Genomic DNA, 42,882 nt, shown 5'->3' on the forward strand with positions numbered 1-42,882 from the left:
GCGGCCGGGGCGGCCGGGGCGGCCGGGGCGGCCGCAACCGGGAGGGAGCAGCCCGGGGTGCGGGCCGGGGTGGATCCGGGGGCGGCGGACACGGGGTCCGGCCCGGCGACCGGGGCCGGACCGCACCCGCAGCCGGCCGGGGCGGACCGGGCCGGGGCCGACCGGACGCGCACCGGGCCGGGAAACGGGCAGCCCGCCGGATCCACCGACGGCGGGCTGGTCGGCCGGGTGCTGGAGCTGCTGCGGGCGGCGGAGGCGGTGCTCCCCGACCCGGGACCGGTGCGGGCCGCGGCCGAGCGGCTCGCCACCGCGGCGGGCGACGGGCACACCGGCACCGCGGGCACCGACGGCACAGCAGGCGGCGGTGCGGACCACAGCAGCACGGACAACCACAGCACGGACCACGACAGCGCGAGCCGGGACAGCACGGACCACGGCAGCGCGAGCCGGGACAGGGCGGACCACGACAGGGCGGGCCACGGCGGGCCGGACCACGACGATGCGGACCACGGCGGTGCGAGCCGGGACCGCGCGAACCAGGACAGGGCGAACCAGGACAGGGCGAACCGGGACAGGGCGAGCCGGGACACCCCGGACCGGGCCGACGTGCACGCCGCGCGGACGGCGCTGCGGGCCCTGGAGGACGCGGTCGCACAGGCACCGCGGGACCGGACCGAGGACCTGCGCTACCGGATCGAGCAGCTCCGCGCCGGGGCGCACGAGCTGGTCGAGGTGGAGCTGACCGAGATCCTGCGGGACGGCGGCGCGGTGTTGCCCGGCCGGGTCCGCGAGGCCGCGGAACGGATGCTGGGCGGGCACGGGACGGACCCGCGGGACCGGCTCGGGCTGCCCGCCGACGCGGACGCGGACGCGATCGGCCGGGCCGCGGCCGAGGAGCTGCTGCGCTGGCAGCGCCGGGCGGCGCATCCGGCGTCCACCGGCACCGTCCGGGACGTCGCGCTGGTGGTGGTCCGGGTCTGCGAGCGGATCCTCACGCCCGGCGGGTGAGCGGCGGCCCGCCGGGCCGACCGGGGCGGGGCGGCAGCGGTCGCCGTCAGGCCACGGCGACCGGGCGCAGGACGTCCTCGCCGTAGAGGTCCTCGACCCAGTGCTGCTGGTAGATGGTGTCCAGGTAGCGCTCGCCCAGGTCCGGGGCCAGCGCGACGGCGGTGGTGCCGGGGGTGCCGTGCACGTCCAGCCAGGCGGCGGCCCCGCTGACGACGGTGCCGGTCGATCCGCCGAACAGGAACCCGGTGCGGGCCAGCGCGTGGCAGGTGCGCACGGTGTCCCGCTCCTCGACCAGCACCACGTCGTCGACCAGGGACTCGTCGAGCTGGGCCGGCCGGACGCCGCTGCCGAGCCCGGGGATCATCCGGCGGGCGGCCGGGCCGCCGAAGGTGACCGACCCGACGCTGTCCACCGCGACGATCCGCACCGGCCGGTGCCACGCGCGGAAGAACCGGGCGCAGCCCATCAGGGTGCCGCAGGTGCCCGCACCGACGAACAGCACGTCCAGCTCGGGGAACTCGGCGGCGATCGCCGGGGCGGTGGTGGCGTGGTGGGCGCGCCAGGCGTTCGGGTTCGCGTACTGGTTGAGCCACACGAACCGGTCGTCGGAGGCGCACAGCGCGCGGACGTGGTTCATCCGGGCGCCGAGCAGGCCGTGCTCCGGGTCCGGCTCGGTGATCACGTGCACCTCGGTGCCCAGCGACTCCATCAGCCGCCGGGTGGCGAGGTTGCAGCGGTTGTCGGTGACGCAGACGAACCGGTAGCCGCGGTTCGCGGCAATCATGCTCAGGGCCACCCCGAGGTTCCCGGACGACGACTCGACCAGCGCCGAGCCGGGCCGCAGGATCCCGTCCCGCTCGGCGGCCTCGACCATCGCCGAGGCGGCCTTCAGCTTGACCGACCCGGCGAAGTTGAAGCCCTCGCACTTGAGGTGGAGCGGGACGTCGACCAGCGACCGCAGGTCGACGTAGAGGTCGTCCTGGTTGAACTGCTGGGGGCCGGTGATGATCGTCATCGTGATCGCCTCGTTCCGCTCGTCGGGACCGGTCACCACAGTCCCGCCGCGGCGCGCGCCGCTCGATCGTGTGCACACCCCGACCCGCGGTGGCCGCCCCCGGAGCGGGGTGGGGACAACCCCAGGGGGCCCACCCCGCCGACATCGCGGCCGTTCCGGCGCACGCTCGTCGGGTCCGGTCGTCCCGGACGCGACCCGCGAGGAGCGCCCGACCATGACCGTCGTCAGAACTGGCTATTCCGATCCCCCCGGCACGGACGCCCACGGCCGGGGGTTCCGCCCGGACGGCCCCGCTGAGCTGGCGGCTGTCCCGCGGACCGGCGACGACCGAGATCATCGGGCGGCGACCGGCGCGTTGACCGGCATCCCGGCCGGTGCCAGCCTCCCCGCTTGCGTCGAGTCCCGGCCGGCGGCGCCGGTCGTGCGCTCCTCACCGGGAGGAGGCCCCGTGTCCGCGCCGCCACGTCCCGGGCAGCCGACCCGCGACCGCACCGCACCGGCCCAGCAGGCCGGTCCCGCCGTGCCGCTGTCCCGGCTGGTGCTGGTCGACGAGCGCGAGGCCCAGGGTTCCCGGGTCCGCCGCGACGAGCGGCTCGACCACCTCTTCGAGCAGCGCTGCGACTGGATCGCCCGGTACGGCCGCGCCGACCGGCTGGCGATCGACTCCCCCGAGCTGTCGCTGACCTATCCCGGGCTGGACGCCCGCGCCAACCGGCTGGCCCGGTACCTGCGGCTGTGCGGGATCACCGCGGGCGACCGGGTGGCGCTGCTGATCGACGTCGCGGCACTGGCGCACGTCGCCGTGCTGGCGGTGCTCAAGATCGGCGCGACCTACGTCGCGCTGGACCCGTCCGCACCGACCGGGCGGCTCGCCTGGATCGTCGAGGACTGCCGGGCCCGCGCCGTGCTCACCCTGTCCCACCTGGAGCAGCGGGTGGCCGAGCTGGACCTGCTGGCCGCGGGCGGCGCGCAGCTGGTGCACCTGGACCGCGCGCAGCGGCTGATCGACGAGATGGACCCGCGCCGGCTGATCGACGCCGAGCGCGGCGTGCTCGACAATCCGCTCGCCTACATCAGCTACGCCTCGGTGTCCGGCCGGCCCGAGGGCGTCGCGATCTCGCACGCCGCGATCTGCAACTTCGTGAAGGTCGCCGCGGAGATCTACGGCATCCGCTCCACCGACCGCGTCTACCAGGGGATCCCGCTCGCGTTCGACTTCTCGGTCGAGGAGATCTGGGTGTCCTGGGTCAGCGGCGCCACCCTGGTCCCCCGGCCGGCCGGCCCGGGGCCGCTCGGCGCCGAGCTGGCCGCGTTCCTGGACACCCACCGGGTCACCGCGCTGTGCACCGTCCCGGAGGTGCTGGCCACCCTCGACGCCGAGCTGCCCGGACTGCGGTTCCTGCTGGTCTGCGGCAAGGACGCCCGGCCCGACGAGCTGCGCCGCTGGCAGCGTCCGGGGCGGCGGCTGCTCAACGTGTACGGCCCGCCGGAGGCGACCGTGACCGCCACCTGGGCCGAGGTGCTGCCCGGCGCACCGGTCACGATCGGCATCCCGCTGCCCACCTACAGCACCGTCGTGCTGGACCCGGCCGATCCGCACCGCGCGCTGCCGCACGGCGAGGCGGGCGAGATCGGGATCGCCGGGATCGGCCTGGCCTGCGGCTACCTGGACCGCGACGACCTGACCGAGCAGGTGTTCGTGCGGGACGTCCTCGGCATCCCGGGCAACCCGTCGGGGCGGATCTACCGCACCGGCGATCTCGGCCGGGTCAACGCGCAGGGGCAGCTGGAGTACCTCGGCCCGCTGGGCGGGCGGGACCGGGCCCGGGACCGCTACCGGCCGGACGGGCCGGTCCCGGTGCCGATGCCGGCCGCACCGCCGTCGGCACCGGTGCCGGCCGGGGCACCGGCGGGTGCGGCGGAAGCGCTGGCCGGGGTGCTGGCGACCGTGCTGTCCGACGTGCTCGGCAGCCCGGTGACCGCGGGCAGGCACTTCTTCGACGACCTGGGTGCCGACTCGATGACGATGGCCCGGTTCTGCGCGCGGGCCCGCAGCCATCCCGGTCTGCCGCCGGTCTCGATGAAGGACGTCTACCGGTACCCGACCCTCGACACGCTCGCGGCGGCGCTGGCCGACGACGGTTCCAGCCCCGCCGAGCGCAGCCTGCTGGAGACGCTCGCCGAGGCGCTCGGCGGCGGGACCGGCGAGATCGGGCCGGAGCAGCACTTCTTCGACGATCTCGGTGCCGACTCGATGACGATGGCCCGGTTCTGCGCGCTGCTGTGCCGCCGGGTCGACCTGCCCGCCGTCTCCATCAAGGACGTCTACCGCTGCCCCACCGTCCGCTCGCTCGCCGTCGCGCTCGGCGTCGCGGGCACCCCGGACGGCCCGGGGCCCCGACCGGCCGGGCCCGGCACCGGTCCCGCCGAACCGGAGCTGCCCGAGCCGGTCGGCACGCCGCACCACCTGCTGTGCGGGGCGCTGCAGGTACTGGCGTTCCTCTGCTTCTCCTCGGTCGGCCCGCTGGTCGCCTACCTCGGCCTGCACTGGGTCGCCGCGGCCCCCGGCTGGGCCGGTCTCTACCTGCGCGCGGTGGCGTTCACCGGCGGATCGTTCCTGGTCCTGTGCACCCTGCCGATCCTCGCCAAGTGGGTGCTGATCGGGCGCTGGACACCCCGCCGGATCCGCGTCTGGAGCCTGCCCTACCTGCGGTTCTGGATCGTCCGCACGCTGGTCCGGTCCAGCCCGCTCGCGCTGTTCACCGGATCCCCGCTGCTGGTGCTGTACCTGCGCGCGCTGGGCGCCCGGATCGGGCCGGGGGTCACCCTGCTCACCCCGAACGTCCCGGTCTGCACCGACCTGATCTCGATCGGCGCGGGCACCGTGGTCCGCAAGGACGCGTTCCTGTCCGGCTACCGGGCCCGCGACGGCGTGATCGAGATCGGCCCGGTCACCCTCGGCCGGGACGTGCTCGTCGGGGAGAAGACGGTGCTCGACATCGGCAGCACGCTCGGCGACGGCGCCCAGCTCGGGCACACCTCGGCGCTGTACGCGGGCGGATCGGTGCCGGCCGGGCAGTGCTGGCACGGATCGCCCGCCCGGCCGGCCGGCACCGACTACCGGGTCGTCCCGGCGCTGCCGGTGCCGACCGGGCGCCGGTTCTGGTTCGGGACGGCGCAGCTGGTCGCCCTGCTCGCGTTCTCCGCGCCGGTGCTGCTCGGCGTCGCCGCCGCACTGCTCACCCAGGTCCCGGCGTTCGGCGCGCTGGCCGAGACCGACACGCCCCCGACCAGCGGCGCCTTCTACCTGGAGGGGCTGCTCGCGGCCGGCCTGCTGTTCGTGGCCTCGACGCTGGGCGGGCTGCTCGTCGTCGGGACGCTGCCGCGGCTGCTGCGGCTCGCCGTCCGGCCGGACCGGGTGTACCCGCTGCACGGCGTGCACCACTGGCTGCACCGGCTCGTCACCCGGCTGACCAACCGGAAGTTCTTCACCGAGCTGCTCGGCGACAGCTCGTTCGTCGTCGGCTACCTGCGCTGGATCGGCTACCGGCTGACCCCGGTCGTGCAGACCGGGTCGAACTTCGGGATGGCGGTCGTGCACGAGACGCCGTACCTGTGCTCGGTCGGCCGCGGCACCGTCGTCGCCGACGGTCTGTCGATGCTCAGCGCCGACTACTCGGCGTCGTCGTTCCGGCTCTCGCCGGTCTCGATCGGCGCCGACAACTTTCTCGGCAACAACATCGCCTACCCGGCGCAGGGCCGCACCGGCGACGACTGCCTGCTCGCGACCAAGGTGATGGTCCCGATCGACGGGCCGGTCCGCTCCGGCGTCGGCCTGCTCGGCTCGCCCGCCTTCGAGATCCCGCGCTCGGTCGACCGGGACACCGGTCTCGATCTGCCGCCGGACGAGCAGGCCCGCCGGCTCGCCGCCAAGGACGTGCACAACGCCGTCAGCATCGGCCTGCGGCTGCTGACCCGGTGGCTGCACCTGGCCGGGGTGCTGCTGCTGACCACGGCGGCGTGGGACCTGTCGCGCACGGCCGGGGTGCTCGCGTTCCTGCCCCTCCCGGCGGCGGTGCTGCTGTTCACGGTGGCGTTCTACGTGGTCGTCGAGCGGCTCACCGATCCGCTGCAGGTGCTCGCACCGGACGGCCGCTCGATCTACGACCCCGCGTTCTGGCGGCACGAACGCGCCTGGAAGGTGCCGTCCGAGGCGTACTTCACGCTGTTCGACGGCACCCCGCTCAAGCCGGTCCTGTGGCGGCTGCTGGGTGTGCGGATCGGCCGCCGGGTGTTCGACGACGGCTGCTTCCTCACCGAGCGTTCCTTCACCGCGATCGGCGACGGCGCCACCCTCAACACCGGGAGCATCGTCCAGTGCCACTCCCAGGAGGACGGCGCGTTCAAGTCCGACCGCACCGCGATCGGGGCCGGCGTCACGCTCGGCGTCGGCGCCTTCGTCCACTACGGCGTGCGGCTCGGCGACGGCGCGGTCCTCGCCCCGGACTCGTTCCTGATGAAGGGCGAGCAGGTGCCGCCCGGCGCCCGCTGGGGCGGCAACCCCGCCGAGGAGCTCGCCCCCGGCCCGGCACCGGCACAGCCGGCCGACCCGGCCCCCGTCCCCTCGATCCCCGGAAGGCCGATCCGATGACGACACCCGCACGGTCCCGCGACCACTGGCGTCGCGTCCTGGAAGCCGCAGGCCCCACGACGATCCCGCTCTGGTGCACCGATCCGGTACCGGGCACCGCGGTGCACGAGGTCCCGCTGACCGGGACCGCGGTGGCCTGCCCGCCGGACGGCGCGGTGCTGCTGGCCGCGCACGCGGTCGTCCTCGCCGCCCTCACCGGCGAACCGGACGTGCTCGTCGGCTACCGCCCCGAACCCGACGGCCCGGTCCTGCCGTGCCCGGTCGCGGCCGGGGCACCGACCTGGCGGGAACTGCTGGCCGGGGCCCGGGCCGCGGAGAGCGAGCTGCTCGCGCACCGGGAGACCGCCGCCGACGGCGTGCTCGCCGAGCTCGGCCTGCCCGCGATGCCGTTCGGCACGGTGCTCGATCCGGCCGGGGACGGCGGGGACCCGCCGCCCGGCGCGGTGCTCGCGGTCGCGCTCGTCCGGTCCGGCGGGCGGCCGCTGCTGCGGCTGCGGTACCGGACCGACGCCGTCGACGGCGGGTTCGCCGCCCGGATCGCCGGCTACCACCTGACGGCGCTGGACCGGATCGCCACCGCCCCGGACGCCGATCCGCGGCGGCCGGGCCTGCTCTCCGCCGGTGAGCTGCGGTTCCAGCTCGACGGACTGGCCGGACCGGACCGGGAGCTGCCCGACCGCCGCTTCCACGAGCTGTTCGAGGACCGGGCCGCGGCGCACCCGGACGCGGTCGCGATCGAGCTCGGCGACCGGCGCCGCACCTACCGGGAGCTCGACGAGCGGGCGAACCGCCTCGCGCACGGCCTGCTGCGCGCGGGCCTGCGGGCGGAGGACGTGGTCGCCGTCGTCACCGAGCGGAACCTGGACTGGGCGGCCGCGGTGCTCGCCGTGTTCAAGGCGGGCGGGGTGTACCTGCCGGTCGAGCCGCACTTCCCGGCCGAACGGATCGCGACGACGCTGTCCCGGGCGGACTGCCGGTTCGTGCTCACCGAGCCCGGCTCCACCGCGAACCTGGACCGCGCGGCGGCCGCCCGGCCGTCGATGCAGGTCCGGTCGATGGACGATCCGGCCCTCGACGATCTCCCGGCCACCGCGCCCGGCGTCGCGGTGCGCGCCGACCAGCTCGCCTACATCTACTTCACCTCCGGATCGACCGGCACCCCGAAGGGTGCGATGTGCGAGCACGGCGGGATGCTCAACCACCTGCTCGCCAAGATCGAGGATCTCGGCGTCGGCGAGGGGCAGGCGGTCGCCCAGACGGCGCCGCAGTGCTTCGACATCTCGCTGTGGCAGCTCGTCGCGGCGCTGCTGGTGGGCGGGCGCACCGTGCTCGTCGAGCAGGAGCTGATCCTCGACGTCGACCGCTACCTGGACCGGATCGAGCGGGCCGGCGTGCACGTGCTGCAGGTGGTGCCGTCGTACCTGGAGGTGCTGCTGTCCAGCCTGGACGCGCACCCGCGGGAGCTGCCGGACCTGCACACCGTCTCCACCACCGGTGAGGCGCTCAAGGCCGAGCAGGCGCACCGCTGGTTCGCCGCGCGCCCCGGGATCCGGCTGGCGAACGCCTACGGCCTGACCGAGACCTCCGACGACGTCACCCACGAGATCCTGGAGCGGGTCCCGGCGAACGGCCGGATCCCGCTCGGCCGGCCGATCCGCAACACCACGGTGCTGGTGGTCGACGCCGACCTGGAACCGGTCCCGCTGGGCGCACCCGGCGAGATCGTCTGCGCCGGGATCTGCGTCGGGCGCGGGTACGTCAACGACCCGGACCGCACCCGGGCGGTGTTCGTCGACGACCCGCACCGGCCGGGGCGGCGGCTCTACCGCAGCGGCGACCACGGCCGCTGGCTGCCCACCGGCCGGCTGGAGTTCCTCGGCCGCCGCGACGCGCAGGTGAAGGTCCGCGGCTTCCGGATCGAGATCGGCGAGATCGAGAACGCGCTGACCAGGGCGCCCGGGGTGCGCGACGCCGCGGTCGTGGTCGACGGGCGCGGCACCGGCCTGGTCGCGTTCTACTCGGCCACCGGCCCGGTCACCGCGGACGCGCTCCGCGAGCGGCTGGCGGTGACCCTGCCGGAGTACATGGTGCCCTCGGTGTTCCACCGGCTCGACGCGCTGCCGCTCACCCCGAACAGCAAGATCGACACCAAGGCGCTGGCCGCGATCGCCGCCGAGCCGGATCCCGGCGACGGCGTCGAGCCACCCGCCACGCCCACCGAGCGGCGGGTCGCCGCGGTCTGGGCGACCGTGCTCGGCGTCGAGCGGATCGGCCGCGGCGACGACTTCTTCGCACTCGGCGGCAGCTCGCTGTCCGCGGTGAAGGTCGTGCTCGGCCTGGACCGGGTCGTCTCGCTCTCGGAGCTGACCGAACACCCGGAACTGGCCGCGCTGGCCGCGCTCCTCGACCGCCGCACCGGCACCGCCGGCTCGGCCGGCTCTCCCGGCACCGCCGGCTCGGCCGGCTCTCCCGGCACCGCCGGCTCGCCCGGCACCGCCGGGGACCGTCCGCGCACCCCGGCCACCGATCTGCTCAGCACGCCGTGAGCACCGACCGAACGGAGCATCCGATGACCCAGTCCTCCCTGCTCGACGTCGAGATCAGGCCCGGCCGCCCACCGCTGCTCCCGGCGTCGGCGATCCGCGGCATGCCGTGGGAGGAGTTCCGCGGCGCGCTGCGCAGCGCCGTCGTCGAGTACGGCTCGGTGATGGTCCGCGGGTTCGGCCTGACCGGCCCGGACGACGTCGCCGGTGTCTTCCGCGGACTGGCCGACCGGCTGATGACCGAGCGGGAGGCGTTCGCCGCCCGCGACGTCGTCGCCGACGGCGTGTACACCTCCTCGGCCTGGCCGGCCAACCAGCAGATGTGCATGCACCACGAGCTCAGCTACGCGCTCGACGCCCCCGGCCTGATGATGTTCGCCTGCCTCGCCGCCCCGGCCTCCGGCGGCACCACCGGCGTCGCCGACTCGGCCGCCGTGCTCGACGCGCTGCCGCCCGGCGTCGTCGAGCGGTTCGAGCGGGACGGGTGGCTGCTGGTCCGCAGCTACAACGACGAGATCGGGGCGACCGTCGCCGAGTCGTTCGGCACCGACGATCCGGCGGCCGTGGAGGCGTACTGCCGGGCCAACGCGATCGAGTTCGCCTGGCAGCCCGGCGGCGGCCTGCGCACCCGGCAGCGCCGACCCGCCGTGCTGCGCCATCCGGTGACCGGGCGGCGCTGCTGGTTCAACCAGATCGCGTTCCTCAACGAGGCGACGATGGCCCCGGAGGTGCGCGAGTACCTGCTGGAGGTCTACGGGCCGGACGGCCTGCCCTTCACCACCCGCTTCGGCGACGGCGAGCCGCTGCATCCCGAGCTCGTCGAGCTGATCACCGACACCTACGAGCTGCACACCCTGCGCGAACCGTGGCAGGCCGGGGACCTGCTGCTGGTCGACAACGTCCGCACCGCGCACGGCCGGGACCCGTTCGACGGCGACCGCTCGGTGCTCGTCGCGATGGCCGACCCGATCCGTCCCGGCGGGCCGGCGTGACCGCCGGGACCGCCCCGGACGCGGGGCCGGCGCCGGCCGGCCCGCTCGCGCCGCCGCCGTTCGCCGTCGTCGGCGGGGCGCAGGTCGCCGCCGCGCTGGCCGGCCGGGAACGGGAGATCGTCGAGCTGGTCGCGGACACCTACCGGCTGCACGGCGCCGGCGCGACGGTGAACCCGCCGTCGTACTTCCTGCGGTTCCCGGACCGGCCGGCGTCGCGGATCATCGCGCTGCCCGCCTCGCTCGGCGGCGATGCCCCGGTCGACGGGCTGAAGTGGATCTCCAGCTTCCCCGGGAACGTGGCCGCCGGGATCCCGCGCGCCTCCGCCGTGCTGATCCTCAACGACCACGACACCGGCTATCCGTTCGCGGTGCTGGAGAGCTCCATCATCAGCGCCACCCGGACCGCCGCGTCCGCCGCGCTGGCCGCCGACCTGCTCACCCGGGACCGGGCCCGGCCGCTGCGGATCGGGTTCGTCGGCACCGGGCTGATCGCCCGCTACGTGCACACCTTCCTCGCCGGGACCGGCTGGGAGTTCGCCGAGATCGGCCTGCACGACCTGTCACCCGCCGGCACCGACGGGTTCGCCCGCTACCTGGCCCGGACCGGCGCGCCCGGCCGGGTCACCGTGCACGACGACGCCGGGCCACTGGTCCGGGCCGGCGACCTGATCGTGTTCGCCACCGTCGCCGCCCGCCCGCACGTGCACGACCCGGACTGGTTCGCGCACCGTCCGGTGGTGCTGCACGTGTCGCTGCGCGACCTGGACCCGCGGATCCTGCTCGACGCCTGCAACGTCGTCGACGACGTCGAGCACTGCCTGAAGGCCGAGACGTCACCGCACCTGGCCGAGCAGCTGACCGGCGGCCGCGACTTCCTGGACGGCACCCTGGACGACGTCATGTCCGGACGGCTGCGGGTCCCGGCCGACCGCACGGTGGTGTTCTCGCCGTTCGGACTCGGGGTGCTCGACCTGGCCGTCGGGGGGTGGGTGCACGACCGGGTCGCGCGGGACGGTGGGCTGCGGGTGGTCGACGACTTCTTCCACGAGCGGAGCAGGCACGGCTGAGGCCCGGGCGCTCAGTCGTCCGGGATCGTCTCGACCCGCCCGGCAGGGGTGCCGTCGGCGCAGCTCAGGGTGACCCGGACGTCGGCGTCCTCGCCGTCGAACTCGACCTGGTTCGGCGCGAGATCGTCGTCGTCCTCGCGCTCGAAGCCCTGCGCCGGGTTCACCGACACCACGTACGGCGTCCCGCCCTCGCAGCGGACCAGGATCGTCCCGGCCTGCCCGGCCGGGACCACGCCGACCGGCTCCGGCGCCGGCGCCGCCGGGGCGGGGGCGGCCCCCTGCCCGGGCACGGGCGCGGCTCCGGGATCACCGGGCACGGCACCGGGCGCGGCACCGGTCGCCGGTCCGCCGTGCCGGTCCAGCTCGGCCCGGACCTCCTCGGCGGCCAGCGGCTGCACCGTCGAACCGCCGGCCAGGCCGCTGCCGATGGCGCCGACCGCGGTCAGGCCCAGCAGCAGCGCGCCGGCCGCCGCGGCGATCCACAGTCCGGCGGCGAGCCCGATCCGGGTGGTGCGCTTGTTCGGGGGGTTCACCCGCACAGGATGCCCCGGCGGACGGTTAACGCATCCCTAAGGCAGCCCGAAAGCCCGTCCGCGGTGCGCGCCCGGAGCGGTCCGGCAACTAGGTTCTGGATCCGTGGCCCAGATCCTGATCGTCGAGGACGACCCCGCCATCCGTGGCGCGCTGATCCGCGGGCTGGGCGAGCGCGGGCACGCCGTCGACTCGGCACCGACCGCGATGGCCGGGCTGGAGTCGGCCGTCGGGAAGCGGCCGGACCTGGTGGTGCTCGATCTCGGCCTGCCCGACATGGACGGCACCACCATGCTGCGGATGCTGCGCGGCGCCAGCACCGTCCCGGTGATCGTGGCGACCGCCCGCGACGACGAGACGGAGATCGTCGCGGTGCTCGACGCCGGCGCCGACGACTACCTGGTCAAACCGTTCTCCGCGGCGCAGCTGGACGCCCGCATCCGGGCCGTGCTGCGCCGGCTCGGCGACGGCACGCCGGACCCGACCGTCGTCGTCGGAGAGCTGTCGGTGGATCCGCGCTCGCGGCGCGCCCGGCTGGACGGCACCGAGCTGGAGCTGACCCCGCGCGAGTTCGACCTGCTGCACTACCTGGCCGCCCGCGCCGATCAGGTGGTCAGCAAGCGGGAGCTGGTCACCGAGGTGTGGCAGCAGCCCTACGGCGGCGCCGACAAGACCGTCGACGTGCATCTGTCCTGGCTGCGCCGCAAGCTCGGCGAGACCGCGCAGCAGGCCCGCTACCTGCACTCGGTGCGCGGGGTCGGGATCCGGCTGTCCGCCCCGGACGACCCGCCGGGCGGCGGCTGATGCGGCGCCGCATCCTGGTGCTCGTCGGCGCGACCGTGCTGCTGGTGCTGGTGGCGTTCGCCGTCCCGCTGGCCGTGCTGGTGCGGACGGTCGCGGTGGACACCGCGCTGTCCACCGCGACCACCCAGGCGCAGTCGCTGACCCCGCTGGTCGCGACCGCCGACCGGGCCACCATGGAACCCACCGTCGCGCTGGCCGACGACCGCAACGCCGGCGACGTGTCGGTGATCCTCGCCGACGGGACCGTGTTCGGGGCGCCCGCGCCGCGCAGCGACCTGGTCGAGCTGGGGCTGCGCGGGGTCAGCGCGTCGACCGAGGCACCCGGCGGGCGGGAGATGGTGTTCTCGGTGCAGGGCGCGACGGCCGGCAACAGCGTGATCCGGGTGTTCGTGCCGGACGCCGAGCTGACCCGCGGCGTCGCCCGGTCCTGGCTGCTGCTGGCCGGGCTGTCGGTCGTCCTGCTGGCCGGCGGGCTGCTGATCGCCGACCGGCTGGCCCGCTCCCTGGTGGACGCCACCACCGACCTGTCCGGGGTGTCCGAGCAGCTGGCCCGCGGCGATCTCGCCGCCCGCGCCGATCCGGACGCCCCGGCCGAGCTCGGCGTCGTCGCCCGCGCCCTGAACGGGCTCGCCGGGCGGATCTCGGAGCTGCTGCGGGAGGAACGGGAGAACGTCGCCGATCTCGCGCACCGGGTCCGCACCCCGCTGACCGCGCTGCGGCTGGACGCCGAGGCACTGCGCGATCCCGACGAGTCCGGCCGGATCTCGGCCGGGGTGGACGGCGTGCAGCGGGCCGTCACCGGCGCGATCGAGCAGGCCCGGCGGCGCGGCGGCGAGGGCCGGGCCGCGGACGCCGCCGCCGTCGTCCGGGAGCGGGTCGCGTTCTGGCAGGTGCTCGCCGAGGACACCGACCGGGCCGTCACCCTGGACCTGGCCGACGGCCCGCTGCCGGTCGGCTGCGCGCCCGGCGACCTGGAGGCGTGCGTGGACGCGCTGCTCGGCAACGTCTTCGCGCACACCCCGGACGGCACGGCGTTCGGCGTGGAGCTGAGCGGGCGCTCCGCGGGCGGCGCCCGGCTCGTCGTGTACGACGCGGGCCCCGGCCTGCCGCCGGGCACCGACCCGACCTCGCGCGGGGTGAGCGGCGGCGGGTCCACCGGCCTCGGGCTGGACATCGCGCGGCGGACCGCCGACTCGGCCGGGGGGCGGCTGATCCTGTCCGGGCCGCCCGGGGCGGGACTGCAGGTGACCCTGGAGCTCGCCGGGCCGCAGCCCTGAGGGCCGTTACCCTCACCCCGGTGGGACGACGACTGCCCGGTCCGCGCGGGCCCGCCGCGACCCTGGGGACCACCGCCGGCTTCGCCACCCGGCCGCACCACACCCTGCTCGGGCTGCGCGACCGGTACGGCCCGGTCGTCGAGTTCGGGATCGGTCCCGGCCGGCTCGTCGCGGTGTTCGGGGCGGAGGCCTGCGCGTTCGTGTTCGGGCACGACGAGCACTTCAGCAACCACGAGATGTTCGAGTCGGTCGCACCGCTGAGCGGGGACACCGCGCTGCTGCTCAGCGACGGCGAGCCGCACCGCCGACGCCGCCGGATCGCCGCGACCGGGTTCACCCGGCGCAGCATCGCCGGCTACGTCCCCGCGTTCACCGGCAACGCCGACCGGGTCATCGACGGCTGGCGTCCCGGCGACCGCGTCGACCTGCACCAGGAGTTCCGGACGGTGATCCGGCGGGCCACCCTGGAGGTGCTGTTCGGCCCGGACCTGGCCGGCGACGCCGACCGCATCGGCGCGATGCTCGGGCCGCTGCTCGCCTTCGTCGACGGCGACGCCGTGCTGCAGCAGCTGCGCCGCGCCTTCCGGGCCCGCGCCTGGCGGGATGCGCTGGCCGGGCGCGCCGAGGTCGACCGGATCGTCCGCGCCGAACTGCACCGCCGCAGTTCCGACGCGCCCCGGCCGGACCTGCTGGGCAGGCTCGCCACCCCGGTGGACGGCGTGCAGCTCACCGAGACCGAGCTGCTCGACCAGGTCGTCAGCACCGTCGTCGCCGGCTACGAGACGACCAGCGCAGCGATGGCCTGGATGTGCCTGACCGTGCTGGGGGCGCCGGCGATCCGGGACCGGGCCCTGGCCGAGGTGCTCACGACCTGCGGTGACGCCCCGCCCACCCACGACGACCTGCCCCGGCTGCCGTTCCTCGATCAGATCGTGCACGAGACGCTGCGGCTCTACCCACCGGCGTCGATCAGCGGCCGGTACGTGCGGCGCGGGTTCACCGTCGCCGGACACGACATCCGGCCGGGAACCCGGCTGCTGTTCAGCCCGCTGGTCACCCACCGCGACCCGGAGATCTGGGACCGCGCGACCACCTTCCTGCCGCAGCGGTGGGATGCCGGCCGGCCCGGTTTCCGCCGGCCCGGGCCCGGTGAGTTCCTGCCGTTCGGCGGCGGGGCGCACCGCTGCCTGGGGGCGGCGCTCGCCGTCGCCGAGCTCACCGTGCTGCTCGCCCGGCTGGTCGTGCGGGCCGAGCTGGAGCCGGTCCCGGCGCCGGTCCGGCCGGCCGGCTTTCTCGCGATGCGCCCGGTGCACGGGGTACCGGTCCGGGTACGGTCGGTCCGGCCCCGCTGATCCCTAACGCGTCGTTAGGGATCGGGTAGCGCGGTGTTGGTGCGCGCGGCGGCATCGTTCCTCCCGACACGAGCGAGAGCCGCTCACCAGACGTCACGGAGGAAGATCCGAATGCGCACCAGGACGACCGTCGCCGCCGTCGCCGCCACCGGCCTGCTCCTGATCGGCGGGGGCACCGCGCTGGCACTGGGCTCCGGCTCCGGCGCCACCCAGGCCCCGGTCGCGCCGACCGCAGCGACCGCACCCGAGCTGCCCGCCTCCGGCTCTGTTCCCGACCCGGCTCCCGGGGCCGCACCCGGTGCCGGGCCGGCGCCGGTCGCGCCGCAGCCCGCCGTCGACCGGGCGACCGCCGAGCGGATCGCGCTGGAGCTGGCCGGCGGGGGCCGGGTCACCGAGGTCGAGTTCGACCGGGCCGACCGCGATGACGACGACGACCGCGACGACCGCGACCACTGGGAGATCGACATCCGGGACGGCGCCGTCGAGCACGAGATCGACGTGGACGCCGCCACCGGCGAGATCCTCGACCACGACATCGACCGGGACGACGACTGACCCTGCCGGACCGCCTCCGCGAAGATCCCTGTCCCGGGAGTGCCGGGTGCCGTTCGGAGCACCGGCACTCCCAGGACGCGGATCATGGTCCGGGCCCGAGGCCGTCCCGCCAGTCCCGGCCGGAGCCGAGCACCCGCCGGCCGACCGCCTCCTGCGCCATCCGCCGTCCGGCGGCGAACAGCTCGCGGACCGGGCCGCGCAGGCCCGGATCGAGCCACTCGACGTCGGTGTGGTCGGCCGGGCCGGCCGGTGCCGGGCGGCCGTGCGCGAGCAGCGCCCGGTAGAGGCCGGTCGCCGGGCGCACCGCGGGCAGTCCGCCTGCCTGCGCCACCGCGGACGCCCGCGCCGGGATCCGCAGCCCGGCGGCGTCGAGATCGCCGAAGTAGCGGATCGCGGCCGGCGGGTCCGCCGCGAGCGAGGGCACCGACGAGACGAACGCGTTCCCGGCGCCCCAGCCCAGCGTGCCGACCGGGCCCGGATCCGCGCGCAGCGCCAGCAGCAGCGAGTGGAACGTGTCGGCGTTCTCCACGACCAGCAGCACCGGGCCGCCGCCGGGGAGCCGTTCGCGGTGCATCGGCAGCGCGACCCGCTCCGCGCGGAGGATCTGCGGTGTCAGCGGGACGGGCAGGCCCGCGTCGAACGCCTTCTCGTCGCCGGTGATCTCCAGCGCGCGCTCCCGCAGCCCGGCGAGCGGGGCGCGCGTCCCGCCGGCGAACAGCCACCGGTTGACCTGCCGCACCGCCTCCGCGGGGGCCCGCACGGCGGCCGCGGCGCTCAGCTCCGGATGCCAGGGATCGGCTGCCGGGCGCAGAGCGGGGGCCGCGGCCGGCCGGGTCAGCCGCACCGCGCGGGGCAGCGGCGGGCTGCCGTCGTCGGTGGCCGCGGTCGGGATCAGCGCCCCGGCGGCGGCCAGCTCGTCGAGCGCGGCGGCGAGCAGCCGGCGGGCGTCGGCCGAACCGTGCGCCGACGGGACGGCGTCGACGAACGCCCGCCACAGTCCGGCCCGGTCGATCCGGGTCCGGCCGGTGTCGCGCAGGACCGCCAGCAGCGCCGCGGCGGACCCGGCGGGCGTCATCCGGTCCCGGCCGCGTCGTCCGCGGCCGCTCGCACCGCCGGATCGGGCCCGGCCGCAGGTCCGGCAGCCGGTTCGGGGGACGCCACGGGCTCGGCAGCCGGATCGGCCGCCACCGCCGCGGACCCGGCGACCGCGCCGGACGCCGCGGCCGCGGACTCGGCAGCCGGGCCGGTCGGCGCCGCGGGTCCCGCAGCGTCGCCGGTCGGCGCCGCGGCTGCGGCGTCCGGGCGGCGGTAGACCCGCGCGGCGGTGATCCGGCCACCGCCCTCGCCCTCGGGCAGCGAGCGGGTGATCCGCTCGTCGACCGACAGGTACTTGCGGCCCGCGCGCAGGTCGGCGTCGTTGCGCAGCCGGATGAGCAGCGGGAACCCGGACAGCGCACCGGCGTCGAACAGTCCGGTCGTGTAGACCAGCTGCACCCCGAGCGCCTGCGCCACCCCGAACTGCAGCTCCAGCAGGTACCCCGCGGACGCCCGGCCGATCGGGTTGTCCAGGAACAGCACCCCGGCGTGCGCGCGCCTGCCGTGCCCGCGCTGGTGCGCGCGCAGCGCCGCCATCGTGCAGTACAGGACGATCGCCGCGGTCAGCTGCTGGCCGCCGGAGAACACGTCCTTGATCGCGGACACCCGCAGTCGCTCGGTCCGCAGCACCGCGTCCGGCTTGAGCATCTCGACCCGGACGCCCTTCGGCATCGCCGCGCGCACCCCGCGCAGCAGCATCGACATGCCGTCGCGCCGGTCCCGGGCGCGCCCGGAGCCGCCGGCCAGCCCGGAGGCGGTCCGGTCGACGACGACGCCGAGCTCGTGGCGCAGCGCGGCGTCCGGCAGCTCCTCGAACCGGATCCGCAGGAACTGCTGGCCGGACCAGTCGCCGAGGCCGTCGGGCAGCTGGGAGAGCTTCTGCGCGAGCCGGACCGTGCGCAGCGCCTCGCCGACCATCCCGGACAGCCGGGTGACGATGCCGGAGCGGTGCCGCTCGATGTTGCCGAGATCGTCGTCGAGCGAGCGCAGCCGCGGCCGCAGCGCGCCGATCCACTCCCGGGCCAGTCCGGGCATCTCGGTGCGGTCGACCCCGGCGATGTGCCGGTGCACCGGGGAGGAGAGGGTCGCGAACCGCGGGTCCTGGGCGAACCGGGCGACGGCGTCCACGCCGTCGCGCACCTTCCGCTCGGCCCGCGACCGGTCCCCGGTGACCTCGCGCAGCGCCGCCTGGTTCCGCTTCAGTGCGGCGAGCGCCCCGTCGACGTCGCCGTCGAACGGGATCCCGCCCGGCTCCGGGGTGTCCTCCAGACCGTCGACGACGTGCCCGAACCCGCGGGCCAGCTCGACCGCGGTCCGGTGGGCGTCCTCGGCCGTCTGCCGCGCCCGGCGGGCCCGCTCCAGCTCGCGCCCGGCCGCGTCCAGGTCGGCCGACGCCGCGGCGACCAGCTCGCGGCCGTGCTCGGCGTCGCGCGGCTGCTCGTAGGGGTCGATCGGGCGCGGCTCGGCCGGCAGCGACGCCAGCTCCCGGCGGAGCACCTCGACCTCGGTGTTCGCCTTCTGCCTGCGCTCCTCGGCCGCCTCGTAGGCGGCCCTGGCCTGCTCGGCGGCGGCCCGGCGGCTGGTGGCGTCGGCACCGTCGGGGGTGTGCAGGAACGCGGTCGCCGCCTCCACCACCGAGCGGGGCAGGCCGTCGACGGCGATCCGCCTCTCGGCGGCGTCGGCCTCGGCGCGCTCCAGCGCGCCGCGCAGGTCGGTGTCGACGGCGGTCGAGGCGTAGGCGTCGCGGGCCCGCTGGAACGCGTCGCGCAGCTCGGCGAGCGAGGCTCCGGCCGGCCCGTCGGTACCGGTGGCCGGCTCGGGGGCCTCCTCCAGCGGGAGCGCGGCCGCCTCGTCCCGCACGGTCGCCGCGATGCTGCGCTGCCGGTCCCGGGTCTGCTGTGCGGCGGCGGCCTCCCGGCCCGCCCGGTCGGCGGCGGCGCCCGCGGCGTCGGCCTCCTCCCGCAGCCGGCCGGTGTCGGCGGCGCCGGTGCGGCGGCGCTCCTCCAGGCCGGGCCGGCGGGCGAGCTCCTCGCGCAGCGCGGTGAGCGCCTCGGCGCGCCGGCGGGCCGCGGCGACGACCCGCTCCAGCTCGGGGCGGTCGGCGGTGAGCCGGTCGGCCCTCTCGTCGAGCCCCGCGACCTCGGCGCGGGCCTGCTCGTAGGCGCCGGCGGCGGCGGTCCGGGCGGCCTCGGCGTCCCGGGCCGCCGCGGTCAGCTCGTCGAGCGTCGGACGGCGGTCCCGCAGCGCGGTGAACCGGTCCCGCAACCGGCGGTCCTGCTCGGTCAGGTCCTCCAGCGCGGCGATCCGGGCGGCCCGCTCCGCGGTCTCGGCGACCAGCCGGACGCGGACCTCCTCGGCGGCGTCCTCGTCGTGCAGCGCCGGGTTCGGCGGGACGACGAACTCGATCCCGGGCGCGACGGCGTCCGCCGCGGTCAGCGCGGCGGTGGAGCCGACGGCGACCAGGCAGGCCGGCAGCAGCCGGGCCCCGACGAGCTCGTCGCGGGCCCGGGCGGCGTCGGCCGGCTCGTTGAGCAGCACCCCGCCGGCCAGGTGCGGCAGCCGGTCGAGCACCGCCGCGCGGTCGCCGGCCGGGAGCATCGCCAGGTAGCGGCGCCCGGACCAGGCGGTGATACCGGCCTTCTCCAGCACCTGCAGCACCGACTCGATCTCCGGCGGATCGGGCAGCAGGCCGCCGTCGCCGAGCGCGGCCAGTGCGCGCTCGTCGCGGCGCTGGTCACCGAGCAGCGCGGTCCGTTCCCGCTCGGACCCGCGGATCGCGGTGCCGAGCGTCTCGACGACCAGCGCCGCGTCGGCGTCCGGGCGGACCGTGTCCAGGCCGAGCAGCTCGGCCGGGCGGACCTCACCGGCCAGCTCGTCGCTCTCCCGGGCCGCGGTGGCACGGACGGTCTCCGCGGTCGCGGCAGCGGCCCGGGCGGTGGCGGCCGCGTCCTGGGCCGCGGTCCGGCGCTCCTCGGCCGCCCGGCGCTCCTCCCGGATCCCGGCGGCGGCGCCGTCGGCGTCGGCCAGTGCCGCGGCGGCCGCGGTCGCGTCCCGCTCCGCGGCGGGGGCCTCGTGCTCGACGTCGTCGGGTCCGGAACCCTCCTTCAGGTGCCCGGCGGCGACCGCGGCCGCGATCCGCCGGTCCAGGTCGGCGAGCGCCTCGACGGCCGCCGACACCGAGCTCTCGGCGCGGGCGGCGGCGGCGGTGCGCTGCACCTGCTCGGCGCGGGCGGCGGCGGCCCGCTCCTCGGCGTCGGCGCGGGTGTCCTCGGCGGCCTCGGCGGCCGCCTCCGCCTCGGCCGCGGTGCGCAGCAGCGACGCGGCCAGCTCCCGGGCGGCGTCCTGCCGGGCCTGCAGCGCCGGGCGGGCCTTCTGCTCCTCCTCGTCGACCCGGGCCCGCAGCCGGCCGGCCTCGGCGGCCGCGACCCGGTGCGCGAGGACCGGTTCGACGGCGTCCCGCGCGGTCGAGACGGCCGCCGTCCCGTCCCGCTCCCGGGTGGCCGCGTCGGCGGCGGCGACCGCCGCGTCGACGGCCAGCACCGCGGTCAGCCTGCGCAGCTCGCCGACGGTGTCCTGCAACCGTTCGGCGACCCGGGCCGCCTCGTGCTCGGCGGCGACCGCCGCCTCGGCCTCGGTCGCGGTGCCGGCCGCGCGGGTGGTCTCGGCGACCCGGCGGGCGGCGATGGACTCGGCGGTGCTCCGCAGCGACTCCCGGGCGGCGCTCTCCGCGGCCCGCGCGGCCACGGCGGCGTCCTCCGCGGCGACCATCGGTTCGAGCAGCCCCAGGGTGCCGTCGACGAACTCGCGCTCGGACTCGAGCTCCTCGCGCTGAGCCAGCCGGTCGGCGTACCCGGCGACCAGCTCGGCGACGTTCTGCGGCTCCTCCGGATCGAGCACGGCGCGCAGCAGGAAGTCGACGAACGCCTCGTCGCTGGAGAACGAGAACGCCTCCGCCGCCTCGCCCTCGCCGGCGTTCATCGCCCGCTGGTAGCGGAACAGCTCCGGATCCAGGCCGACGTCGACGAGATGGCGGGTCCAGTCCCGGTGCCCGGTCTCCCAGGCCAGCTCGGACTCCGGGTGGTCGCGGTGCGCGGTGTGCAGCCGTTCCCGGAACGACGCGAGGGTGATCCGTTTCCGCTCGTGGGTGAAGGGCAGGTCGTCCATGCCGAACCCGGGCACCGGCCGGAAGGCGTACCAGGCGTCGGCCAGCTTCTCCGGGTCCGACGAGGCGACGTACCCCCGCCACTCCGACACCTTGCCGGTGACCAGCAGCGCACCCGTCCCGACGTGCATCCACTCGCAGACGACGTGCGCGACGTCCTCGGCCAGTACGAAGTTCTCCAGCACGGTGGTACTGGTCGTCCCGACCACCTGACGCCGGCCGGGCAGCAGCACCGAGAAGATCAGCTTGAGCAGGACGGACTTCCCGCCGCCGTTCTCCAGGAACAGCACCGAGGCCGGCGACGGCCGCCGCGGGGTGCTGCGGTCGATCGCGTCCGGGGCGAACAGGTCCTCCTGGACGGCCACCTTCACCGGCCGTCCGACGCCCCGCAGGTCGAGCGAGACGTCCTGGTAGCGGGCCGCGGTCGGGCCGACCGAGAAGAGCCGGGCCCGGGTCAGCTCATACATCGGGGCCGTCCGTTCCGGCCGCCGGGACCGGGGTGTCCTGCGGCGCGGGTCCGCTCACCGGGTGCGCGATCTCGTCCGGCGCGGGACCGCTGTCGAACGCCCCGGCCGGCTCCGCCACCAGCGAGCCCGCGGCCGCACCGACCGGGAGCACGTTCAGCGACAGCAGCTCGTCGAACGCCCGCTGGGCGGCCAGCTCTCGGACCTGGACCTGGTAGCGGGGCGTCGTCCGGTAGGCGCCCTCGGCGCCGACCGGCACCAGGAACCCCTGGTCGGCGAGGAACCGCAGGGCCTTCCCGACGATGCCGCGGGTGGTGGACTCGCCGGCCCGGCCGTCCTTGGTCGCGGTGGCCTCCGGGCGGCGCAGCCACACCCGCCAGACCTCCTCGAGCTGCGGCGCGTCCGACTCCGGATCGGCCGGGCCCGCGGCGCGCTCGTTCAGCACCCGGCACGCCTCGCGGACGGCGCCGTCGACCAGCTCCACCGAGACGCGGCCGACGTAGGAGTCGTCGCCCAGGTCGTCGGGCCGCGGGAACGCCAGCGCGGCGACGGCGAGATGCGCGATGCCGTGCAGCACCTTGTCGGCGGCCCGGTTGGTCAGCGCCGTCCGGCGGGCGTAGCTGTCCATCCGGATCTCGAACACCGAGCCCTCGGTCGCGGCGAGCACGATGCCCGGCGCCGGATCGACGGCCAGCACCACCAGCCCCAGTCCGGAGGCGATCCGCTGCACGGTGTCGCGGAACTCGTCGTCCTCCCGGTAGCGGCGCACCAGCTCGGCGTAGTCGGGATCGCGGCCGGGCAGCGCCTTGGGCCGCATCCCGTACGCGACGAGCCGGGCGGCGGTCTCGGTGTCAGCCACGCGGTCCCACCCGGCGCTCCCCCTCGACGCCGGCCGCGGCGAGCAGCAGATCGGCGCCGCCGTACTCCGGGTCGTCGAGCACGGTGCCGTCGTCGACCGCGATCAGCACCGATGGGTCGCCCTGGGTGCGGGCGGTGCCGATCGCCGTCCCGACGGCGTGCAGCGCGCGCAGCGCGACGAGCTGCGGCAGGTCCGGGCCGGCCGCCCGGGCCCGGGTGAGCGCCTCGGACAGCCGCACCGGCTGCTGCCCGGACGCCGGGAACACGTCGTCGACGAGCCGCCACGCCTGCTCCCCGAACCGCTCCCGGGGCTGCGGCGCCAACTCGGGCTCGGGCACCTCGGAGCCGAACGGGTCCCGGTCGGTCGGCGGGGTCAGCAGCGTCTCGACCAGCCCGCCCAGGCTCGGCACCGACGGGTTCGCCACCCCGGTGCCGGCCGTGAACCAGGCGGTCACCGGGTCGTTCGCCGTGCCGACCCGCAGGCCGAGCGCGGGCCGCAGGAGCTGCCCGAAGACGTCGACCGATGCCCGTCTCGGCTTCCCGGAGAACTGCTGGCGGTCCTGCTCGGCCCGGAACGCCGATCCGGCCTCCTGCAGCCGGGCCTGCAGCTGGGTGTGCCGCTGGATGCAGTCGTCGACGACCTCGACCAGCTCGGCGGCCTGCCTGCGGCGCTCCGGCTCGACGGCCTCGTCGCGGGCGTCGGCGATGTTCGCCTTGATCACGGTCTCGGCGCGGTAGCGGGCCTCGATGTGGGTGAGGGCCTCGTCGAGCAGCTGCGGGACGGCGTCCAGCCAGTCCACCGAGCGGACGTCGCGCCGGGTCGCCTCCAGCTTGCGGCGCAGCGACTCGGCGTACTGCACGGTGCGGTAGCGGGCCTGCTCGGCGGCCAGCCGCGCGTCGCCGAGCCTGCCGCGCACGATCAGCGTCTCCAGCTTCGTCTCGGCCGCCTCCTGGGCCGACTCGACGTCGGTGTCCAGCGCCCCGACCAGCACGTTGATCGCCTCGTCGGAGGCGCGCAGGTACACCCCGCCGTCCGGCGCGGCGACCTCGACGAGCAGCTTGAAGTCGAACCGGCGGCGCTGGTAGCGGCCCTGGGCGTCGGTGCTGCCGTACTCGACGGCGAAGCCGCGGTCGATGCTGCCGACGTTCACCAGGTTGTCGATCACCCACTGGGCGACCCTGGCGTGCTCCGCGCGGGGCGCCTGCGGCGCCTGCGCGGCGACGAAGGGCAGCAGCCGCCGGACGATCTCGGCATGGTCGGCGCCGTGGTCGAAGTCCATCGCGAGGGTGACCTGGTCGATGGCCTGCAGCCCGATCTCGGCCATCTGGTAGCCGGCCGCGTCCCAGTCCAGCCGGCCCTTGCGGGCGTCGAGGTCGTGCAGCGGCGCCGTGCAGGCCAGGGCCTTCAACCGCCGTGCCACGCCCTCGTCCGGACTGATGGTCGACACCCCGACGACTGTAGTGAGGGGGCCGGTGGCCGTCCCCCACCGGGCGTGCGGGCCGGCCCGGTGCGGCCGGGGCACGACGCCGACCGAGCACGGTCCCGGTTCATGGACCGCCGGTGAGCAGCGAGCCGTAGGAGGGCCGGTCCGGCGCGGCGTCCGCGGCGAGCAGCGCGTGCGCCACCGCGCGGGCGGTCACGTCCGCCGCGACGGCCTGGAGCAGGTAGGTGGCGTCCGGGTCCGGTGCGGGCCCGGTGCCGGTGGCGAGCGCGAAGGCGCAGTCACCGTCCCGGATCGTGTGCACCGGGTGGATCGCGCGGGCCAGGCCGTCGTGCGCCGTCGTCGCGAGCCGGGTGCAGCCCGCCTTGTCCAGGGTGGCGTCGGTGGCGACGACGACCAGCGTGGTCGCGGTGCCCGGCGAGGGTGCGTGCGCGGCGTACAGCTCGGCGATCCGGGCCCGGGCGGCCGGTGCCGGCAGGTCGGCGGGGAACTCGCCGGGAAGCCCGGACCGGGCGCCCAGCAGCTCGCCGGTCCGCGGATCGACGCCGGACCCCGCGGAGTTGAGCACCACCAGCGCGGCGACCGTGGCGCCGGTGCCGAGCACCGCGGAGGCGGTGCCGATCCCGCCGCGCAGGCCGCCGGAGACGGCGCCGGTCCCGGCCCCCACCGAACCCTGCGGCACCGGTCCGTCGTGTGCGGCGTCGTAGGCGGCGGCGCCGGTCGCGGCGGTGGGGCGGACGGCCGGGTCCCCGCCCCGGCCGAGGTCGAACACGACCGCGGCCGGGACGATCGGGACGACGGCGCCGGGCACCGGGAAGCCCTCGCCGTCGCGTTCCAGGCGGGCCATCACACCGGAGGCGGCGTCCAGCCCGAAGGCGCTGCCGCCGGACAGCGTGATCGCGTGCACCCGCTGCACGGTCGCGGTAGGCGCCAGCAGGTCGGTCTCCCGGGTGCCGGGCGCCGCACCGCGGACGTCGACGCCCGCGACGGCGCCGCCCGGCGGGGCGAGCACCACGGTGCTGCCGCTGCGGGCCCCCGGCCCGGTCAGCCCGGCGTGCCCGACCCGCAGGCCGGCGACGTCGGTCAGCCCGTTCGTCGCACCCGCCCGCAGCCGCGCTCCGTGCAGGATCAGCCCTTCTTCTTGCCGCCGCGGGCCCGCCGGACGACCAGGAAGACCAGCGCCAGCAGGCCGATGCCGCCGAGCACCGGCGCGAGCCGCTTGAGCACCGGCGCACCCGCCGAGTCGAGCAGGTCGATGGCCTCGACCGGGCTGCTCTGCGGCTGCCGGGGCGCGGCCGGCTTCGGGGCCGAGGTCGTGGCCGCGGACTCACCCGCGGCCGGCGGCACCGCCGGGATCGGGCTGGTCTCGTCGGCGGCGTGCTTCGGGCCCGCGCCGTTGGAGGTCGCGGCGCCGCCCGGACCGGTCAGCTTGTCCGCCACGCAGGAGGCGAACTGGCCGATGATCTTGTCGGCGACGTCGGAGATGACCCCCCGGCCGAACTGGGCGGGGCGCCCGGTGACGGTCATGTCGGTGACCATCGTGACCGAGGTCTTGTCCGGGCCGTCGGCGACCATGGTGCCGGTGACGACCGCCTTGGCGGTGCCGTTGCCGCGGGCGTCCCGGCCCGAGGCGTCGATGACGACCTTGTGGTTGGCGTCGTCCCGGTCGATGTAGGTGCCCTTGCCCTTGTAGGTCAGCGAGATCGGGCCCAGCTTGACCTTGACGGTGCCCTGGAACGAGTCGCCCTCGTACTCGGTCAGGGTGGCCCCGGGGAAGCACGGCGCGATGAGCTCCGGGTCGTTGAGCGCCTTCCAGGCGTCCTCGATCGGCGCCGCGATCGTGAACTTGTTCTCCAGCTGCATCTTTCGTCTGCCTCCTCGTGCGAAGGGGCGCCGGCCCGGGAGGTGCTCCCCGGCCCGGCGCCCCTTCGGCGTGCTACTGCGAACGTCAGCGGTGCTCAGCCGGCCGCGGCCAGCACGGCCCGCCCGGTGAGCACCTTCGCCAGGTGCTCACGGTAGTCGGCTGCGGCGTCCGCGTCACTCGGAGCGGAGGTCCCTTCCGTGGCGTGCTCGGCCGCCGCCTTCGCGACGTCCGGGCCTGCCGCCTGCCCCACCAGGGCCTGCTCGACCCCGGTCGCCCGGATCGGCACGTTCCCCATGTTGGTCAGACCCACCCGGGCCTCCGAGATGGTGCCGCCGTCCACCTTGAGCGCCACCGCGACGGCGACCATCGACCAGGCCTGGGCGACCCGGTTGAACTTCTCGTAGTGGGTCTTCCAGCCGGTGTACTTCGGGAACCGGACCATGGTGAGGATCTCGCCCTCGCCGATCGCGGTGGTGAAGTAGTCCTGGAAGAACTCCGCGGCGGGCACCAGGCGGGTGCCGCCGGTGCCGAGGATGACGAACTCGGCGTCCAGCGCCAGCGCCGCCGCCCCGAGGTCACCGGCCGGGTCGGCGTGCGCGAGGGCGCCGCCGAGGGTGCCGCGGTGGCGGACCTGCGGGTCGGCGACCGTCTCGGTGGCCTGCGCGATCAGCTCGACGTGCTGCTTGATCAGGTCGTTGCGCATGACCTCGTGGTGGGTGGCCGTCGCGCCGACCATCACGTACTGGTCGTCCTCGCCGATCCGCTTGAGCTCGGGGATCCCGCCGAGGTCGATGACGGTGCTGGGTGCGGCGAGCCGCAGCCGCAGCACCGGCAGCAGGCTCTGCCCGCCGGCGAGGATCTTGGCGTCCTCCCCGGCCGACTGCAGCGCCTGCACGGCCTCCTCGACCGACGAGGGCCGGACGTAGTCGAACTTCGCCGGGATCACTGGACCTCACCCTTCGGGTTGTTCGGGTCGATGGACCCCAGGCCGGCGCCCGGGGAGTGGGTGGTGCTCGGCGTCTGCTGCACGGAGTGGCCCTTGGCCACCTGCAACGCCCGCCAGACCCGCTGCGAGGTGGTCGGCATCTCGATCTCGCTGACGCCGAGGTGCCGGATCGCGTCGAGCACGCCGTTCACGATCGCCGGGGTGGAGGCGATGGTGCCCGCCTCGCCGACGCCCTTCACACCGAGCGGGTTCGTCGTCGACGGGGTCGAGACGGTCTCGGTGGTGAAGCTCGGCAGGTCGGCCGCCGACGGCACCGTGTAGTCGACGAACGTGGCGTTGACCAGGGTGCCCTGGTCGTCGTAGTTCGCCTCCTCGAACAGCGCCTGCGCGATGCCCTGGGCGAGGCCGCCGTGCACCTGGCCCTCGACGATCAGCGGGTTGATCACGTTGCCGATGTCGTCGACGCAGACGTAGTTGCGCAGGGTGACCCGGCCGGTGTCGGTGTCGACCTCCATCGCGGCCAGGTGGGTGCCGTGCGGGAAGGAGAAGTTCTCCGGGTCGAACACGGCGTCGGAGTCCAGCGAGGGCTCCATGCCCTCCGGGTAGTCGTGCGCCATGAACGCGGCGAACGCGATCTCCTGGATCGCCTTGCCCTTGTCGGTGCCCTTGACGGTGAACTGGCCGTTCGCGAACTCGAGGTCGTCCTCGGACGCCTCCAGCAGGTGCGCCGCGATCTTGCGCGCCTTCTCCACGACCTTCTCGGCCGCGTTGACGATCGCGATGCCGCCGACCACCAGGGACCGGGAGCCGTAGGTGTCGAGCCCCTTCGGCGCCACCTGGGTGTCGCCGTGCAGGATCTCGACGTCCTCGAACGGCACGCCGAGCTTGTCCGCGACGATCTGCGAGAACGCCGTCTCGTGGCCCTGCCCGTGCGCCGAGGCGCCGGTGGTGACCTCGACCTTGCCGGTGGCGAGCATCCGGATGCTGGCGGCCTCCCAGCCGCCGGCGCCGTAGTCCAGCGAGCCGAGCACCCGGGACGGGGCGAGCCCGCACATCTCGGTGAAGGTCGAGATGCCGATGCCGAGCTGCACCGGGTCGTTGTTCTTGCGCCGCTCCTCCTGCTCGCGGCGCAGGCCGGCGTAGTCGAACAGCTCCATCGCGCGCTGCGTGGCCTGCTCGTAGTTGCCGGTGTCGTAGGTCAGGCCCACGACGGTGGTGAACGGGAACTCCTCGTGCGCGATCCAGTTCTGCTCGCGCAGCTCCATCGGGTCCCGGCCGAGCTCGACGGCGAGCTCGTCCATGATCCGCTCGATGCCGAAGGTGGCCTCCGGACGCCCCGCTCCCCGGTAGGCGTCGGTGAGCGTCTTGTTGGTGAAGACGTTCGAGCAGGTGAACTTCAGCGCCGGGATCTTGTAGATGGCGTTGAACATGAACGCGCCGAGGATCGGCACACCCGGGCCGACCAGCCCGAGGTAGGCGCCCATGTCCGCGTAGAGGTGCACGTCCAGGCCGGTGATCGTGCCGTCCCGCTTGGCGGTGATCGTGAGGTCCTGGATCTGGTCCCGGGCGTGGTGCGCGGTGAGCATGCACTCGCTGCGGGTCTCGGTCCACTTGACCGGCTTGCGCAGCTTCTGCGCGAGCAGCACGCAGAGCATCTCCTCGGGCAGCACACCGATCTTGCCGCCGAAGCCGCCGCCGACGTCGGGGGCGATCACCCGCAGCTTGGACTCGGGGACCCCGAGGGTCACCGTGGTCATGGTGCGCAGGATGTGCGGCACCTGGGTGGCGGCCCAGATGGTCAGCTGCTCGCCGGTCGGGTCCACGACGCAGGAGCGGGGCTCCATGAACGCCGGGATCAGGCGCTGCTGGCGGAACCGGCGCTTGACCACGATCTGGTCGTCGTCGGCCTCGGCGGTCTTGATCGCCTCGCCGATGTCGCCACCGGTGCCGGCCGCCGCGGAGTCGAAGATCCAGGTGGCGGAGACGTTGCTGCCCAGGTCCGGGTGCACCAGGTCGGCACCGTCCTGTGCGGCGGCCTCCATGTCCAGGACCGGGTCGAGCGGCTCGTAGTCGACCTCGACGAGCTCGGCGGCGTCCCGGGCCGCGGCGGCGGACCGCGCGACGACGACGGCGACGCCCTCACCGGAGAAGTTCACCCGGCCGACGGCGAGCACCGGGCGCTGCGGCGCCTTCTGGTCCGGCGTGATCGGCCACGCGCAGGGCAGGCCGACCTCCTCGGCGCCCAGGTCGGCGGCGGTGAACACGCCGAAGACGCCGGGGGCCTTCTCGGCCTCGGACTTGTCGATCGAGGTGATCGTCGCCCGGGCCAGGGTCGAGCGGACGACCGCGATGTGCAGCGTCCCGGGCGGGGTGATCGAGTCGGTGTAGCGGGAACGACCGGTGATGAGGCGCTCGTCCTCCTTGCGGACGCGCGCCTTGCCGATCTCTGCTGTGGTGGGTTCGGCGGTCGTGGTCAACTCAGTTCCCTCCCGCGACCGGGGTGGCCGTCTGGCCGGCGGGGGCCTGGGCGCCCGGCTTCATGTTCTTCGCCGCGGACTGCACCGCCCGCACGATGTTCTGGTAGCCGGTGCAGCGGCACAGGTTGCCCTCGATGCCCTCCCGGACCTCCTGCTCGGTCGGGTCGGGATTGTCGCCGAGCAGGTCGACCGCAGCCATGATCATTCCCGGCGTGCAGTAGCCGCACTGCAGGCCGTGGCACTCCCGGAACGCCTCCTGCACCGGGTGCAGGTTCCCGTCGCGGGCGAGGCCCTCGATGGTGGTCACCTCGCCGCCGTCGGCCTGGACGGCGAGGACCGAACAGGACTTCACGCTCTGCCCGTTCAGACTCACGGTGCACGCACCGCAGTTGCTGGTGTCGCAGCCGATCAACGTCCCCGTCTTGCCCAGCGTCTCCCTCAGGTACTGCGCGAGCAACATGCGGGGCTCGACGTCGTCGGCGTAGTTCACGCCGTCGACGGTGACCCGGACCTCTGTCATGAACTCTCACTCCTCGTACGCGACCACGCACTCGGTCGCGCGGGGTCTACCGGGGACTGGTCGAGGTACACCGAGCGCGGTCGCGACCGCGTCGGCGCGCCTACCATCTGCCGTCACGCGTGTGGCGGCGCCCACATCACACTCCCGATCATGCGGGCAGGCAAGGCGGACGGCCGAGGCGCCGTGACCGGTCGGACGGCGTGTCGTGGGCGTGACCGGAGCCACTCGGGCGACCCGGCCGCACCCGCGGAGACGATCTCGCGAAGAGGCCGCAGAATCGGATCCGTGGCGAGGCGGGAATCACTCGTTCAGACCAACCCGGACGGAGTGGTCCGGCGGCTGCGTATCAGGTCAGCCTAACCTACGTCAGCGACGTGGTCCAGGGCCGGTCGGACGCAGCGGTGCCGTCGTCCGGTGGCGCCAGGCCCCCCACCAGAGCCCCGCGCCGTAGGCCAGGTCGTCGAGCCGGTGCGCGACGAGATGACCCACCGGGGAGATCCGCACCCGCGGGTCCCGGTCCCGGTGCAGCCACCAGTCCGCCAGCCCCTCGGCGAGCGCCGCCGCCAGCACCGTCGTCCGGGCCCGGGCGGAGAACGGCAGCGCGAGCGCGGCCACCGGCCAGAAGTGCCTGGTCAGCCCGGACGCGCACTGCCACAGCGCGCCGGAGAGCCCGAGCGCGGTGAGCCGGGCCGCGCTGCGCCGCGGCCGCTCCAGGCGGGTCAGCTTGCGGGACAGCCGATCCGTCGCCACCGCGGTGACGACGGCGGCGACCGCGGTCGCGCCGCGGCGCCGGGCGAGCAGCAGCAGGCAGACCGCCGCCGTCCAGCCGGAGAGCACCATCGGTGGCACCGCGCCCGGATGCCGCAACGCCAGCGGGGCCGCACCGGTGCCGTAGAACGCCTTGCGGCGCAACCACTCCGCCGGATCGGTGCGATGGTCGTGGGCGACCCGGGCGGCCGGCTCGAAGCGCATCGCCCAGCCGGCGGCGTGCAGCCGCAGGACCAGGTCGACGTCCTCGGCGACGTGCATCGCCGGGTCGAACGCCGCCGCCCCGACGGCCGCCACCCGGACCAGCATCGCCGCGCTGGGCACGTAGGCGACCCGGGAGCGGGGCACGATCAGCGCCGGATCGGGCCCCAGGTCCAGTGAGGACCGGACCGCCTCGTACCGGCCGACCAGCCCGCGCAGGCCGGTGCCCGCGGCCGGGTCGAGCGCGACGATCCGCGGCGCGACCAGCCCGACCGCAGGATCGGCGAGATGGGCGAGCAGCGGTTCCAGCCAGCCCGGCTCGGGCACCACGTCGGAGTCGAGGAACACCACGAACGGGGTGCGCGCCGCGCCCAGCCCGGCGTTGCGCGCCGCCGCCGGGCCGCGGCTGGCCGCGTGCCGCAGCACCCGCCCGCCGGCCGCCTCGACGCTGCGGCGCAACGGTTCCGGCTCGGTCGAGCCGTCGTCGACGACGATCAGCCCGCCCAGCTCGCCGATCGGGAGCGCCGCCAGCAGCGCGTCCAGCGGCCGGTCCCGGACCGGCACCACGACGGTCACCTCGGCCGGTCCGTGCGGTCCGGCATGCGGTCCGGCCCCCGGCCCGGCATGCGGGCCCGCCGCTCCGGCGTTCGGCCCCGCCGGCCCGGCGTGCGGGCCCGTCTCCCCGGCGTTCGGCCCCGTCGCTCCGGTGTGCGGCCCCGTCGCTCCGGCGTTCGACCCCGCCGGCCCGGCGTGCGGCCCCGTCTCCCCAGCGTTCGGCCCCGTCGCTCCGGCGTGCAGGCGGGTCTCCCCGGCGTTCGGCCCCGTCGCTCCGGCGTGCGGGACCGTCCGCGGCACCGGATGCGCCAGCCCGGCGTCGAGCAGGGTGCGGGCCAGCGCCCGGTGTGTCGGCCCCTCGACGACCAGCGTCCCGCCGGGCGGGGGCAGCAGCTCCCGGGCGCGGGCGGAGAGGTGGACCAGCCGCGGCGGGGCGCCGCCGAGCAGCGCCGCGCCGCCGTCGATCGGGCGGGCCCGCCGGTCCAGCCGCACCCGGAACCCGTCCGGCAGCCTGCGGTCGGCCGGGGCCGCCGGCGCGGCGGCGGAACGGTCGGGGCGGGTGTCGGCGGCGGTCACCGGAGGAGCGTTCCATCCGCGGGGGCCGCGGTCGACTCCCCGGCGGGACGGGCAGCACACTCCTGCGCATGCCCGATCTCCTCCCCCGCTACGGCACCGCGACCCTCTCCGAGGTCGTGCCCGCGCTGCTGCACGCGATCGGCTCCCCGCTCGACGACCGGCCGCCCGCGTTCACGCTGCCCGCCGCCAGGGCCGCCGTGCTGCTGCTGGTCGACGGGCTCGGCCACGAACTGCTCCGCGCGCACGCCGCCGACGCGCCGGTGCTGGCCGGGCTGGCCGACGCCGGGCCGCTGACCGTCGGGTTCCCCTCGACCACCCCGATCAGCCTGACCTCGCTGGGCAGCGGCCTGCCGCCGGGCGCGCACGGCACGCTGGGCCTGAGCTTCCGGGTGCAGGGCCGGCTGCTCGACGCGCTGAGCTGGGCCGAGGGCCGGCACGACCTGCGCGAGACGCTGGTCCCCGAGCAGGTCCAGCCGCAGCCGACGGCGCTGGAACGGGCCGCCGCGGCGGGCGTCGACGTCCGGGTGGTGTCGCACCGGCAGTTCCGGACGTCCGGGCTGACCCGGTCCGGGCTGCGCGGCGGCGAGTACCGCGGGGTGGCGGCGCTGGGCGACCTGACCGCCGAGATCCTGTCCGGTGTGGACGACCGGGTGCCCGGTCCCCGGCTGGTGTACGCCTACCACGCCGATCTCGACCATCTCGGGCACGTGTACGGCCCCGGCAGCCCGGCCTGGCGCTGGCAGCTCCGGCAGATCGACGCCCTGGTCGGGATGCTGCTCGACGCGCTGCCCGCCGGCACCCTGTTCGCCGTCACCGGCGATCACGGGATGGTCACCGTGGACCGGATCGTCGACGCCGACGTCTCCCCCGAGCTGCAGGCCGGCGTGGCGCTGCTGGGCGGCGATCCGCGGGCCCGGCACGTCTACACCGAGCCCGGCGCGGCCGCCGACGTGCTGGCCGCGTGGCGGGCGGTGCTCGGCGACGACGCCGCGGTCGTCCCGCGCGAGCAGGCCGTCGCCGACGGCTGGTTCGGGCCGGTCGAGGACCGGGTGCTGGACCGGATCGGGGACGTGGTCGTCGCGCTGCGCGGCACGGCCGCGGTGGTGCGCAGCGAGGTCGAGCCCTACCTGGCGTCGTTCCCCGGGCAGCACGGGTCGTTCACCGCCGCCGAGCAGCTCGTGCCGCTGCTGATCCGCTGAACCCCACCGAGCCCCGCCGATCCCCGCCGAGCCCGCCGAGCCCCGCCGAGCCCGCCGAGCCGGCTGGGTCCGCCGATCCCCCGGACCCGGCTGACCCGCTGTGCCCGGCAGGTCGGTGGATCTGCGGACCCCGGCCGGCCGCCGGTGGGTGAGGATCCCGGCATGCGGCAGCGGTGGACGGCGGTGGCGGGCGCGGTACTCCTGGTCGCCGGGCTGGTGGTGGTCGCCGCGACGGCGGCCGGCCGGTGCGCGGCCGGCGGTGACCCGGGCCCGATCGCCGGGGCGGGATCCGGCGCCGACGCCACATCGGCCCGGCAGCTCACCGCCGAGGCGGAGTCCGCCGCGGTCGCGACGCTGGCCGCGGCCGGGATCCCGGCCACCCCGCGCTGGGGGCTGTGGAGCGGGGTGCGCGGCGAGGACGGGACGGCGCTGCCGGAGATCACCGACGTCGCGGTGGCCGGCGACCGGGTCGTGACGGCCCAGCTCGGCGACGACGACCGGCGGCTGCTCGCCGGGTACGCCGTCGCGGACGGGACGCCGCTGTGGTCGGCGGCGCTGCCCCGCGGCCGGTACGAACCGGCGCTGCTGCTCACCGGCGGACCGGCACCGGACGACGGCGGACCGGCACCGGCGGACGGCGCAGCGCCGGCACCGGCGGACGGCGCAGGGCCGGCGACGGCGGACGGCGCAGGATCGGCACCCGGCGACGGGGCCGGGGCCGGGGCCGGCGACGGCGCCGGGGCTGGGGCCGGGGGCGGGGCCGGGGCCGCACAAGACGGCGGCGCCGGACCGGCACCGGGCAGCGGCGCCGGACCGGCACCGGGCAGCAGCGCCGGACCGGCATCGGCGGCCGGCGGCGGATCGGTGCTGGTGCTCGGCGGCGGCGCGGTCTCGGCGTTCGATCCGGCGTCGGGCGAGCTGCGGTGGTGCGTGCCGGTGTCCGGGGACGCCCGGGTGAGCATGCTGGACACCCCGCACGGTGCGCTCGTCGCCGAGCAGGACGCCGACCGGTCCCGGCTGCGGCTGCTGGACCCGGCCACCGGTGAGCAGCACTGGTCGCGCGACTACCGGGTGCACGACGGCGGGGTGGCGCCGGTGGTCGCCGAGGACGTCGTCGCGGTGTACGCGGCCGGCGACGACGGGTCCGGGGTGCACGCGTTCCGGCTCGGCACCGGGGAGCCCGCCTGGTCGCTCACCGACGAGCTGCCGCAGCCGTTCGGCGCGGCCGGCGGGGTACTGCTGGTGCGCTCGCGGACCGGTCTGCACGGCGTCGTACCGGGATCGGGCGCGCCGCGCTGGAGCTCGGACCGGTTCGCCCCGCAGCTGGGCCCGGGTGCCGGGTTCCGGGCACCGCAGCGTCCCGGGGATCCGGCGCTGCTGCTGCAGCCGTCGGCGGCCGGCGGGGTGACGGCGTTCGACCCGGCCACCGGGGCGGTCCGCTGGGAGCTGCCCGGTGCGCTGCTGCGCCCGAGCGTGCCGCACGGCGTCGCGCGCGCCGACACCGCCGGCGACCGGCTGCTGCTGCAGGGCGCCCGCACCGGCCTCGTCGCCGTCGACCCGGGGACCGGCCGGATTCTCGGCGGGGCCGCCGACACGTCCCCGCTGATCACGGCGGCGGGGACGGCCGTGGTGACCGGCCCGCTCCGGACGACCGTCCTGTCCCCGGCCGGATGATCACCGATCGGGAACCGGGACGACCGCCGGGCGACCGGTCCGGTGCCCGATCGTGGATCAGCGCGGGACGCGGAGCCTGCCGGTCGCCGGGTCCGGGTCCCAGCTCCGGATCGCCGTCGCGGCCGCCGCGGTGACGGCGGCGAGCAGCGCCCGGCCCTCGTCGGCGCTCGCCCCGGCCGGGTCGCCGAGCACGCCGTTCGGGCTGACCGCGGCCGTCCCCCCGGCCCGCAGCGCGTCGATCACCTCGGTGAGCGGGCGGGTCTCGCCGGCGACGGCCCGGTCGGCCCGGACCAGGTCCGGCCGCAGGTACAGCAGCAACGACGTCTCGTAGCGGCCGGCGTGCGCGTCCGCCGGGACCCCGGGCACCGCCGCCACGCACGGCAGCCAGCCGGCGTCGCGACCCTCGTGCCGCAGCAGCCGCACCGCCGACGACAGCGCCGCCACGTTGCCGCCGTGCCCGTTGAGCAGCACCAGCCGCGACGCCCACCGGCAGGCCGAGCGGCCGTACTCGACGAGCAGCGTGTGCAGCGCCTCGGTGCCGATCGAGACGGTGCCGGGGAAGCCCTCGTGCTCGCCCGCCGCGCCGTAGGGGATCGCGGGGGCGAGCAGCAGCCCCGGATCGGCGTCGTGCAGCGCGCCGGCGACGGCGGTCGCGACGAGCGTGTCGGTGCCCAGCGGCAGGTGCGGCCCGTGCTGCTCGGTCGAGCCGACCGGGACCAGCACCGTCCGTGGCGGGTCTGCGGGATCGTCGAGATCGGGCCAGGTCAGCTCGTCGAGCAGCACGGGGTACAGCCTGCCCTCACCGGCCGGCGTGCCGCAGCGCGGTCAGCGCCAGCACGACGACACCGGTCAGCAAACCGGACGCGACCAGCCCGACCACGCCGAACCCGGCGGTGAAGGCCGACCGGCCGGCGTCGAGCAGGGCGGTGGCGGGCCCCGGCGGCAGCGAGCCGGCGGCGGTGACCGCACCGGCCAGACCCTCCCGGGCCCGGTCGGCGGCCTCGGCGGGCAGCCCCGGCGGGAGCACCAGCCGTCCACCGTAGACGGCGGCGAGCACGCTCCCGGTGACGGCGACGCCGAGCGCCACCCCCAGCTCACCCGCCGTCTCCGAGATCGACGCCGCCGATCCGGCACGCGCCGACGGCACCGAGCCGATCACCAGGTCGGTGGCCAGCACGCCGATCGGGCTCAGCCCGAGCACCGTCCCGGAGACCAGCACCAGCACCGCCACCGTGCCGCCGCCCGCCCCGACCAGCCCGACCAGCAGCGATCCCAGCGCGGCCAGCCCGGCCGACGTCGCGACGACCGTCCGGACGCCGAACCGGCGGGCCAGCACCGGGGTCAGCAGCGACCCGGCGACGGTGACCCCGGCGACCGGCAGCATCCACAGTCCCGCGGTGAGCGCCGAGGCGCCGCCGACCAGCTGCAGGTACTGCGGCAGCACGAAGAACAGGCCGTTCACCGCGAGCAGCGCGACCAGCAGCACCAGCACCGCGGCGGTGAACGCCGGCCGGGTGAACAGCGCGATGTCGAGCAGCGGATCGGCCAGCCGCCGCTGCCGGCGGACGAACAGCACCCCCGACACCACGCCGACGACGGCCGGGACCAGCGTGATCGCCTCCGGGCCGTAGGCCGCGGTGTTCTTCACCGCGTAGACCAGCGGGAGCATCGCGGTGAGCGAGAGCACGACGCTGGTCGGGTCCAGGCGTCCGGCACGGCTGCCGTGCTCCTCGGGGAGCAGCAGCGGGCCGAGCACGAGCAGCAGCAGCATCACCGGCACGCCGAGCAGGAACACCGCCCCCCACCAGAACGCCTCGACCAGCGCCCCGCCGACCAGCGGCCCGATCGCGGCCCCGACCGAGAACGTCGTCATCCACACGGCGACCGCGAACCGGCGCTGGACCGGATCGGGGAACATCGTCGAGATCAGGCCGAGGGTGGACGGCATCAGCGTGGCCCCGGCGATGCCGAGCAGCGCGCGGGCGGCGATCAGCAGCTCGGCGGTCGGGGCGAAGGCCGCGAGCACCGAGGCGACGGCGAACGCGGCGGCCCCGATCAGCAGCAACCGCCTGCGCCCGATCCGGTCGCCGAGGGTGCCCATGGTGATCAGGAAGCCGGCGATCAGGAAGCCGTAGATGTCGAGGATCCACAGCTGCTGGGTGGCCGAGGGCTGGAGGTCCACGGCCAGCGCGGGTGCGGCGAGGTAGAGGACGCTGATGTCGAGTGCGAGCACCAGCAGGGGCAGCGCGAGGACGGCGAGGCCGATCCACTCGCGGGGGCCGGCGCGGTCGTTGCCGGTCAGGGAGGTCTCCGTGGTCATGGTCCCGACGCTAGAAAGTAGAGTTGGCTTCAGGTCAAGACTGCGCTGAGGAGTGCGCTGCCCTCGCGGATCGCCGCGTCGGCGCGGCGCGGTGTCAGCGCGTCACCGATCCGGTGCACCGTCGGGCCATCCTCCCCCGGCCCGGTCCACAGCCGTGCGCAGGTCCCCGCGGACGGCACGGCGGGCACCGCCGCGACGACGGCGGCGACCTCCCGGCGTTCGATCCGACCGGTCGGGTGGTGCAGCAGCTCCACCGCTCTGCTCTGCTCACCTGTGCGCTGCACCCCGAGCACGGCCCGGTCGGTGCTGCACCGGATGCCGGCCGCGTGCGCGCGGCACCGGAACCCCTCGCGGTCCAGCGTGAGGCCGAGATCCTGCCCGACGACCAGGGCCGGGGTGACGATCTCGGTGTCGTGCCCGCGGGCCGACAGCAGCTCGGCGACCGAGGTGGCGTGGTGGAACCCCAGTTCGTCGACGACGAGCACCGGGCCGTCCGGGACCGGCGCCCCGGCCAGCACGTCGTCGACCGGCACGGTCAGGCCGTCCGGGTCCCAGGGCGGCGGTGCCGGACGGGCACCGGTGGCCAGCACGAGCGCGTCCGGCCGGTACTCCTCGACGAACGCCCGGTCCACCTCCGTCCCGAGCCGGAGCCGCGCGCCGGACTCGTGCACGGCCCGCAGCAGGTCGTCGGTGACGTGCCCGAGCTCGGCCCGGCCCGGCGCGGTGGCCGCGAGCGCGAGCCGGCCGCCGGTGCGGGTGGCCCGCTCGACCAGCAGGACGTCGTGCCCGCGGCCGGCCAGCGCGGCCGCCGCGGACAGACCGGCCGGCCCGGCGCCGGCGACCAGCACCCGGAGCACCGGTCCCGCGGGACCGGACCGTTCCGGTGCAGGCGGCCCCTCGAGACCGGACCGGGCCGATCCGGTGGGCCGTGCAGGACCGGACCTGGCCGGTGCGGGCGGGCGCGCACCGACCGGCAGGACGGCGGGGGCGAGCCACTCCCGGCCGGCCGCCGGATCGACCAGGCAGCCCAGCGGCAGGTTCAGCCCGACCCGCCCGATGCAGTCCTGGTTGCAGCCGACGCAGCGGCGGACCGGACGCCCGGCGAGCGCCTTCGCCGCGAACGCCGGATCGGCGATCTGCCCGCGGGCGATCCCGACCAGGTCGCACTCGCCGCGGTCCAGCGCCCCGGCGGCCTGGGCGGGCGTGGTGAACCGTCCGACGCCGATCACCGGCACGTCCGCACCGGCCTCCCGGACCGCGTCGCGCAGCCGGGCGGCGAGCCGGCCGGCGTATCCGGACGGGGTGTGCATGGACGGCTCGATGAGGTGCAGCGTCGAGGTCGCGACGCCGATCGAGGTGTTGAGGTGGTCGACCGCGCCGGTCGCGACGAGCCGGCGGGCGAGCGCGGCACCGTCGTCCGGGGTGATGCCGCCGGGGATCCGCTCGTCGACCCCGATCCGCAGGCCGAGCACCGGGTCCGGGCCGATCGCCTCGCGGACCGCGGCGACGACGTCGAGCACGATCTTCGCCCGGTCCCGGCCCCAGGCGTCGGTGCGCCGGTTGGTGGCCGGGGACAGGAACAGGCGCAGCAGCGACGCGTGCGAGCACTGCAGTTCGACGCCGTCGAACCCGCCGTCGACGCAGCGTGCGGCGACGTCGGCGAACGCGGCGACGATCTCGGCGATCCCGGCGGCGTCCAGCTCGGCCGGGACCTCCCGGAACATCGGGTCGGGCAGCGCGGAGGGCCCGACGACCGGCTCGCGGGAGTACATCCCGGAGCCCTGGGCGCCGTTGTGGTTGAGCTGGGCGAGCACGACGGCGCCGTGCCGGTGCACCGCGTCGGTGAGCGCCCGGTAGCCGGGCAGCACCGCCGGGTCGTGTCCGCGGATCAGCCGCTCGTAGGGCCGGTCGGCCGGATGGACGGCGTGTTCCTCGGTGATCACCAGTCCGGCGCCGCCCGCGGCCCGGGCCGCGTAGTAGCCGACGTGCCGGGGGGTCGGCAGGCCGCCCTCGGCGAAGCCGGTGAGATGGGCGGTGAAGACGATCCGGTTCCGCAGCGGGTGACGGCCGAGCCGCAGCGGGTCGCCGAGCCGCGGCGAGACGGCCGGCTCGGCACGGCCCGCCCCGGCCGCGCGGCCCCCGGCGCCGGGCCCGGCGGTGGCCCGCTCGACGGTGGCCCGCGCGACGTGGTGGCCTTCGGCGGCGGGCGCTGCGACGCGACGGGACCCGGCGGGCTCCGGCGCGCGGCAGAGCCCCTCGCCGAGGGCCTGCGCGGCGCGGCGACCCTCCCGGACCGCCTCGGCGATCGTGCGCGGTGCCACCCGGTCCCCGATGCTCCGGCGACCGGGCGCGTCCGGCAGTGTCCGGTCCGGCAGCCGGGCCGCACAGTCCACGACGGCCGCACAGGGCACCGTCGTCACCGCCCCGGTGTGCACGTCGACCAGCTCCGCGACGCCGTCCCGGACGTGGCGGACCGCGGTGAACAGCGCCCGGACGACGCCGGCCCGCTCCAGCCGGGCGTTCGCCGGTGCCATGTCCCCGCAGCGGCCGAGCTGGTGCCCGGCGACGGCGTCCGGGGTGGACAGCGTGACCCGGTATCCGGCACCGGCCAGCAGCTCCGCCACACCCGGCCCGGTCCAGTCGCCGACCGGGTCGCGCACCAGAACCGGCGCCCCGGCGGACACCCCGCCGGCGGCGAGCAGGGTCCGGACCCGTCGCGAACCGGCGAGGTCCGTACCGGCTGACCCGGCTGCGGCGGCCAGCTCGGCCGCCGGCACCACCGGCACGTCCGACCCGAACCCCGGGGCCGTCGGTCGCGATCCGGTCGCGAGGAGCACCGGCACACCGCGGGCGCTCGCCGCGGCGACGGCGGAGCCGTCCAGGTCGGAGCCGAGCTCGACCCGCACCCCGAGCCGCGCGAGCTCCCGCTCCCACCACGGGACCGCCAGGAGCAGCCGGCTGCGACCGGGCAGCGCCGCCGCCGCGTGCAGCATCCCGCCGAGCCGCGACGAGCGTTCGTGCAGCGTCACCGGATGGCCGAGCAGGGCGAGCGTCCGGGCGGCCTCGCACCCCGCGGGACCGCCGCCGACCACGAGAACCGGCCGCGGCACCGGCGGCCCGGCGGCGGAGCGCGGGACCACGGCGGGTTCGGTGCGCTCGTATCCCGACCGGGGTTCCAGCTCGTCACCGACGACCGGGTTGCGCGGGTCCCTCGCGGCGGCGAGCGCGTTGGTCAGCAGACACGGCCGCACCCGCTCCGGCGTTCCGGCCCGGACCAGCGCGACCAGCGACGGATCCGCGATCTGCGCTCTCGTCATCTCGACAATATCTGCGTCGCCGCAGGTCAGGACGTCCTCGGCGAGCGACGGCGAGGCGACGCTGCCGGCCAGCGCGACGGCCGTCGCACCGTCCACCGCGCGGCGCACCGCGGCGCAGCGCTCCCGGAGGAACGCCTCCGGGGTGTGCAGGTCCGGGCGGGTGGCCGCCACCGAGAGCCCGCTGCCGGCGACCGGGACGAGCAGATCGACGTCGGCGGCGACCGCCCGGGCCCGCCCGACGCCGTCGGCGGGTGTGATCCCGGCCCACGGCGCGAGCTCGTCGATGCACAGTCGCAGGGTCAGCAGCGGCTCCGGGCCGATCTCCTCGCGGACGGCGGCGAGCACCCGGCGCAGCAGCAGCGAGCGGTCGCGGCCGTAGGCGTCGGTGCGGTGGTTGGTCAGCCCGGAACAGAACTGACGCAGCAGCGAGTGCTGTCCGGCGGAGATCTCCACACCGTCCACACCGTTGTCCACAGCCGAGCGGGCGGCCGCGGCGAAGCCGAGCACGATCTCCTCGATCTGCGCGGCGTCCATCGCGACCGGGACCTCCCGGGAGACGACGTCGGGCACCGCGGACGGCCCCCACAGCGGGTGCCCGGAGTGCGCCGTCGAGCCCTGCCCGCCGGCGTGTGCGAGCCCGGCGAGCACCAGCGTGCCGTGCGGCCGGCACGCCTGGGCGACGGCGGCCCAGCCGCGCGCGGCCGGCACGTCACCGAGATGCAGCTCAGCGGGCCCGTCGGCCCGCGGGAGCCCGCTGAGCTGCATCTCGGCGTGCGGATCGGGTGCGACGAGGGCCGCGGCAGGCCCGGGCGCCGCGGCGGAGCGGGGCGCAGCGGCGGGGCGGGGCGCAGCGGCGGACCGCGGAGCAGCGCCGGACCGCGGAACAGCGCCGGAGCGGGGAGCAGCGGCGGGGCGGAACGCGGCCGGCGCGTAGGCGTACGGATGGTCCGACGGGTGCACCGACGCCGGCTCGACCACGATGATCCCGGCGCCGCCCGCGGCCCGCTCCGCGTAGTAGGCGACGTGGTCGTCGGTGATCCCGCGCCCGGCGTCCCCGAGGTTCGTCTCGTGCGGCCCGAACAACACACGCGACGGGGCCCGCCGACCGCGCAGGTCGACGGGCCCCGTCAGCAGGTCCGTGGTCAGCTCCCGGCGACGGGAGCGGCCGGGGCCTGCGCGGGAGCGGACGCCGGGCTGAACCCGGCGAGCGGGCTCTCGTCGCAGGCCCGGTCCGGCCGGCGCGGCGGCGGGGCGAGCGACAGCATCGTGGGCTGCTTCGGGGTGCGCGAGTTCCGCGGCGCCGACCGCGAGTGGTCCACGTCGGACTTCGGGATCACCGTCCCGGAGTCCCGCGCGGCCAGCATCTGCTCGCCGTAGCCCTGCACGCACTCCGGGTCCGGGCCGTCCAGCGGCAGGCCGGTGAAGAACTTCGCCGCCATGCAGCCGCCCTGGCAGGAGTCGTAGTGCTGGCACGACGCGCACGCCCCGCCGGTCTGCGGCTTGCGCAGGTCGGTGAACAGCTCGGAGTTCGTCCACACCTCCTGGAACCCGCCCGCGTCGCGGACGTTGCCGGCCAGGAAGTTCTCGTGGATCGCGAACGGGCAGGCGTAGACGTCGCCGACCGGGTCGATCAGGCAGACCACCCGGCCCGCGCCGCACAGGTTCAGCCCGGGCAGCGCCTCGCCGTAGGCGGACAGGTGGAAGAACGAGTCGCCGGTCAGCACCTGGTCGCCGTGCGCGACCAGCCAGTCGTAGAGCTGCTTCTGCTGTGCCTGGGTGGGGTGCAGCTCGTCCCACACGTCGGCGCCGCGGCCGGACGGGCGCAGCCGGGTGATCCGCAGCTGGGCGCCGTACTTGTCGGCGATCGCCTTGAACTCGTCGAGCTGGTCGACGTTCTCCCGGGTCATCACCACCGAGATCTTCGGTGCGACGAACCCGGCCTCGGCCAGGTTCTCCAGCGCGGTGATCGCGGTGTCGAACGATCCCGGACCGCGGACGTGGTCGTTGACCTCGGCGGTCGCACCGTCCATCGAGATCTGGATGTCGACGTAGTCGGTCGCGGCCAGCTGGGCGGCGCGCGCCTTGTCCAGCTTGACGCCGTTGGTGGAGAACTTGACGCCGACGTCGTGGGAGATGGCGTAGTCCAGCAGCTCCCAGAAGTCCGGGCGCACGGTCGGCTCGCCGCCGCCGATGTTGACGTAGAAGACCTGCATCCGCTGCAGCTCGTCGATGACCGCCTTGGCCTCGGCGGTGGTCAGCTCGCGCGGGTCGCGCCGGCCCGACGACGACAGGCAGTGCACGCACGCGAGGTTGCAGGCGTAGGTGAGCTCCCAGGTCAGGCAGATGGGCGAGTTCAGGCCGTACTGGAAGTGGTCGACCAGCTTCACGGGCACCTCACTGTGGTGGTCGGCAGGACTGTGAACGGCGGAGCGGGACTAGCGGGCGACGATCGTTCCGGACCGCAGCAGGCCGGACAGCGCCTTCAGATAGGCCTCGTGCTGCGCGGCGGGCACACCGGCCGCCTCGACCGCGGACCGGGCGTCCGGATGACGTTCCAGGCCGGTGACGACCTCGACGAGCTCCGGGGTCTTGAGGAACGACAGCTTGCGGGTCACGAAGTCGTACACCAGTGCGCCGAACGGTTCCGGG

27 protein-coding genes and 1 pseudogene are annotated in these 42,882 nt (G+C 76.1%); 11 read left to right on the plus strand and 17 right to left on the minus strand.

Features of this window, described 5'->3' with window-relative positions:
• A pseudogene (locus ABD160_RS10370) lies at window positions 1-1,008 on the plus strand (hypothetical protein); the annotation flags it as partial.
• A gap of 46 nt (window positions 1,009-1,054) precedes the next feature.
• Here the strand turns inward: ABD160_RS10370 and sbnA are convergent.
• Window positions 1,055-2,023, minus strand: a complete 969-nt coding sequence (gene sbnA, locus ABD160_RS10375; protein ID WP_344021737.1) for a 2,3-diaminopropionate biosynthesis protein SbnA — start codon at window positions 2,021-2,023, stop codon at window positions 1,055-1,057.
• Window positions 2,024-2,471: 448 nt separating this feature from the next.
• Between sbnA and ABD160_RS10380 the strand changes: the two genes are divergently transcribed.
• Genes ABD160_RS10380 through sbnB form a run of 4 tightly spaced genes read left to right on the plus strand, consistent with a single transcriptional unit; the run spans window position 2,472 to window position 11,276 of the window.
• The gene (locus tag ABD160_RS10380) at window positions 2,472-6,674 is read left to right on the plus strand and encodes a Pls/PosA family non-ribosomal peptide synthetase (protein ID WP_344020923.1); all 4,203 of its coding nucleotides are present in this window, start codon (window positions 2,472-2,474) and stop codon (window positions 6,672-6,674) included.
• Window positions 6,671-9,220 carry a non-ribosomal peptide synthetase gene (locus tag ABD160_RS10385; RefSeq protein WP_344020925.1) on the plus strand — a complete coding sequence of 850 codons (2,550 nt, stop codon included), beginning with the start codon at window positions 6,671-6,673 and terminating at the stop codon, window positions 9,218-9,220. The genes ABD160_RS10380 and ABD160_RS10385 overlap by 4 nt, the downstream gene beginning before the upstream one ends.
• Window positions 9,221-9,243: 23 nt before the next feature.
• On the plus strand, window positions 9,244-10,209 hold the full coding sequence (locus tag ABD160_RS10390) for a TauD/TfdA family dioxygenase (RefSeq protein WP_344020927.1): 966 nt from the start codon (window positions 9,244-9,246) through the stop codon (window positions 10,207-10,209).
• Window positions 10,206-11,276 (plus strand): 2,3-diaminopropionate biosynthesis protein SbnB, encoded by a 1,071-nt coding sequence (gene sbnB / locus ABD160_RS10395; protein WP_344020929.1) that lies wholly within the window; start codon window positions 10,206-10,208, stop codon window positions 11,274-11,276. The genes ABD160_RS10390 and sbnB overlap by 4 nt, the downstream gene beginning before the upstream one ends.
• Before the next feature lie 11 nt (window positions 11,277-11,287).
• On the opposite strand, the gene ABD160_RS10400 is transcribed toward sbnB, so the two are convergent.
• Complete coding sequence (locus tag ABD160_RS10400; protein ID WP_344020931.1) at window positions 11,288-11,809, minus strand: hypothetical protein; 522 nt, start codon at window positions 11,807-11,809, stop codon at window positions 11,288-11,290.
• A gap of 103 nt (window positions 11,810-11,912) precedes the next feature.
• Between ABD160_RS10400 and ABD160_RS10405 the strand changes: the two genes are divergently transcribed.
• The 4 genes from ABD160_RS10405 to ABD160_RS10420 all read left to right on the plus strand — a co-directional run bounded on the left by ABD160_RS10405 (window position 11,913) and on the right by ABD160_RS10420 (window position 15,795).
• Window positions 11,913-12,611 (plus strand): response regulator transcription factor, encoded by a 699-nt coding sequence (locus ABD160_RS10405; protein ID WP_344020933.1) that lies wholly within the window; start codon window positions 11,913-11,915, stop codon window positions 12,609-12,611.
• Window positions 12,611-13,888: a sensor histidine kinase gene (locus ABD160_RS10410; RefSeq protein ID WP_344020935.1), complete on the plus strand. Its 1,278-nt coding sequence runs from the start codon at window positions 12,611-12,613 to the stop codon at window positions 13,886-13,888. The genes ABD160_RS10405 and ABD160_RS10410 overlap by 1 nt, the downstream gene beginning before the upstream one ends.
• Before the next feature lie 20 nt (window positions 13,889-13,908).
• Window positions 13,909-15,240, plus strand: coding sequence for a cytochrome P450 (locus ABD160_RS10415; protein ID WP_344020937.1), 1,332 nt, complete (start codon window positions 13,909-13,911; stop codon window positions 15,238-15,240).
• Window positions 15,241-15,351: 111 nt separating this feature from the next.
• The gene (locus ABD160_RS10420) at window positions 15,352-15,795 is read left to right on the plus strand and encodes a PepSY domain-containing protein (protein ID WP_344020939.1); all 444 of its coding nucleotides are present in this window, start codon (window positions 15,352-15,354) and stop codon (window positions 15,793-15,795) included.
• An 82-nt stretch (window positions 15,796-15,877) separates the two neighbouring features.
• Here ABD160_RS10420 and ABD160_RS10425 read toward each other — a convergent pair whose 3' ends face one another.
• The 10 genes from ABD160_RS10425 to mftF form a co-directional block, all read right to left on the minus strand.
• Entirely contained in the window at window positions 15,878-16,870 is a 993-nt protein-coding gene (locus tag ABD160_RS10425) for a DUF2399 domain-containing protein (protein WP_344020941.1), read from the minus strand.
• Complete coding sequence (locus tag ABD160_RS10430; protein WP_344020943.1) at window positions 16,867-21,519, minus strand: hypothetical protein; 4,653 nt, start codon at window positions 21,517-21,519, stop codon at window positions 16,867-16,869. The genes ABD160_RS10425 and ABD160_RS10430 overlap by 4 nt, the downstream gene beginning before the upstream one ends.
• Entirely contained in the window at window positions 21,512-22,333 is an 822-nt protein-coding gene (locus tag ABD160_RS10435; RefSeq protein WP_344021739.1) for a hypothetical protein, read from the minus strand. The genes ABD160_RS10430 and ABD160_RS10435 overlap by 8 nt, the downstream gene beginning before the upstream one ends.
• Before the next feature lie 34 nt (window positions 22,334-22,367).
• Complete coding sequence (locus ABD160_RS10440; RefSeq protein ID WP_344020945.1) at window positions 22,368-23,822, minus strand: serine/threonine-protein kinase; 1,455 nt, start codon at window positions 23,820-23,822, stop codon at window positions 22,368-22,370.
• A gap of 100 nt (window positions 23,823-23,922) precedes the next feature.
• On the minus strand, window positions 23,923-24,948 hold the full coding sequence (locus tag ABD160_RS10445; protein WP_344021741.1) for a P1 family peptidase: 1,026 nt from the start codon (window positions 24,946-24,948) through the stop codon (window positions 23,923-23,925).
• Window positions 24,945-25,679 (minus strand): SRPBCC family protein, encoded by a 735-nt coding sequence (locus ABD160_RS10450; RefSeq protein WP_344020947.1) that lies wholly within the window; start codon window positions 25,677-25,679, stop codon window positions 24,945-24,947. The genes ABD160_RS10445 and ABD160_RS10450 overlap by 4 nt, the downstream gene beginning before the upstream one ends.
• Before the next feature lie 95 nt (window positions 25,680-25,774).
• On the minus strand, window positions 25,775-26,626 hold the full coding sequence (locus tag ABD160_RS10455) for an FAD binding domain-containing protein (protein ID WP_344020949.1): 852 nt from the start codon (window positions 26,624-26,626) through the stop codon (window positions 25,775-25,777).
• Window positions 26,623-29,103, minus strand: a complete 2,481-nt coding sequence (locus ABD160_RS10460; protein ID WP_344020951.1) for a xanthine dehydrogenase family protein molybdopterin-binding subunit — start codon at window positions 29,101-29,103, stop codon at window positions 26,623-26,625. The genes ABD160_RS10455 and ABD160_RS10460 overlap by 4 nt, the downstream gene beginning before the upstream one ends.
• Window position 29,104: 1 nt before the next feature.
• Complete coding sequence (locus ABD160_RS10465; protein WP_344020953.1) at window positions 29,105-29,623, minus strand: (2Fe-2S)-binding protein; 519 nt, start codon at window positions 29,621-29,623, stop codon at window positions 29,105-29,107.
• A 366-nt stretch (window positions 29,624-29,989) separates the two neighbouring features.
• Window positions 29,990-31,723 carry a mycofactocin biosynthesis glycosyltransferase MftF gene (gene mftF / locus ABD160_RS10470; protein WP_344020955.1) on the minus strand — a complete coding sequence of 578 codons (1,734 nt, stop codon included), beginning with the start codon at window positions 31,721-31,723 and terminating at the stop codon, window positions 29,990-29,992.
• A gap of 68 nt (window positions 31,724-31,791) precedes the next feature.
• Between mftF and ABD160_RS10475 the strand changes: the two genes are divergently transcribed.
• On the plus strand, window positions 31,792-32,922 hold the full coding sequence (locus tag ABD160_RS10475) for an alkaline phosphatase family protein (protein ID WP_344020957.1): 1,131 nt from the start codon (window positions 31,792-31,794) through the stop codon (window positions 32,920-32,922).
• 162 nt (window positions 32,923-33,084) lie between these two features.
• On the plus strand, window positions 33,085-34,596 hold the full coding sequence (locus ABD160_RS10480; RefSeq protein WP_344020959.1) for an outer membrane protein assembly factor BamB family protein: 1,512 nt from the start codon (window positions 33,085-33,087) through the stop codon (window positions 34,594-34,596).
• A 57-nt stretch (window positions 34,597-34,653) separates the two neighbouring features.
• Here ABD160_RS10480 and mftE read toward each other — a convergent pair whose 3' ends face one another.
• From mftE to mftB, 5 genes are all read right to left on the minus strand, one after another.
• Complete coding sequence (gene mftE, locus ABD160_RS10485) at window positions 34,654-35,379, minus strand: mycofactocin biosynthesis peptidyl-dipeptidase MftE (protein WP_344020961.1); 726 nt, start codon at window positions 35,377-35,379, stop codon at window positions 34,654-34,656.
• Window positions 35,380-35,395: 16 nt separating this feature from the next.
• On the minus strand, window positions 35,396-36,916 hold the full coding sequence (locus tag ABD160_RS10490; protein ID WP_344020963.1) for an MFS transporter: 1,521 nt from the start codon (window positions 36,914-36,916) through the stop codon (window positions 35,396-35,398).
• 29 nt (window positions 36,917-36,945) lie between these two features.
• Window positions 36,946-41,316: an oxidoreductase gene (locus tag ABD160_RS10495; RefSeq protein WP_344020965.1), complete on the minus strand. Its 4,371-nt coding sequence runs from the start codon at window positions 41,314-41,316 to the stop codon at window positions 36,946-36,948.
• Between the two features lie 59 nt (window positions 41,317-41,375).
• Window positions 41,376-42,620, minus strand: coding sequence for a mycofactocin radical SAM maturase (gene mftC, locus ABD160_RS10500; RefSeq protein WP_344020967.1), 1,245 nt, complete (start codon window positions 42,618-42,620; stop codon window positions 41,376-41,378).
• A gap of 48 nt (window positions 42,621-42,668) precedes the next feature.
• Window positions 42,669-42,882, minus strand: a 214-nt coding sequence (mftB, locus tag ABD160_RS10505; RefSeq protein WP_344020969.1) for a mycofactocin biosynthesis chaperone MftB, incomplete at its 5' end; no start/stop codon positions are given.

It is taken from the genome of Pseudonocardia kongjuensis, assembly GCF_039526905.1.
Classification (GTDB): Bacteria; Actinomycetota; Actinomycetes; order Mycobacteriales; family Pseudonocardiaceae; genus Pseudonocardia; species Pseudonocardia kongjuensis.

Bases quoted from the DNA above. Each gene is read 5' to 3' on its own strand.
- sbnA (WP_344021737.1), bottom strand. From the start codon at position 2,023: ATGACGATCATCACCGGCCCCCAGCAGTTCAACCAGGACGACCTCTAC.
- ABD160_RS10385 (WP_344020925.1), top strand. From the start codon at position 6,671: ATGACGACACCCGCACGGTCCCGCGACCACTGGCGTCGCGTCCTGGAA.
- ABD160_RS10390 (WP_344020927.1), top strand. From the start codon at position 9,244: ATGACCCAGTCCTCCCTGCTCGACGTCGAGATCAGGCCCGGCCGCCCA.
- ABD160_RS10410 (WP_344020935.1), top strand. From the start codon at position 12,611: ATGCGGCGCCGCATCCTGGTGCTCGTCGGCGCGACCGTGCTGCTGGTG.
- ABD160_RS10420 (WP_344020939.1), top strand. From the start codon at position 15,352: ATGCGCACCAGGACGACCGTCGCCGCCGTCGCCGCCACCGGCCTGCTC.
- ABD160_RS10425 (WP_344020941.1), bottom strand. From the start codon at position 16,870: ATGACGCCCGCCGGGTCCGCCGCGGCGCTGCTGGCGGTCCTGCGCGAC.
- ABD160_RS10430 (WP_344020943.1), bottom strand. From the start codon at position 21,519: ATGTATGAGCTGACCCGGGCCCGGCTCTTCTCGGTCGGCCCGACCGCG.
- ABD160_RS10435 (WP_344021739.1), bottom strand. From the start codon at position 22,333: ATGCGGCCCAAGGCGCTGCCCGGCCGCGATCCCGACTACGCCGAGCTG.
- ABD160_RS10450 (WP_344020947.1), bottom strand. From the start codon at position 25,679: ATGCAGCTGGAGAACAAGTTCACGATCGCGGCGCCGATCGAGGACGCC.
- ABD160_RS10465 (WP_344020953.1), bottom strand. From the start codon at position 29,623: ATGACAGAGGTCCGGGTCACCGTCGACGGCGTGAACTACGCCGACGAC.
- ABD160_RS10475 (WP_344020957.1), top strand. From the start codon at position 31,792: ATGCCCGATCTCCTCCCCCGCTACGGCACCGCGACCCTCTCCGAGGTC.
- ABD160_RS10480 (WP_344020959.1), top strand. From the start codon at position 33,085: ATGCGGCAGCGGTGGACGGCGGTGGCGGGCGCGGTACTCCTGGTCGCC.
- ABD160_RS10490 (WP_344020963.1), bottom strand. From the start codon at position 36,916: ATGACCACGGAGACCTCCCTGACCGGCAACGACCGCGCCGGCCCCCGC.